The 57,131-nt window shown below is 63.0% G+C and carries 50 protein-coding genes, 1 tRNA gene and 5 pseudogenes (1 of these 56 running past the window's edge); 39 read left to right on the top strand and 17 right to left on the bottom strand.

Going from position 1 to position 57,131, the window contains the following annotated elements:
• From FJ970_RS30160 to FJ970_RS30145, 4 genes are all read left to right on the top strand, one after another.
• A protein-coding gene (locus FJ970_RS30160; RefSeq protein WP_140758947.1) for a polyamine ABC transporter substrate-binding protein crosses the window boundary here: on the top strand, positions 1–2 show a 2-nt sliver of it. The gene continues 1,096 nt to the left of window position 1, outside the view; only 2 of the gene's 1,098 nt are visible here; its start codon lies off the left edge, out of view; the stop codon is cut by the window's left edge — 2 of its three bases fall inside, at positions 1–2.
• Positions 3–77: 75 nt separating this feature from the next.
• Positions 78–1,220: an ABC transporter ATP-binding protein gene (locus FJ970_RS30155; RefSeq protein WP_140758948.1), complete on the top strand. Its 1,143-nt coding sequence runs from the start codon at positions 78–80 to the stop codon at positions 1,218–1,220.
• A 9-nt stretch (positions 1,221–1,229) separates the two neighbouring features.
• The gene (locus FJ970_RS30150; protein WP_140758949.1) at positions 1,230–2,198 is read left to right on the top strand and encodes an ABC transporter permease subunit; all 969 of its coding nucleotides are present in this window, start codon (positions 1,230–1,232) and stop codon (positions 2,196–2,198) included.
• A complete protein-coding gene (locus FJ970_RS30145) occupies positions 2,195–3,013 on the top strand; it encodes an ABC transporter permease (protein ID WP_140758950.1) in 819 nt (272 codons plus the stop codon). The genes FJ970_RS30150 and FJ970_RS30145 overlap by 4 nt, the downstream gene beginning before the upstream one ends.
• Before the next feature lie 24 nt (positions 3,014–3,037).
• Here FJ970_RS30145 and FJ970_RS30140 read toward each other — a convergent pair whose 3' ends face one another.
• Complete coding sequence (locus FJ970_RS30140; protein WP_140758951.1) at positions 3,038–4,891, bottom strand: AsmA-like C-terminal region-containing protein; 1,854 nt, start codon at positions 4,889–4,891, stop codon at positions 3,038–3,040.
• A 204-nt stretch (positions 4,892–5,095) separates the two neighbouring features.
• Here FJ970_RS30140 and FJ970_RS30135 point away from each other — a divergent pair, with 204 nt between their 5' ends.
• Positions 5,096–7,054, top strand: a complete 1,959-nt coding sequence (locus FJ970_RS30135; RefSeq protein WP_140758952.1) for an acetoacetate--CoA ligase — start codon at positions 5,096–5,098, stop codon at positions 7,052–7,054.
• A gap of 247 nt (positions 7,055–7,301) precedes the next feature.
• Here the strand turns inward: FJ970_RS30135 and FJ970_RS33740 are convergent, their stop codons facing one another.
• Positions 7,302–11,309 carry a PAS domain S-box protein gene (locus tag FJ970_RS33740; RefSeq protein WP_140758953.1) on the bottom strand — a complete coding sequence of 1,336 codons (4,008 nt, stop codon included), beginning with the start codon at positions 11,307–11,309 and terminating at the stop codon, positions 7,302–7,304.
• Between the two features lie 248 nt (positions 11,310–11,557).
• On the opposite strand from FJ970_RS33740, the gene FJ970_RS30115 reads away from it, so the two are divergent.
• The 5 genes from FJ970_RS30115 to FJ970_RS30095 all read left to right on the top strand — a co-directional run bounded on the left by FJ970_RS30115 (position 11,558) and on the right by FJ970_RS30095 (position 14,373).
• The gene (locus tag FJ970_RS30115) at positions 11,558–12,016 is read left to right on the top strand and encodes a phasin (RefSeq protein WP_140758954.1); all 459 of its coding nucleotides are present in this window, start codon (positions 11,558–11,560) and stop codon (positions 12,014–12,016) included.
• 350 nt (positions 12,017–12,366) lie between these two features.
• Positions 12,367–12,443: transfer RNA gene (locus FJ970_RS30110), tRNA-His, on the top strand.
• Between the two features lie 40 nt (positions 12,444–12,483).
• On the top strand, positions 12,484–12,735 hold the full coding sequence (locus FJ970_RS30105; RefSeq protein WP_181178617.1) for a hypothetical protein: 252 nt from the start codon (positions 12,484–12,486) through the stop codon (positions 12,733–12,735).
• A 146-nt stretch (positions 12,736–12,881) separates the two neighbouring features.
• A complete protein-coding gene (locus FJ970_RS30100) occupies positions 12,882–13,922 on the top strand; it encodes a LacI family DNA-binding transcriptional regulator (protein WP_140758955.1) in 1,041 nt (346 codons plus the stop codon).
• A gap of 31 nt (positions 13,923–13,953) precedes the next feature.
• Positions 13,954–14,373, top strand: coding sequence for a GlcG/HbpS family heme-binding protein (locus tag FJ970_RS30095; RefSeq protein ID WP_140758956.1), 420 nt, complete (start codon positions 13,954–13,956; stop codon positions 14,371–14,373).
• 30 nt (positions 14,374–14,403) lie between these two features.
• On the opposite strand, the gene FJ970_RS30090 is transcribed toward FJ970_RS30095, so the two are convergent.
• Together FJ970_RS30090 and FJ970_RS30085 are read right to left on the bottom strand one after the other, a co-directional pair.
• Entirely contained in the window at positions 14,404–15,435 is a 1,032-nt protein-coding gene (locus FJ970_RS30090) for an L-idonate 5-dehydrogenase (protein ID WP_140758957.1), read from the bottom strand.
• Between the two features lie 15 nt (positions 15,436–15,450).
• Entirely contained in the window at positions 15,451–16,386 is a 936-nt protein-coding gene (locus tag FJ970_RS30085) for a 2-hydroxyacid dehydrogenase (RefSeq protein ID WP_140758958.1), read from the bottom strand.
• Between the two features lie 124 nt (positions 16,387–16,510).
• On the opposite strand from FJ970_RS30085, the gene FJ970_RS30080 reads away from it, so the two are divergent.
• The 8 genes from FJ970_RS30080 to FJ970_RS30045 all read left to right on the top strand — a co-directional run bounded on the left by FJ970_RS30080 (position 16,511) and on the right by FJ970_RS30045 (position 23,972).
• Positions 16,511–17,278 (top strand): SDR family oxidoreductase, encoded by a 768-nt coding sequence (locus FJ970_RS30080; RefSeq protein WP_140758973.1) that lies wholly within the window; start codon positions 16,511–16,513, stop codon positions 17,276–17,278.
• Positions 17,247–17,822 carry a gluconokinase gene (locus FJ970_RS30075; protein ID WP_140758959.1) on the top strand — a complete coding sequence of 192 codons (576 nt, stop codon included), beginning with the start codon at positions 17,247–17,249 and terminating at the stop codon, positions 17,820–17,822. Before FJ970_RS30080 ends, FJ970_RS30075 begins: the two co-directional genes overlap by 32 nt.
• Position 17,823: 1 nt before the next feature.
• On the top strand, positions 17,824–18,708 hold the full coding sequence (locus FJ970_RS30070; protein WP_140758960.1) for an NAD(P)-dependent oxidoreductase: 885 nt from the start codon (positions 17,824–17,826) through the stop codon (positions 18,706–18,708).
• Positions 18,709–18,788: 80 nt separating this feature from the next.
• On the top strand, positions 18,789–20,285 hold the full coding sequence (locus tag FJ970_RS30065) for a sugar ABC transporter ATP-binding protein (RefSeq protein WP_140758961.1): 1,497 nt from the start codon (positions 18,789–18,791) through the stop codon (positions 20,283–20,285).
• A 20-nt stretch (positions 20,286–20,305) separates the two neighbouring features.
• Complete coding sequence (locus FJ970_RS30060; protein ID WP_140758962.1) at positions 20,306–21,361, top strand: ABC transporter permease; 1,056 nt, start codon at positions 20,306–20,308, stop codon at positions 21,359–21,361.
• A 49-nt stretch (positions 21,362–21,410) separates the two neighbouring features.
• Positions 21,411–22,346: an SMP-30/gluconolactonase/LRE family protein gene (locus FJ970_RS30055; protein WP_140758963.1), complete on the top strand. Its 936-nt coding sequence runs from the start codon at positions 21,411–21,413 to the stop codon at positions 22,344–22,346.
• Positions 22,347–22,417: 71 nt separating this feature from the next.
• Positions 22,418–23,533 carry a substrate-binding domain-containing protein gene (locus tag FJ970_RS30050; RefSeq protein ID WP_140758964.1) on the top strand — a complete coding sequence of 372 codons (1,116 nt, stop codon included), beginning with the start codon at positions 22,418–22,420 and terminating at the stop codon, positions 23,531–23,533.
• 106 nt (positions 23,534–23,639) lie between these two features.
• Entirely contained in the window at positions 23,640–23,972 is a 333-nt protein-coding gene (locus tag FJ970_RS30045) for a hypothetical protein (RefSeq protein WP_140758965.1), read from the top strand.
• Positions 23,973–24,213: 241 nt separating this feature from the next.
• On the opposite strand, the gene FJ970_RS30040 is transcribed toward FJ970_RS30045, so the two are convergent.
• Both FJ970_RS30040 and rocF read right to left on the bottom strand, forming a co-directional pair.
• Positions 24,214–25,272 (bottom strand): ornithine cyclodeaminase, encoded by a 1,059-nt coding sequence (locus tag FJ970_RS30040; protein ID WP_227791973.1) that lies wholly within the window; start codon positions 25,270–25,272, stop codon positions 24,214–24,216.
• Between the two features lie 2 nt (positions 25,273–25,274).
• Positions 25,275–26,209 (bottom strand): annotated as a pseudogene (rocF, locus tag FJ970_RS30035) (arginase).
• 132 nt (positions 26,210–26,341) lie between these two features.
• On the opposite strand from rocF, the gene FJ970_RS30030 reads away from it, so the two are divergent.
• Positions 26,342–26,782 (top strand): Lrp/AsnC family transcriptional regulator, encoded by a 441-nt coding sequence (locus FJ970_RS30030; RefSeq protein WP_140765945.1) that lies wholly within the window; start codon positions 26,342–26,344, stop codon positions 26,780–26,782.
• A 291-nt stretch (positions 26,783–27,073) separates the two neighbouring features.
• Positions 27,074–27,127 (top strand): annotated as a pseudogene (locus FJ970_RS33985) (hypothetical protein); the annotation flags it as partial.
• Between the two features lie 87 nt (positions 27,128–27,214).
• Here FJ970_RS33985 and FJ970_RS30020 read toward each other — a convergent pair.
• Positions 27,215–27,934: a GntR family transcriptional regulator gene (locus FJ970_RS30020; protein ID WP_140764370.1), complete on the bottom strand. Its 720-nt coding sequence runs from the start codon at positions 27,932–27,934 to the stop codon at positions 27,215–27,217.
• 201 nt (positions 27,935–28,135) lie between these two features.
• Here FJ970_RS30020 and FJ970_RS30015 point away from each other — a divergent pair, with 201 nt between their 5' ends.
• The 10 genes and pseudogenes from FJ970_RS30015 (at position 28,136) to FJ970_RS29970 (ending at position 37,470) form a co-directional block, all read left to right on the top strand.
• Positions 28,136–28,969 (top strand): substrate-binding periplasmic protein, encoded by an 834-nt coding sequence (locus FJ970_RS30015; RefSeq protein ID WP_140764373.1) that lies wholly within the window; start codon positions 28,136–28,138, stop codon positions 28,967–28,969.
• A gap of 74 nt (positions 28,970–29,043) precedes the next feature.
• Positions 29,044–29,823, top strand: a complete 780-nt coding sequence (locus tag FJ970_RS30010) for an amino acid ABC transporter ATP-binding protein (RefSeq protein WP_140764453.1) — start codon at positions 29,044–29,046, stop codon at positions 29,821–29,823.
• 9 nt (positions 29,824–29,832) lie between these two features.
• Positions 29,833–30,501, top strand: coding sequence for an amino acid ABC transporter permease (locus FJ970_RS30005; RefSeq protein WP_140764376.1), 669 nt, complete (start codon positions 29,833–29,835; stop codon positions 30,499–30,501).
• A 10-nt stretch (positions 30,502–30,511) separates the two neighbouring features.
• Positions 30,512–31,177, top strand: coding sequence for an amino acid ABC transporter permease (locus FJ970_RS30000; RefSeq protein WP_140764379.1), 666 nt, complete (start codon positions 30,512–30,514; stop codon positions 31,175–31,177).
• Between the two features lie 37 nt (positions 31,178–31,214).
• Positions 31,215–32,090 carry a dihydrodipicolinate synthase family protein gene (locus FJ970_RS29995; protein ID WP_140764382.1) on the top strand — a complete coding sequence of 292 codons (876 nt, stop codon included), beginning with the start codon at positions 31,215–31,217 and terminating at the stop codon, positions 32,088–32,090.
• A gap of 4 nt (positions 32,091–32,094) precedes the next feature.
• Positions 32,095–33,348, top strand: coding sequence for an NAD(P)/FAD-dependent oxidoreductase (locus tag FJ970_RS29990; protein WP_140764385.1), 1,254 nt, complete (start codon positions 32,095–32,097; stop codon positions 33,346–33,348).
• A gap of 48 nt (positions 33,349–33,396) precedes the next feature.
• A pseudogene (locus tag FJ970_RS29985) lies at positions 33,397–34,858 on the top strand (aldehyde dehydrogenase family protein).
• On the top strand, positions 34,855–35,907 hold the full coding sequence (locus FJ970_RS29980) for a proline racemase family protein (protein ID WP_140764388.1): 1,053 nt from the start codon (positions 34,855–34,857) through the stop codon (positions 35,905–35,907). Before FJ970_RS29985 ends, FJ970_RS29980 begins: the two are co-directional and overlap by 4 nt.
• Positions 35,908–35,918: 11 nt before the next feature.
• Positions 35,919–36,686 (top strand): SDR family NAD(P)-dependent oxidoreductase, encoded by a 768-nt coding sequence (locus FJ970_RS29975; protein ID WP_140764391.1) that lies wholly within the window; start codon positions 35,919–35,921, stop codon positions 36,684–36,686.
• Positions 36,687–36,714: 28 nt separating this feature from the next.
• Entirely contained in the window at positions 36,715–37,470 is a 756-nt protein-coding gene (locus tag FJ970_RS29970) for an SDR family NAD(P)-dependent oxidoreductase (protein ID WP_140764394.1), read from the top strand.
• 109 nt (positions 37,471–37,579) lie between these two features.
• Here the strand turns inward: FJ970_RS29970 and FJ970_RS29965 are convergent.
• The 6 genes and pseudogenes from FJ970_RS29965 to FJ970_RS29940 form a co-directional block, all read right to left on the bottom strand.
• Positions 37,580–37,729: pseudogene (locus FJ970_RS29965) on the bottom strand (transposase); the annotation flags it as partial.
• A 276-nt stretch (positions 37,730–38,005) separates the two neighbouring features.
• On the bottom strand, positions 38,006–38,419 hold the full coding sequence (locus tag FJ970_RS29960; protein ID WP_227791971.1) for a bifunctional hydroxymethylpyrimidine kinase/phosphomethylpyrimidine kinase: 414 nt from the start codon (positions 38,417–38,419) through the stop codon (positions 38,006–38,008).
• 364 nt (positions 38,420–38,783) lie between these two features.
• Positions 38,784–39,605, bottom strand: coding sequence for an ABC transporter permease (locus FJ970_RS29955; RefSeq protein WP_140764400.1), 822 nt, complete (start codon positions 39,603–39,605; stop codon positions 38,784–38,786).
• Positions 39,606–39,607: 2 nt separating this feature from the next.
• Positions 39,608–40,888, bottom strand: a complete 1,281-nt coding sequence (locus FJ970_RS29950) for an ABC transporter permease (RefSeq protein ID WP_140764403.1) — start codon at positions 40,886–40,888, stop codon at positions 39,608–39,610.
• Positions 40,889–40,896: 8 nt separating this feature from the next.
• Positions 40,897–41,949, bottom strand: a complete 1,053-nt coding sequence (locus FJ970_RS29945) for an ABC transporter substrate-binding protein (protein ID WP_140764406.1) — start codon at positions 41,947–41,949, stop codon at positions 40,897–40,899.
• A complete protein-coding gene (locus FJ970_RS29940) occupies positions 41,946–43,130 on the bottom strand; it encodes an ABC transporter ATP-binding protein (RefSeq protein WP_415752019.1) in 1,185 nt (394 codons plus the stop codon). Before FJ970_RS29940 ends, FJ970_RS29945 begins: the two co-directional genes overlap by 4 nt.
• 298 nt (positions 43,131–43,428) lie before the next feature.
• Here FJ970_RS29940 and FJ970_RS29935 point away from each other — a divergent pair, with 298 nt between their 5' ends.
• The gene (locus tag FJ970_RS29935; RefSeq protein WP_140764409.1) at positions 43,429–44,817 is read left to right on the top strand and encodes a PLP-dependent aminotransferase family protein; all 1,389 of its coding nucleotides are present in this window, start codon (positions 43,429–43,431) and stop codon (positions 44,815–44,817) included.
• Positions 44,818–44,820: 3 nt separating this feature from the next.
• The gene (locus tag FJ970_RS29930; protein WP_140764412.1) at positions 44,821–46,080 is read left to right on the top strand and encodes an NAD(P)/FAD-dependent oxidoreductase; all 1,260 of its coding nucleotides are present in this window, start codon (positions 44,821–44,823) and stop codon (positions 46,078–46,080) included.
• Positions 46,081–46,406: 326 nt separating this feature from the next.
• On the opposite strand, the gene FJ970_RS29925 is transcribed toward FJ970_RS29930, so the two are convergent.
• From FJ970_RS29925 to FJ970_RS29910, 4 genes and pseudogenes are all read right to left on the bottom strand, one after another.
• Positions 46,407–46,853: a MurR/RpiR family transcriptional regulator gene (locus FJ970_RS29925; RefSeq protein ID WP_227791970.1), complete on the bottom strand. Its 447-nt coding sequence runs from the start codon at positions 46,851–46,853 to the stop codon at positions 46,407–46,409.
• 92 nt (positions 46,854–46,945) lie between these two features.
• Positions 46,946–47,263, bottom strand: coding sequence for a hypothetical protein (locus FJ970_RS29920; protein WP_227791968.1), 318 nt, complete (start codon positions 47,261–47,263; stop codon positions 46,946–46,948).
• Between the two features lie 228 nt (positions 47,264–47,491).
• Positions 47,492–48,192: pseudogene (locus FJ970_RS29915) on the bottom strand (C45 family autoproteolytic acyltransferase/hydolase).
• On the bottom strand, positions 48,189–49,631 hold the full coding sequence (locus tag FJ970_RS29910) for a PLP-dependent aminotransferase family protein (RefSeq protein ID WP_227791967.1): 1,443 nt from the start codon (positions 49,629–49,631) through the stop codon (positions 48,189–48,191). The pseudogene FJ970_RS29915 and the gene FJ970_RS29910 overlap by 4 nt, the downstream one beginning before the upstream one ends.
• Before the next feature lie 273 nt (positions 49,632–49,904).
• Between FJ970_RS29910 and iolE the strand changes: the two genes are divergently transcribed.
• The 7 genes from iolE (at position 49,905) to FJ970_RS29875 (ending at position 57,031) form a co-directional block, all read left to right on the top strand.
• Positions 49,905–50,813: a myo-inosose-2 dehydratase gene (gene iolE, locus FJ970_RS29905; RefSeq protein ID WP_140764418.1), complete on the top strand. Its 909-nt coding sequence runs from the start codon at positions 49,905–49,907 to the stop codon at positions 50,811–50,813.
• 28 nt (positions 50,814–50,841) lie between these two features.
• Positions 50,842–51,933, top strand: a complete 1,092-nt coding sequence (locus FJ970_RS29900; protein ID WP_140764421.1) for an ABC transporter ATP-binding protein — start codon at positions 50,842–50,844, stop codon at positions 51,931–51,933.
• A 61-nt stretch (positions 51,934–51,994) separates the two neighbouring features.
• Positions 51,995–53,254, top strand: a complete 1,260-nt coding sequence (locus FJ970_RS29895) for an extracellular solute-binding protein (RefSeq protein ID WP_181183059.1) — start codon at positions 51,995–51,997, stop codon at positions 53,252–53,254.
• Positions 53,254–54,162, top strand: coding sequence for a carbohydrate ABC transporter permease (locus FJ970_RS29890; RefSeq protein WP_140764427.1), 909 nt, complete (start codon positions 53,254–53,256; stop codon positions 54,160–54,162). The genes FJ970_RS29895 and FJ970_RS29890 overlap by 1 nt, the downstream gene beginning before the upstream one ends.
• Positions 54,159–54,977, top strand: coding sequence for a carbohydrate ABC transporter permease (locus tag FJ970_RS29885; RefSeq protein WP_140764430.1), 819 nt, complete (start codon positions 54,159–54,161; stop codon positions 54,975–54,977). Before FJ970_RS29890 ends, FJ970_RS29885 begins: the two co-directional genes overlap by 4 nt.
• 97 nt (positions 54,978–55,074) lie before the next feature.
• Positions 55,075–56,067, top strand: a complete 993-nt coding sequence (iolG, locus tag FJ970_RS29880) for an inositol 2-dehydrogenase (RefSeq protein ID WP_140764433.1) — start codon at positions 55,075–55,077, stop codon at positions 56,065–56,067.
• Between the two features lie 25 nt (positions 56,068–56,092).
• Complete coding sequence (locus FJ970_RS29875) at positions 56,093–57,031, top strand: sugar phosphate isomerase/epimerase family protein (protein ID WP_140764435.1); 939 nt, start codon at positions 56,093–56,095, stop codon at positions 57,029–57,031.
• Positions 57,032–57,131 lie beyond the last annotated feature (100 nt).

Below are 57,131 nucleotides of genomic sequence, written 5' to 3'. Positions count from 1 at the left end.
AGGCAATCCGACGCGACCCCGGCAGCCAACTGCCGGGGTCGATTTCTGTTGGGGAACGAAAAAGTACGGAGTGGGATATGAAATCGCTTGGCAGCATCCGCAGGGACTTCGCGCCATGGAACGACCCGAACGCCAAGCCTTATATCCAGTTCGACAACGTCACCAAGAAGTTCGGTGACTTCACCGCCGTCAACAATCTGTCGCTGACCATTTTCGAGCGTGAATTCTTCGCCCTGCTTGGTGCCTCGGGTTGCGGAAAGTCGACGCTGCTCAGGATGCTTGCCGGCTTCGAGGAACCGACGGCCGGCCGCATCCTGCTCGATGGCCAGGATCTGCGCGGCATTCCGCCCTATCGCCGGCCGGTCAACATGATGTTCCAGTCCTATGCCTTGTTCCCGCATATGACGGTCGAGAACAACATCGCCTTTGGCCTCAAGCAGGAAGGCATGCCGAAGCCCGATATCGAAAAGCGCGTCGCCGAAATGCTGAAACTGGTCAAGCTCGAGCAGTTCGCCAAGCGCAAGCCGCACCAGCTCTCCGGCGGCCAGCGCCAGCGCGTCGCGCTTGCCCGCTCGGTCGCCAAGCGACCGAAAGTGCTTCTGCTGGACGAGCCGCTCGGCGCGCTCGACAAGAAGCTGCGCGAGGAAACCCAGTTCGAACTGATGGATCTGCAGCAGGAGCTTGGTCTCACCTTCGTCGTCGTCACCCATGACCAGGAAGAGGCGATGACGATGGCCGATCGCATCGCCATCATGGACAAGGGCGAGGTCATGCAGGTTGCGACGCCGCCGGAAGTCTACGAAGCCCCGACGTCGCGGTTCGTCGCCCATTTCGTCGGCAACGTGAACATGTTCGAGGGCAAGGTTGCCGAGCGGACCGACAAGACAACTCGCATCACCGGCGCGACCGGAGCCCAGATCGTCGTCGAAAATGGTGGCGCGAACGCAAAGGCCGATGCCAATATCGTCTTCGCCATCAGGCCGGAGAAGATCAAGGTCTCGTCGAAGAAGCCGGCCGACGCCGTCAACGCGCTGGAGGGCGAGGTTTACGACATCGCTTATCTCGGCGACATGACCGTCTATCACGTCAGGCTGGACGATGGGCAGATCGTGCGGGCAAGCGCCATGAACGCGGCCCGTGTGACCGAGGATCCGCTGACCTGGAACGACCGTGCCTGGGTGTCCTTCCGGCCCGACGCCGGCGTCGTGCTGGCGCGGTAAGGGGCGGTCATGTCCAATATCGCCGTCGCCGATGCCGCCGCGCCATCGACTGCCGCCAATCCGTTCCTGACGCGTTTGGGTGCCGGCTTCGTCAGCCGGCTCGTCATCATCGTTCCCTATCTCTGGCTGCTGTTCTTCTTTCTCGTCCCCTTCGTCATCGTCTTCAAGATCTCGCTGTCACAGACGGCTATCGCCATGCCGCCCTACACGCCGGTGCTCGATCTCAGGGACGGCGTTTCCGGCTTCTTCGCCGGCTTTCGCGACCTCAACTTCGACAATTATGTATGGCTGACGCAGGACGCTCTCTATTTCAAGGCGTACCTCACCAGCGTCGTCATCGCTGCCACTTCCACGGTGCTGACCTTGCTGGTTGGCTATCCCATCGCCTATGGCATGGCCCGCGCTCCGGCCACGATCCGCCCGACATTGCTGATGCTGGTCATCCTGCCGTTCTGGACGTCGTTCCTGATCCGCGTCTATGCCTGGATCGGTATCCTGAAGCCCGAGGGCCTGCTCAACCAGTTGCTCTTGTCGCTACACATCGTCAACCAGCCGCTGGTGATCCTCAACACCTACACGGCCATCTTCATCGGCATCGTCTATTCCTACCTGCCGTTCATGGTGCTGCCGCTTTACTCCTCGCTGGAAAAGATGGACTACTCGCTGATCGAGGCAGCCAAGGATCTCGGCTGTCCGCCGACCGCTGCCTTCTGGAAGATCACCTTTCCGCTGTCCCTGCCCGGCGTCATCGCCGGCTGCCTGCTTGTGTTCATCCCGGCGGTGGGCGAATTCGTCATTCCCGACCTGCTCGGCGGCTCGCAGACGCTGATGATCGGCAAGACGCTGTGGAACGAGTTCTTCGCCAATCGTGACTGGCCGGTGTCGTCGGCCGTTGCCGTCATCCTGCTGTTGCTGCTTATCGTACCGATCGTGTTGTTCCAGCATGCCCAGGCCCGCGCGCAGGAGCAGGACAAATGAACACCACCTGGAGCCGCTTCAACATCACCTCGATCACGCTCGGTTTTGCCTTTCTCTATTTGCCGATCGTGCTGCTCGTCGTCTTCTCCTTCAACGAGTCCAAGCTCGTCACCGTCTGGGGCGGCTTTTCCACCAAATGGTACGTATCGCTGTTCCACAATCAGGGCCTGATGGACGCCGCATGGGTGACCATCCGCGTCGGTCTGATTTCAGCGACGGTGGCCACGGTTCTCGGCACTATGGGAGCCCTGGCGCTGACCCGCTACACACGCTTCCGGGGCAGGGTCCTGTTCTCCGGCATGATCTTCGCACCATTGGTCATGCCTGATGTCATTACCGGCCTGTCGCTGCTCCTGCTGTTTGTCGCCATCGGCATGGATCGCGGCATGACGACCGTGATCCTCGCGCATATCACCTTCACGATGTGCTTTGTCGCGGTCGTCGTGCAGTCGCGGCTTGTTAGCTTCGATCGCTCGCTGGAAGAAGCCGCCATGGATCTTGGCGCGCCGCCGGTGAAGACCTTCTTCCAGATCACGCTGCCGGTCATTCTGCCGGCGATCGTGTCCGGCTGGATGCTGGCCTTCACGCTGTCACTGGACGACCTGGTCATCGCCAGCTTTGCTTCGGGTCCTGGCGCCACCACGCTGCCGATGAAGATCTACAGCCAGGTCCGTCTCGGCGTGACGCCGGAGATCAATGCCGCCTGCACCCTTCTGATCGCGATCGTCACGGTTGGCGTCGTCATCGCTTCGGTCGCCAACAAGCGGCGCGAGGTGCAGCGGCAGCTTGACGAGCGCGCCGCGCAGCGCGGGTAGGAGCTGCGCTTCGGGCGCAAGGCCTTATTCGCCCGAAACGCCGCGGCTTATCGGTGAAATGAACGGCGTGCTCCAGGTTCCGCCGACGAAAAACGACGACTGGTTAGGCCCCTGCTGGCCGCTCTTTTGCGTTGCCGGCTGATCCGACTGGATGACGCCGCCCGACAGCGCCAGTCCGCGTCCTGCGTAGGATGCGATGCCGGAAAGCCAGATCTTGTATTTCGCCGAATTGGCCTCGGCCTTGTCGAGTCTGGCCACGCCTCTCGAAATGGTTGCCTTCACTTCGGCCCCATCGATGGGCAGCGTCCCGTCCGAGACATCGTCGAGCGCGAAGAAGCCGCCCTGTTCGGTGTGCTTGAGAAAGGCAGGCAGGTTGAACTTGCTGAGCGCGCCAGGGCCGAAGGTCGCCGAGACCGAGCCGTCGGCGTTTTCAAAGATCGAATCCCAGGTCCTTCCCGGCCCCTTGAGGATGACCGAAACGGTGCCCGTGCCGACCGGCACCAGCCGGGTCATCCCGGCCGCGGTACCGAACGCGCCGCCATCGACATCGGAGGCCAGCAGCCGGATCTCGACCTGGGTGCCCTCGGGTTTGCGGTCGAAACGAAGGCTGGTCTGGATGTTGCCGCCAAAAGCCGAGGCGTCGGAGATGTCGAAGACGGAAAGACCGTCCTTGACCTGGGCGGTGGCCGCGACATCGGCAAGCTGGATGCTCCCCGCCGTGGCATGGGCCGCCGACAGCCTGAGATCGAGATTGACCCGGTCGGCGAAACTCGTATTGACCTGACCTGGCTCGCCGCTGCTCGCCGGTCCAAGCGACGTGAAGGCGGATAGGAACGACCTGAGGTCGAGCGTGTCGAAGGCAAGTGTGCCCGAGATCACCGGCTGCGTCTCGCCAAGAGACAGGTCCAGCGCGCCCATGCCCGGGTTGTTATCCAGCGCCAGCGCCGTGTTTTCGAATTTGACGCGTCCGGCCGACGCCGTCACCTTGCTCGAAATGCTGACCGAGCCGATCGCCGCGCTCGGCGCAATGCCGGCCTGTGACCATTCCAGCACGCGGCGCAGCGAGGGGGCCGCGAATTTCACCTGGCCGTCGAAATAGGCGTTTTCGGACATGTTGGCCGTGCCGTCGAACGAGAAGGTGGCGGGCGCTGCCTTGAAGGACAGGGTGAGCGGCGCCATGCCCCCGGCAAACAGCACCAGCGGTCTCGGCGAGGCGGCATCCACGGTCACGCTTTCGCCACGCCAGATCCCTGTCGCGGATAGCGTCGCATTGCTGTTCATCGCCGCCCATGTGGCCTGGCCGCTAAGACTGCTCAAGATCTCCATATCCTTGCCGTTGACGGACGCCACCATGCGGCCGTCCCTGAACTCCACAGTGCCGAAAGTGTCGGTCGGCAGCTTGTCCAGGTCGGGCTTGGCGGGGTCGGTCTTGACCAGGCCACGGGCCGCGTCGATGGAGCGCGCGATGCGCCCGCCGGTCGGCGCCGTGGGCAGGAACAGCCCGTCCGCCGTGCGCTGGACCCGGATCGTCGGCCTAATCAGCCGTGCCGTGGAAAACACCACATCGCCCTGCAATGCCGCCATGGCCGAGAGGTCGACCTCGACCCGTTCGGCTTCGACGACCGGCGGCGCATCGGCATCCGTCCACTTCGACAGCGTCACATCGGTCAGGATCGCGCGGAATTTCGGCCAGACCTCGATGCGCGGCGACCCCTCGATGGCCACCCGAAAGCCGCTCCAGGCGCTCAATTCCCAAGCGATGCGGTCACGCACGATCCGCGTCGAGGCGATCAGCGGCAGGGCCGCGACCACCAGGGCGATGACGATCGCGGCAACACCGATCGCCCATACTCCGCGGCGGATCAAGGATGATGGCATATAGCCCCGTATGCTTCCATTCCGATAAAAACGATCGTCCGACGGGTGTAACCCGTGTCGTCACTACGACTTAGGGCTGACGCATTTCAAGTCTTTATGGCCCGGCGATGGCATTTGCGCACACCTGGCTGAGTCGGCCCAACAAAATCTTGCTCTGCTGCGCTGCGATATGCATAAGCGATGACGACCGTGGGAGGATCGATCATGGCTGGCGAAGTACCGCTCTGGACCCCAACGCAAGACCAGATTGATGCCTCGCCCTTGACCGCCTTCATGAAGGCCGCGGCGGCGAGTACCGGCAGTCCATTCTCTTCCTACGCCGATCTTCACCGCTGGTCGGTCGAGAACCGGGAGGCGTTCTGGGATCTCGTCTGGGATTTCTGCGGTCTTGAAGGCGACAAGGGCGAACGACTGCTGCTCGATGGCGAGAAGATGCCCGGCGCCTCTTTCTTCCCGGACGCGTCGCTGAATTTCGCCGAAAACCTTCTGAAGAAAACCGGGGCCGGCGAGGCAATCGTTTTTCGTGGCGAGGACAAGGTCGAGAGGCGACTGTCGTGGAACCAACTGCATGGCCTGGTCTCGCGCCTGCAGCAGCTTTTCCTGTCGCTCGAGGTGAAGAAGGGTGACCGTATCGCGGCGATGATGCCGAACATGCCCGAAGCCGTCGCCGCCATGCTGGCCGCCGCCTCGATCGGGGCCGTCTGGTCATCCTGTTCTCCCGATTTCGGCGAGCAGGGCGTGCTCGACCGGTTCGGCCAGATCGAGCCCGTCATCTTCATCGCGCCGGACGGCTATTGGTACAATGGCAAGGCGATCGAGGTCGCCGACAAGGTCAAGGCGGTCGCGGCCAGGCTCGGCAGCGTCCGCAAGATCCTGCTCGTCGACTATCTCGGCACCTCCGCCGACGTGGCTGATACCATCGACAAGGCCGTGGCGATGGAGGAGGCGCTGTCGCCCCTCGCCGTCAAGCCCGTCACCTTCGAGCGGCTGCCGTTTTCGCATCCGCTCTACATCCTGTTTTCGTCCGGCACCACCGGCATTCCCAAATGCATCGTCCATTCGGCCGGCGGCACGCTGATCCAGCATGTCAAGGAACACCGGCTGCATGCCGGCCTCGGCGACGGCGACCGCTTCTTCTACTTCACCACCTGCGGCTGGATGATGTGGAACTGGCTGGTATCGGGTCTGGCCTCTGGCGCAACGCTGCTGCTCTACGATGGCTCTCCCTTCCACCCCGACGGCAACGTGCTGTTCGATTTCGCCGATGCCGAGAAGATGACCTTCTTCGGGACCTCGGCCAAGTTCATCGATTCCGTGCGCAAGGCCGGTCTCAAGCCGATCCGCAGCCATGATCTCTCGACGGTGCGCGCCATATCCTCCACCGGGTCGCCGCTTTCGCCCGAGGATTTCCGCTTCGTCTATGACGGGATCAAGAAAGACGTGCATCTGGCCTCGGTATCCGGCGGCACCGATATCGTTTCGTGCTTCGTGCTCGGCGTGCCGATCGAGCCGGTCTGGACCGGGGAGATCCAGGGGCCGGGCCTCGGCCTCGCCGTCGATGTCTGGGACGACGACGGCAAGCCGGTCAGGCGGGAGAAGGGCGAGCTGGTTTGCACCAAGGCCTTCCCGTCCATGCCGATCGGCTTCTGGAACGATCCCGACGGCAAGAAATACCAGGCGGCCTATTTCGAGCGTTTCGACAATGTCTGGTGCCATGGCGATTTCGCCGAATGGACCGATCATGGCGGCATTATCATCCACGGTCGTTCGGACGCGACGCTCAATCCAGGCGGCGTGCGCATCGGCACGGCGGAAATCTACAACCAGGTCGAGCAGATGCCCGAAATCCTGGAGGCGCTGTGCATCGGCCAGAATTTCGACAATGACGTGCGCGTCGTGCTGTTCGTGCGGCTGGCCGCGGGTGTCCAACTGGACGAGGACCTGGAAAAACGCATCCGCGCCAAGATACGCAGCGGCGCGAGCCCCCGCCATGTGCCGGCCAGGATCGTCGCCGTTTCGGACATTCCCCGTACCAAGTCGGGCAAGATCACCGAGCTTGCGGTGCGCGATGTCGTGCATGGTCGTGCCATCAAGAACAAGGAAGCGCTCGCCAACCCGGAAGCGCTGGAGTTGTTCCGCGACCTGCCGCAACTTGCGCAGTGACCGCAACCGGCATGGTTAACGAAATATGTCGCGCGAATTTACCTAGATTTCACGAGTGGTACACATTCGTAAATTTTTTGGCGACCCGGTAAGGACTTGTTAAGGCCCGGCGTCGATAGTCGCACGTAACTTGAGGGAGAAATCCCGTTCCTCAGCCCCCGGAGGATCTGAATTCAGCTCAAGCCCCCGTTGTGACAGCAATCCCATCTCTTAAGGCGTCCTCTGGGCGCCTTTTCTTTTCGGCTTGCTATTCCGCCAGCACCCGAGTCGACGGGAACGCGACCTCCACCAGCGTGCCCTCGCCGGGCGTCGAATTGATGCTGAAGCGGGCGCGGTTGGCTTCCACCATCGCCTTGGTCAGCGGCAGGCCAAGGCCGGTGCCGTCGCCGCGCCCGCGCTTCAGGGCGTTGATCTGCTTGAATGGCTTCAGCGCCTGCTCGATCTCGGACTGGCTCATGCCGATGCCGGTGTCGCGCACCCGCATGACGACGTCGCCCGAGGTCTCGTAGGCGGTCGAGACGATCACCTGGCCGCCGGCCTGGGTGTAGCGGACGGCGTTGGACAGGATGTTGAGCGCGATCTGGCGCACGCTGCGCAGGTCGGCCACCACTTCCGGCAGCCGCGAGGCGAAGCTGGAGCGGATGATGACGCGTTCGCGGTTGGCCTGCGGCTGCATCATCGCCACGGTTTCGGCCAGCGTATCGTTGAGCGACACCGCCTCATAGGCCATTTCCTGCTGGCCGGCCTCGATCTTCGAGATGTCCAGGAGATCGTTGACCAGGTCGAGCACGTGGTTGCCCGAGCGGTTGATGTCGCGCAGATAGTCGCGGTAGCGGTCATTGGCGACCGGCCCGAACTTCTCGTCGACCATCAGTTCGGAAAAGCCGATGATGGCGTTGAGCGGCGTGCGGATCTCATGGCTGATGCGGGCGAGGAAATCGGTCTTCTGCGAGGAAGCGCGTTCGGCCACGGCACGCGCCTGGGTGAGATCCTCCTCGGCCCGCTTCCACTGCGTGATATCGCGCACCACGGCGCAGAAGCCGCTGTCGTTGGGCAGCCGGCCGATGGTCATGAACAGCGGGATGAAGCGCCCTTGTGCTTCGCGGCCGATCACCTCGCGGCCATCATTCAAGACGCTCGCCACGCCAGGCTCCGACAGGCCGGTGAGATAGTCGCGCGCCGCGCGCTGGCTCTCGATGGCAAACAGCGAGGCGAACGGCTTGCCGGTCACCTCGTCGCTGTCGAAACCGAATAGCGCCTCGGCCGGGCGGCTGATCGAACGGATGGTGCCGTCGCTGCCGATCAGCACGACCCCGTCTGTGGCGGTGTCGATGATGGTGCGCATCTCGGCGATGCGTGCCTTGAGCTCGGAAATGTCGGGCTGCGTCGGCTCCTCGCCGATCGCGTGCAGGGCCACAGGCGCATCATCCTCGCCGGAACGGCGAACGACCAGCATCAGGCCCTTGCCATCGCGCCAGGGTACGGAGCGCAGGATGGCGTCGATCGGAAATTCCTGTCCGTCGCGCGTCTTCAGCCGCAGAGCCCGGTCGCTGCCGTCGGAGGCGCCGTCACCGGCATAAGGATCGGCAAACAAAGCGCCGAGGCCGCCAGCATCCTCCAAGCTCTCCAGCGTCCCGTACCCGGTCAGGTCGAGGAATTCCTCGTTGGCATAGTGCAACTGATCGCCCGAATGGATGATGAGCGGAACCGGCAGCTTGCCGAGAAGCGATGTATCCGGCGTCTTGTTTTCGTTGCCGACGGAAAAAGCCGACGGCATGAACCCTGCGGTTTTGAGTGGCGGCACTTGCAGGCGTGGTCGCTCGGCAATTGTTTCGGTCGCTTCATGCGTGCCGCCGGTTTCGCCGGTGGCCGCAGGCGCGCTTGATGCAGCCGCTTCCTCGCCGGCCCAATCCTCATTGTCCTCGGCGTCGCGAAAATCGTCTGACGTCATGCCGTCGTCATCGGCCGGCGGTGCCTTGGCAGGCCCTGCCTGCGCCGGCGCCTCGCCATCCCCGATTATCTCCTGCGCCTCGGGCGCCGGCGCCTCGTCGGTGCCGCCGGCGGCACGGGCAGGCTCGTGCTCTTTGCCGGCATAGTCGAGCAGGGAGCCCGAGGCCGACGGCTGCGGAGATTCGGAGGTCGGTGTCTGTTGTTCGACCTGATCCGGCTCCGCACCGTCGAGCCGCGCCAGATCCCTCTGATCCTCGGCATCGCCCGTGGAAGGTTCGCCCGCATCCGGCTCGTGTTCCGCATCGGGCGCTGGTATCTCATGCGCCGGGTCGGCCACCGGTTCCTGGGTCGACTCTGTTGGTTCCGCATCCGAGGTGGCGATGTCCGCCGGCGGCTTCGCATTGGTCGCCGGCTTGGTCGTGTCTTGCGGCTCCGACAAAGAGCCTGTCCCGGCATCTGGTTCCGCCTGCCTTGCCGGCTTTATTGCTTCAGCCTCCGGCGGCTCTGCCGTGGAACTTTCTTTCTTCAGACGCTCGCCGATCTCGCGGAACGCGCTGCGTTCCAGCGTCGACAGCCCCTTGTCATTGGCTGGTTGCCTGTGTTCGGCCAGCCGGATGACCTTGTCGGCGAACCGCCGCTCCGGTTTCGGTACGATGGCCAGCGCCGGCACTTCGCCCTTGAACGGATCCGATGGCTTTGGCTCTCCGGCCTCTGGTTCTTCAGGCACCGTCTCCACGGCTTCCGGTTTCGGTGCCGCCGGCCTCTCGCCATTGGGCACCAATGCCATGCCGATCGCCTCCGGATCGACGACCGCATCCCCGGTTCGCGCGACGCCGAAGCCGCGGGAGCCTTCGAAAGCGCGGCTGCGGCCATAGACAGGCAATGCCGCCAGGTCGACCGGGATCTTCAGGTCGGTGCCGACGACCGGCCACAGCACCGAGCGGCCGGACCAGGTGTCGCGCCGCTCCAGCAGGCCGGCGATCTCGCCGGACGCATCAAGGCCGAAGGTCGCCGCGACATCCCTAAAGCGTCGGCCGATCACGTCGGCGGCCGGATGGCCGACGACATCGGCGAATTCATGCGACAGCGCGCTGAACTTGCCCTCGGCGTCGGTACGCCAGACGAAACGCAGCGGTGCCGCCGAGCGGTCTATCGTCCGGGTGGCCGAAGCTGTAGTCGGGGCTGCCGGGGAGGGGACCTCGTCCTGCTTCACGCTGTCCACCGAAGCCTCGGTGCCAGCCTCGGTCGTGCTTTTGGGTTCCGGCGCGGCCGGCGCGTCGTCTTCTCCGGCATTGAAATACCAATGATCATGCTGTGCCGGCGTGCCCGCCGCCGGCTGGTCATTGTCGGCGGCGACCGGTGCCGGCGCGGTCGGCTCCTCGATCTCCCGCTTTGCCCGTTCAGGCATATCGTCAGCCACGGGCTCGGAAGGGGCGGGCTCCTGTTCGATCTCGGCAGCGGCCGGCAACCGTTCGATCGCCTCCGTCCGCGAAACATCTGTTGTCGGCTGATTGTCCTGCCGAGACCTGGATTCTGGCGCGGCGGTTTCCGCTGCCTCCGTTGTGGCGCCAGTCTCTTTGGCGGGGCCTTCCGTTGCCGCGGACGAGCCGTCCGCCGAAGCCGCCGCGGCAGATGCGCTGTCTTCGAATTGGTCCTCGTCGATCACCACCAGCAGATGCCGCTCCGGCGTCAATCGGGCGAGGCCCGCCGGGTAGGAGGTCCTGCCGCCCGGAACGAGGCGCTTGACGATGCGCTCGCCCTCGGCCGCGACGTCGGCCACCAGGGCCGCCAGTGTCGCGGGCTGGATGCCGAGCGCCGAAAATCCTTCCGAGGCGGCCTCGACATTGCCCTTGGCATCGACGAAGGCAATGAAATGGCCGTCTTCGGTTAAGCCGCTGATCGCCCGGCCGGCGATCTCGGCGGCACTGCGCGAACCGGTCTGCGCCGCAGGCACCGCCAGCATGATGGCGTTCTCGCCGTCGGGCAGCGTCACGGCACTGGCAAGAAAGCCGACGGCGCGGCTGGTCATGCCGGTCGCCAGGCGCACCGTGATCGAGCGATCGCCGCCGATCTGCGGGAAACCGCTGGTCGCCATGATCTGACGGCGCGCGATCAGCGGCAGCCGCGTCGACGCGCCGATGATCGCTTCGATATCGGGATAGCCGAACATGGCGGCTCCAGGCCCATTGGCCCAGACCACCTGCTCGAGGTCCACCGACAGGATCGCGATCGCGTCGCCGGCGGCAAACCGCTGGCGGACCGCGTCGAGCACGGCGACGTCGAGGAAGGAATATTCGGACGGCATGCGCTTGGCGGACCCTCACGGAGCGGCGAATTTGCAGTTAACGCTTTGTTAATAAAAGCCGCAGCCACGAAGGTCCACAAGCCAGAACGTGCAAAGGCTGAATTTTGGCCGTTTGGTTAACGGCCAAAAACATTTTTTTGTGCACTGCAACAAAGATATTGCAATGCACAAAATTTGCCTTTATATTGCCATCATACATGAACGAGACGGCTTTCTGTCAAAGCCGCTGCCGCTGAAAAGGATGGAAAATGTCCAGGACCAAGACTGCCGAGACGATCGAAAACGTTGAATTCCCGAGCTTCGACGCTTCCAAGGCCACCGACCAGATGCGCGCTTTCGCCGAAAAGGGCGTTGAGCAGTCGAAGGAGGCCTACGCCAAGCTCAAGACTGGTGCCGAGGAGACCCAGAAGGCCCTGGAGTCGACCTACGAAACAGCCAAGGCTGTTTCCAGCGATCTGTCGCTCAAGACCATCACGGCGCTGCGCGCCAACGCCGAGGCCGGCTTCTCGCATCTCGAAGCCCTGATCGGTGCCAAGTCGCTGTCGGAAGTTGTCGAACTGCAGACCGCCTTCCTGCGCAAGCGCGTCGAACTGAGCGTCGAGCAGGCCAAGGACTTCCAGGCTGTTGCCTCCAAGGCGGCCGAGGATGTCTCGAAGCCGATCAAGACCGCCTTCGAAAAGGCGATCAAGGAAATCAAGGCCGCCTAATAAATGCGCATCGTCCGCGGATGCAGCAAAAGGTCGCATTTTGTCGGACAAATAGATGTGAGATAGTGACGGTTAATTGAATACCCGGCGGGTGGAACCTCCTCCCTCCACCTCCGGGGTGACCAGCCAGCACCTCCTCCCGCTGGCTCGTAACAGGAAAAGGCCGGCACCTCCTCCCGCCGGCCTTTTTCTTTGCCCGGCGATGGGTGCACCGCTGTGGGGAAGTGGCCTTTGCTTTGCAAAAGCCTTGAATTAGAATTCATAAGCCCGTAAGGACGCATCGCCGAACGACAGAGCGGATCGCGGAGAATGAACCTTCCACCTCGATCCTGCTACTAACGTTAAGACGTGCCGTTGTAGCTCAGATGGTTAGAGCGCCGGATTGTGGATCCGGAGGTCGCTGGTTCGATCCCAGCCAACGGTACCATCGGATTTCCCTCGTAAGTATCTGACTTCGCAGCAAGCCGATGAGCAAGATCACGCGCGAGGACGCGCTGAAGGTTCATAAATACTGGCTCGACCGGGTGGCGTCGGACGAGGGTCCCAGCGATCGCTCAGCCTCGACTGGCAACCGCAACATGGGCAACCTGCGATCACTCTACGGCGATTATTTTCGCCACTTGGGATTCCCCGAGCAGAAGAACCCATTTGCCGATCTCTCTTTCAGCGACAAATCGAAGCGCAGTCGCCCGCCGACGCGTGTTGCCAAGGCGGCGTGATATCGATAACATGCGGGCGGCAGTCCGATTATCAAGGGGGGGGGCATGAACTGGGGTGGACGTCAGATCAAGCTGCTGCGTTGGCGCGCTGCACTCGTGCCTGTGGCAGCGTGCGGACTAGTACTACTGATCCATGGGACGATCTGATGGCCAAGGCTGTTTCTTCGAAATCCGTCGAGAGCCACGCGCCGACAATGGCCGACGTGGCGGAGCGCGCGGGAGTATCGGCGATGACCGTCTCGCGTGCCCTGAAGGAGGGCAGCCGTGTTTCGAAGACGACGCGCGAGAAGATCATGGCCGCGGTCAACGACCTCGGCTACGTGCTCGATCAGTCGGCCGGCACGCTGTCGTCGCGCAAGACCGGCTTCGTTGCGGCGATCGTGCCCTCCATCAACAATTCGAACTTTGCCGACACAGCGCGCGGCATTACCGATGAATTGGAGAGCACGGGACTTCAGCTCTTGCTCGGCTACACGGACTACACGATAGAGAAGGAAGAGAGGCTGATCGAAGCGATGCTGCGCCGGCGGCCGGAAGGCATAATTCTGACCGGCGGCGCCCACACGGAACGGGCACGCCGCCTGCTGGCAAGCGTTGGCATCCCGGTGGTCGAAACCTGGGAGTTGCCGGTCAGGCCCATCGACCAGGTCATCGGCTTTTCCAACGAGGAGGCGATGGGCCTGCTCGTCAAGACACTGGCCAGGAAAGGGTACCGGAAGTTCGGCTATATCGGCGGCACGACCTCACGCGATACGCGAGGCAGCCAACGGCGCGACGGCTTTGTCAGGGCCATAGAGGAGCTGGGCCTGCCGCCCGGCCGCCTCGTGTCCTTCGGCGTGCCGCCGATTTCCATCGAGCAGGGAGGCCAGGCGCTCGTCAGCATGCTTGAGCGCTGGCCCGACACCGAGGCGGTGCTTTGCGTCTCGGACCTGTCGGCCTTCGGCGCGCTAATGGAATGCAAGCGCCGTGGCCTGCAGGTGCCGAAAGACATCGCCATTGCTGGCTTTGGCGACTATGAGGTCGCCGCCTTTTGCCACCCCGGCATCACCACCGTGAATGTGGACTGCTACGGCATCGGCCGACAGGCTGCCCGCAGGCTAATCCAGATCATCCGTGGTGACGAGAAAAAGCGAGACCAGGAAATCGTTCTGACAGCCTATCGCGTGGTTGAGCGCGAAAGTACCTGAGCCCCCCGACATGAGGAAGAAGGGCGGTTCAATGGCCATGTTTCGCGAAACCATCAGCCTCACGCATGCCGGAGCGTTGAAGGCGGTCGCGGCCGGCTCGGCACGCGCGACCGCCATTGGCGTACCGCAATGTCTTGTGATCGTCGATGCGAGCGGCGAGACATTGGCCAGTCTGCGCATGGACGGTGCCCGGTTTCTCAGCCTGCGCACGGCACAAGCAAAGGCGCGCACGGCGGCGTCGGTCAACGCTGCTACAGGCGGCATGGCGCCCGATGCGGCGCTTTGTGCCGGGATCGCTTCGCAAGGTAGCGTGACCAATCTACCTGGCGGCCTGCCAATCCGCTTCGACGGCCGTCTGGCCGGTGGCATCGGAGTTGGTTCGGGAACCGGCGAACACGATTTCGACGTGGCTCGCGCAGCGTTGGCTGCGATTGGTGCCGACGTTGTTTGAGCTGCGCGCAACCGCGCGTTCAGCGGACTTTCAGAAGGCGATTTGCACCTTCATCGACTTGTTGCGGTCGCCGGCGACCTCGAAAGCGGCGATCGCCTCATCGATCGGATAGACCCCGGTCAGCAGCGGTTTGACGTCGACGCGGCGCCGGTTGATCAAGTCGACGGCAAGTGCGAACTCGTCGTGAAAACGGAAGCTGCCGCGCATCTCGATCTCCTTGGCGACGATGAGGTTTTGCGGGATCGACAGGTCGCCGCCAAGGCCGAGCTGCACCAGCACGCCGCGCGGCTTCAGGACGTCGAGCCCGCCCCGCACGGCGCGCTCATTACCGGAGGCTTCGAACATCACATCGAAGCTCCCTTTGTCGACATTGTAGGCGGCGAGCTTGTCGCCCTCGGCAGCGACATTGATCGTGCGGTCGGCGCCGATCTCCAAAGCCTTGGCCAGCACGCCGTCCATGACATCGGTCGCAACGATCTCACGCGCGCCGTGGGCTCTTGCGGCGAGGATGCAAAGCGCGCCGATCGGACCGCTACCAGTGACAAGGACTCGCTTGTCGAGCAGCGATCCGGCGCGGTTCACCGCATGCAGCGTGACAGCGAAAGGCTCGGCGAAGGCGGCTTCGTTGATGGAAACGTGGTCGGCGACCTTTTGGCATTGCCACGCCTCGGCGACGAGGCGCTGGCGGAAGGCGCCCTGAATGTGCGGCATTGGCATGGCGCTGCCGTAAAAACGCATGTTGAGGCACTGGTTCTGCATGCCTTGCAGGCAGTAGCGGCAGGCATGGCACGGCCGGCTTGGTGAGATTGCGACGCGGTCGCCGATGGCGAGAGAGGAGACGCCGCTGCCCAGCGCCCTGACCGTGCCGGCGACCTCGTGGCCGAGGATCATCGGTTCGCGCAGGCGGATCGCGCCGAAGCCGCCGTGGTTGTAATAGTGCAGATCCGAGCCGCAGATGCCGCCAGCTTCGACTGATATCTCGACTTGCCCCGTGCCGAGAGTCCCCGGATCGGTCTCTTCAATCCTCAAATCCTTTGCCGCGTGGATGACGATCGACTTCATGGCGGCGATCCTTTCTCAGACGACCGGTGTCAGCAAGGATTTTGCGCCGAAATGGGCGGCAAGATTATCGCGAACCAGCTGCCCCATCGCCTTGCGGGTCTCTACCGTACCACTGGCGTGGTGCGGTTGAAGTACGACGTTGGAAAGCCTCAGGAATCGCTCGTCGATCGTCGGCTCGTTCCAGAACACGTCCAGCCCGGCACTTTTGATCGTTCCCGATTCCAACGCCGTCAGCAGTGCCGTCTCGTCGACCGTGCTGCCGCGCGAAATGTTGATCACGATGCCGTCCGGTCCGAGTGCGGCCAATACCGCAGCATTGATGATGTGCTTTGTGCTGTCGCCGCCAGCCAGCGTGACGATCAGGAATTCGCTCGTTCGCGCCAGCTCGACCAGATCGCCGCAGAAGTCGTAAGGCAGGTCCTCGCGCTTGCGCACATCGAAATAGGCGATCTCGCAGTCGAAGGCCGCGGCGCGTTTGGCCACTGCCGCGCCGACACGGCCCATGCCCACAATGCCCAGCCTTTTTCCACAGACACGCGTGACCAGCCCCATATTCCCCTTGCGCCAGCTTCCATCGCGCACATAGGCGTCGGCCTGCGGGATTTTTCGCGCGACGGCAAGCAGCAGACCGATGCCGATGTCGGCCACGTCCTCGGTCAGCACATCAGGCGTGTTGGTGACGCGAATACCGTTGGCCCTGGCGTAGGCTAGATCGATGGCGTCGGTGCCGACGCCGTAGCAGGAAACAATCTCGAGCTTCGGCAGCTTCGCCATCAGCGCGGCGCTGGCGCCAAGCTCGCCCCGGGTGGCGATGGCGCGGACGGTGCCGGCATGGCTGGCGATCAGCGCGTCCTTGTCCTGGACCTGCCAAAGCTTGTGAACGCGATAGGTGCGCTCGAGGTCCTCCATGTCCCATTCCGGATAGGGGCCGGTCATCAAAATGTCGGTCATGGCGCTCTCTGCTCCCAGTTCATTTTTTCCCATTGACTATGTTATCGATAACATCCATGTCAATAGGCATTGGCGAAGCGCAACGCAAATCGCGTCTGCTTCAGGACATCTCGCGGGAGGGCCCATGGGCAGTTCATTGTTCGACTTGACCGGCATGCGGGCGCTGATCACCGGGTCGGGGCAGGGCATCGGCCTGGCCCTGGCGGAAGGGCTGGCTGAGCACGGCGCTGAGATCGTGCTCAACGGCCGCACCGCCAGCAAAATTGAGGCGGCGGCGGATGCGCTGACAATGAGAGGCTTCAAAACCCATAGCGCTATCTTCGACGTCACAGATCATGCGGCTGTAGCGAACGGCGTCGCCGAAATCGAGGCTGGCATCGGCGCCATCGACATTTTGATCAACAATGCCGGCATGCAATTCCGCACGCCGCTCGAGGACTTTCCCGCCGACAAATGGGAGGAGCTGTTGCGGACCAACATCTCCAGCGTTTTCTTCGTCGGGCAGGCGGTGGCGCGGCACATGATCCCGCGCAAGCGCGGCAAGATCATCAACATCGCTTCGGTGCAAAGCGAACTGGCGCGAACCAACATTGCGCCCTACACCGCCACAAAGGGCGCGGTGCGCAACCTGACGCGCGGCATGTGCGCCGATTGGGCCAAGCACGGGCTGCAGGTCAACTCCATTGCTCCGGGCTATTTCAAGACTCCGCTCAACAAGGCGCTGGTCGACAATCCCGAATTTTCGGCCTGGCTGACCAACCGCACGCCGGCAGGACGCTGGGGCGACGTCGGCGAACTGGTTGGTGCCGCGGTGTTCCTGGCTAGCCCGGCCTCTTCTTTTGTCAATGGACACACGCTTTATGTCGACGGCGGCATCACCACCTGCCTTTGAGCCTGCACTCATCGTCGTGATGGGTGTGAGCGGATGCGGCAAGACCAGCGTCGGCATCGAGATCGCCGCGCGGTTTGGCCTTGCCTTTGTCGAAGGCGACACGTTGCATCCGTACGGCAATGTCGAAAAAATGTCTGCGGGTATGGCGCTGACCGACGAGGATCGCTTGCCGTGGCTCGATCTGGTCGGCGCGGCCTTATGTCTGGCGCGCCAACAGGGCCGTGGGCTTGTCATCAGTTGTTCGGCGCTGAAGACATCGTACCGCGACCGGTTGAGTCAGGCGGCAAACGGACCGGTGTTCTTCGTGCATCTCGAAGGGACGCGCGCGGTGCTCCAGGCGAGATTGGCGGAACGCCGCGGCCATTTCTTTCCTCCGGCGTTGCTCGACAGCCAGTTCGCCGCCCTGGAGAGTCCTGCCGGCGAGCCGCTGGTGGTCATCGTCGACATCGACGCTCCGGTGGACAGTATCGCAGATGCGGCGCTGAATGGGCTTAGCGCCCTCGGCATCGTTCCGGCCGCCAAGTTGAAGAGAGAGGCACGTTGAGATGATCCAAGCAGCGAAAGTCGCCGTCATCGGCGCCGGCATCATGGGATCGGCGATCGCCACAAGGCTGATCGAGACAAAGCAAGAGGTGACGGTGTTCGATCTCGACAAGGCCAAGGTCGCGGCGCTGACAGCCAAAGGTGCGGCATCGGCGGTGTCGGTTGCCGAGGCGACGCGGGCCAATGACTTCGTCATCCTCAGCCTCAACCATGCCGACATCGTGCGCGCGGTGGTGTTCGGCGAAGGCGGTGCCGCTGCCACAGCGTCGTCCGAAAAGCTGCTGATCGACATGTCATCAATTGATCCTGCCGACACCGCGCGGATGGCAAGAAAACTGTCGGCCGAGACGGGCATGAAATGGCTCGACTGCCCGCTGTCGGGCGGCGTTCCCGGCGCATTGGCCGGCCGGCTGACGGTGATGGCCGGCGGAGAGCGGGCCGACTTCGAACGCGCCCGCGCCGTGATGCAACATCTTTGCGCCAATTACACGTTGATGGGTCCAAGCGGGGCAGGGCAGACGACAAAGCTCATCAACCAGCTGTTTTGCGCGGTTCTGTTCCAGGCGGTTGCCGAAGCGGTCAAGCTTGCCGAGGCCGGCGGTGTCGATCCCCGGACGATCCCGGCGGCGCTCAAGGGCGGGCGCGCCGATTCCAGCATCATGCAGGAATTCATGACGAAGTTCGCCGCACGCGACTATTCGCCGACCGGCCGCATCGACAACATGCTGAAGGATCTGGATTCTCTGCAATCCTTCGCGCTGAAGACCAGGACGCCGCTGCCGATGACCGGGCAGGTCGTCGAGATCCACCGCCTCCTTTGCGCTGCCGGTTTGGGGCCGAAGGACTCGGCGGAGATGATGCGCCTGCTCGACGGTAAGTCCGCCTGATCGATCGCTCCCAATTTGATGCTTGACGCCCTGAAATGTTATCGATAACATAATTTGGCGATCTCGGGAGGAACGCGATTGTGGCCCACGAAAAACTGATCGAGTTCAAGTCGATTACGAAGGAGTTCGGCGGCACCCGCGCTCTCTCCGACGTGACACTCGATGTCGGCAAGGGCGAGATCCTGGCGCTGCTCGGCGAGAACGGCGCCGGTAAGTCGACGCTGATCAAGACGCTTGCCGGGATCTACCGGCCTGATGGCGGCCAGATACTGTTTTGTGGCGAGCCCTATCACCATCACCCGCCACGTCCCAACCAGCGCCAGCCCGTGGCCTTCATCCATCAGGATCTCGGCCTGATCGAATGGATGACGGTCGGCGAGAACGTCGGCCTCGCCCAAGGGTTTTCACTGCGCTCCGGCCTCATCGATTGGCGCGCCACCGAGGAGCGGGCACGTGAAGCGCTGAAGCTGGTCGGTTGCGACTTCGATCCGACGACGCGCGTCCAGGATCTGACCCGGACCGAAAAATCACTGGTCGCCATTGCCCGCGCGCTAGCCACCGAGGCCGATGTGCTGGTGCTCGACGAACCGACCGCCAGCCTCCCGGCCGACGAGGTCGAGCGTCTGTTCGACGCGATACGCCCGCTCAAGCAGCGCGGCGTCGGCATGATCTATGTCTCACACCGGCTTGATGAAATCTTCCGCATCGCCGACAGGGTAGCGGTCCTGCGTGACGGCAGGCTGATCGGGCAGAAGCAGGTCGCCGACACCAGGCCGGAAGAACTGGTCGAGATGATCGTCGGCCGTCCGGTAAGCCAGGTTTTCTCCAAGGTAGAGACCGAGGCCGGTGAGACCATCTGTGCCGTCCGCGACCTGGTTTGCGTCGGCGCCGGCCCGGTGTCATTCGAGGTGCGCAAGGGCGAGCTGCTTGGCCTGGTCGGGCTGCGCGGGGCCGGGCAGGAACTGGTCGGTCGTGCTTTGTTCGGCTGCCAGCCATTTGCCGGCACGGTGACCATCCGCGGCGCCACGCCGGATCTGTCGAGCCCGATCGCCGCGATGGCGTCCGGCGTCGGGCTAATCGCGCGCGACCGCACTGAGGAATCGATCGCAGCCTCGCTGTCGATCCGAGAAAACAGCTTTCTTAATCCAGGCGCCGGGATGCGTGGCCTGTTCTCGTTCTTGGCGCCCCACAAAGAGGCAGCCCTTGCGCAAGCCATCGGCGCCTCGGTGGGCTTGCGCCCCAATGATCCGAACCTGCCGATCGAGGCATTGTCCGGTGGCAATCAGCAGAAAGTTGTGGTTGGGCGCTGGCTGCACACCGGCCGTACCTTGCTGATCGCCGAGGACCCGACAGCCGGCGTCGATGTCGGCGCCAAGGCCGAGATCTACCGGCTGATCGGGCACGCGCTCGAAGCCGGCCTGGCGGTCGTCGTCGTGTCGACCGACTTCGAGGAGATCGCTCATATCTGCCATCGTGCCCTAGTGTTTTCGCGCGGCCGCATCGTGCGCGAACTGACTGGAAAAGACCTCACCACGTCCGCCGTGATCACTGCGGCATCGGCTTCCGAAGCCGCCTGATTTTTCTGGGAGCAAAGCCCATGCAATCGATCGAATCCAGCGCGCTTGAGCCGACCCGCGGTGAGATGGCCAGCCTATCCATGAGGCAGAAGATCGCCCGGCTTTTGCCTGTCTACGGGCTGGTGATCTTGACCGTGCTGTTGATCCTGCTGTTCTCGATCCTGCTGCCGAACACCTTTCCGACGCTGCTCAATCTGCGTTCGATCATTTCCGACAAGGCGATCATTGCGCTGTTGTCACTGGCTGCGATGATACCGATGGCGTCGGGTCGCATCGACCTGACAGTCGGCTATGGCATCGTCTTGTGGCACATCCTCGCCATCAGCCTGCAGACAATGTTCGGCTTCCCATGGCCGCTAGCGGTGCTGATTGTGTTGCTGCTCGGAGCCGCGACCGGCTTCCTCAACGGCCTGCTGGTCGAAGTCGCCCGCATCGATTCCTTCATCGCCACGCTCGGCACCGGCACCGTGCTCTATGCACTGGCGCTCTGGCACACGGGCGGCAGGCAAGTCGTTGGCGTTTTGCCCAACGGTTTTTATGCGCTTAACGGCACCATGGTGTTCGGGCTGCCAATCACCGGCCTCTATGTCTTGGCCATCGCCGTCGCGCTGTGGATCATCCTCGAATACCTGCCGATCGGCCGTTACGTTTACGCCATCGGCGCCAATCCAAAGGCTGCGGCGCTGAATGGCATTCCTGTGCGCCGCTTCGTCATCGGCGCCTTCGTCTCCTCGGGTTTCCTGACGGCGCTGACCGGCGTGCTGCTTGCCTCCAAACTGCGCATCGGCCAAGCGAGCGTTGGTTTGGAATATCTGCTGCCGGCGCTTGTCGGCGCCTTTCTCGGCTCGACCACCATCAAGCCTGGGCGCGTCAATGTCTGGGGCACGATGACCGGCGTCATCATCCTGGCCGTCGGCATTTCCGGCATCCAGCAGTTTGGCGGCTCCTTTTTCGTCGAGCCGCTGTTCAACGGGGTGACACTGCTCGTCGCCATCGGCATCGCCGGCTACGCCCAACGTAAGCGCGGTGCCGCCCAGCACGTCAGGATCAGGAACGCCCAGCCACCCGCGGAGTAATCGGCCCGCGCCGCACTCCCGGTGCCCGGAACCTATTCGGAATGACAGTATGAGCGACTACGAGATTCTGGACGACCGTTTCGGCAAGCTGATCATCGGCCATGCCAAGCTCGAACGGTTGTGGACCGGCAGCCGCTGGGCGGAAGGTCCTGTCTATGTGCCATCGGCAAAGCATTTGCTGTGGTCTGACATCCCCAACGACCGGCTGCTGCGCTACGACGAAACCGACGGCTCCGTCAGTGTCTTCGAGACGCCATGCAACAACCAGAACGGCCACACACTTGATCGCGAAGGCCGCGTCGTCGGCTGCGAGCATCGCGGGCGCCGGGTCTCCCGGCTCGAGCATGACGGCCGCTGGCAGGCCCTGATCGAAAGCGTCGATGGCAAGCGGTTCAATTCGCCCAACGATGTGGTGGTCAAATCCGACGGAACGATCTGGTTCACCGACCCCGTCTACGGCATCGATAGCCACTATGAGGGCAAGATCGCCAATCCAGAGATCGGTGGCTCTCACGTCTACCGATTTGACGAGGCCGCGGGCGAACTGACCACTGTCATCACCGATAGGGTGCAGCCGAACGGTCTCGCCTTCTCACCCGACGAGAAGATACTCTATGTCTCGGACACCGGCGCCAGCCATGTGCCGGGCCTGCCGCGCGCCATCCACGCGTATGGACTCGCTGACAACGGCCGCTCGGTTCGGGCAAGTGACATTTTTGCAGAATGTCGAGCCGGCATGTTCGATGGGTTCCGCGTCGATCGCGACGGAAACATCTGGTCGTCCAGCGCCGACTCGGTGCGGGTTTACGCACCGGACGGGACACTGATCGGCCGGGTGCTGGTTCCTGAACTGGTCTCCAATCTCTGTTTCGGCGGCCCCAAGCGCAACCGCCTCTACATCACTGCGCAGACATCGCTCTACGCCATCTACGTCAACGCCCATCCGGCCGGGGTTGGCCCGGTTGCCGGAGATATCAGTCGGTGAGGGGGCGCCGACGTTCCACCGCAACGTTCCAAATCGCACGCAAATTCTTGAAAGCTAAGGGAGGTACCAACATGCAACGCAGGACATTTTTAAACGCTTCCGTCGCCTGGATGGCGATGGCCATCGCTACTCCGGTTCTGTTCTCCGGTCAGGCGAGGGCGGACGCGATGGCTGATGCCATGGCGGTTGTGCAGAAGTATGCCCAGAAGGTCACGGCCTGGGACGGTCCGACCACTGGGCCGAAGGCGCAGCCCGGCAAGACCATCGTCATTTTGGCCGGCGACCTCAAAAACGGCGGCATTCTCGGCGTCACCACCGGTGTTGAGGAAGCCGCCAAAGCGATCGGCTGGGAGGTCAAGGTCATCGACGGCGCCGGCTCGATTGGCGGCCGCACCGCCGCTTTCGGCCAGGCGATGGCGCTGAAGCCCAACGGCATTGTCATCAACGGTTTCGACGCCGTCGAGCAGGCGCCGGCACTGGAGCAGGCCAAGGCCGCCGGCATTCCGCTGGTGTCCTGGCATGCCGGCCCGGTGATCGGACCTGATGAAAGAGCCGGCGTCTTCGCCAACGTGTCGACCGACGCCATGCAGGTGTCCACCGCCGCCGCCGACTGGGCCTATGCCGACGCCAAGGGCAAGCCCGGCGTCGTCATCTTCACCGACTCGACCTATGCGATTGCCATCGCCAAGGCCGACAAGATGAAGGCCGAGATCGAGCGGCTTGGCGGTAAGGTGCTCGAATATGTCGACACGCCGATCGCCGAGACTTCGCAGCGCATGCCACAGCTGACGACCTCACTGCTGCAGAAATACGGCGATGCCTGGACGCATTCGTTGGCCATCAACGACCTCTATTTCGATTTCATGGGTCCTTCGCTCGCGGCTGCCGGCAAGGCCGGCACCGATGCGCCGATCAATGTCGCCGCCGGCGACGGCTCGGAATCAGCCTATCAGCGCATCCGCGCCGGCCAGTTTCAGAAGGTGACGGTGGCCGAGCCGCTCAACCTGCAGGGCTGGCAGTTGGTCGACGAACTGAACCGCGCCATGGCCGGCGAAAAATGGTCTGGCTATCTGTCGCCGCTGCATGTGGTGACGGCCGACAATGTCGAGTTCGACGGCGGCCCCAACAATTCGTTTGATCCTGGTAACGGCTACCGCGACGAGTACAAGAAAATCTGGGGCAAATAGCATCGTCAACGCGGGCGCTTCAGGCGATGCGCCCGCAAGCCTTCCCGCCGGCATCCGCTCGCAAAGGCTTTGGTGTGCAAATGCAAGCAAATCAGGAACCATCGCGATGATCATCCGCTACGCACTCTTTGAAGGTGAGATCCACGCCGGACGCGAGAGTGAGTTCCGACATTTCGTCAGGGAGCGGTTGGTGCCCCTGTGGACGCAGTTTCCGGGCGCCGAGGAAGTGCGCGTGCTGGACGGCACGGCTCGTGACGACGGCGCGCCGGGCTATGCCATGGCGCTCGCCATCCGCTATCCCGACATGGATACTTGTAACAAGGCGCTTCAGTCCAGCGTGAGATTTCAGAGCCGCGACCTGACCAGCGAACTTCTCAAGATGTTCACCGGCCGCGTCCATCACCATGTTTTCGAGGCCAATGAATACGCCATTGCCTAGCGCGGCGTCGGTGGTGGGGAGTTCGGACACGCCAAGCCGACGCGGCTTTGGCCCTTGCCTTGGGCCAATCGGGGCGAATTTGAGTCATTTTACGCTTGGTTCACACCTCACGGCAGTGGTCTCTCGAACCAGCGACCATCTGCTCTCGCTTCCGGTCAGTCGCTATCACGCAATAATAGTTCCAGCCGCCGAACTTCGCGCATAAGGCAGCGGAATTCGCTGCTGCCCCTGGAGGACCCCCTCAACCCGCCGGCTGCATTGCCGCCCTCTCCAGCATGCCGAACAGGTCGCGCGGCTCGTCGGGGTCGGCGAGCAGGTCGAGCTCCTCGTAGAGGCCGGTCGCCTGGAGCTGGTCGCGGACATAGCGCAGCGCCGAAAAATCCTCGGTGGCGAAGCCGACGGAATCGAACAGCGTGATCTGTTCGGGCGCCTTGCGGCCCTCAGCCTGGCCGGTCATCACCTGCCACAGCTCGGTCACCGGATGGTCGGCGTCGAGCTGTTGGATCTCGCCCTCGACGCGCGTCTGCGGCGGGAACTCGACGAAGATGTCGGAGCGCAGCAGGATGTCGCGATGCAACTCGGTCTTGCCGGGGCAGTCGCCGCCGACCGCGTTGATGTGGACGCCGGTGCCGACCATGTTGTCGGTGAGAATGGTGGCGTACTGCTTGTCGGCCGTCACCGTGGTGATGATGTCGACGCCTTCCACCGCATCCTGGCCGGTCGAACAGATGGTGATGTCGAAACCCTTGCCGGCGAGGTTGCGGGCGCATTTTTCCGAAGCCTGGCGGTCGATGTCGTAAAGCCGCAGCCGGTCGATGCCGGTGAGCGCCTTGAAGGCGATGGCTTGGAATTCGGACTGGGCACCGTTGCCGATGATGGCCATGACGCGCGATCCCTTAGGCGCCAGATATTTGGCCGCGAGGGCAGAGGTGGCCGCGGTGCGCAGCGCCGTCAGGATCGTCATTTCAGTGAGCAGCATCGGATATCCGGAGCCGACATCGGCGAGCACGCCGAAGGCGGTGACCGTCTGGCGGCCCTCGCGCATGTTCTTCGGATGGCCGTTGACATATTTGAAGCCGTAGAGCCGGCCGTCGCTGGTCGGCATCAGCTCGATGACGCCGTCATGGCTGTGCGAGGCGATGCGCGGCGTCTTGTCGAACAGCTCCCAGCGGCGGAAATCCTTCTCGATATAGGCGGCGAGCTCGGTGAGGAAGCGCTCGACGCCGATGGCGTGCACCAGCTTCATCATGCGGTCGACGCTGACGAAAGGGACGATGGCAAGGCGCGAAGGCTGGCTCATGGTCAGAGGCTCCCGGAATGGCTGCGGGTCGGGCGGTCCATAATGCGGCGGCCCATCAGGCTGGCGGTGAGGTCGACCATCAGGGTCGCGGTGCGGCCGCGCTCGTCGAGGAACGGGTTCAATTCGACCAGGTCGAGGCTGGAGACCAGGCCGCTGTCGGACAGCATCTCCATCACCAGATGCGCCTCGCGGAAAGTGGCGCCGCCGGGAACGGTGGTGCCGACGGCCGGCGCGATCGAAGGGTCGAGGAAATCGACATCGAGGCTGAGATGCAGGAGGCCGTTCTCATTCTCGACGCGGGCCAGGAAGGCGCGCAGCAGCGGCGCGATGCCGTACTCGTCGATGGCGCGCATGTCGTGCACGGTGACGCCGGCTTCAGTGATCGCGCGGCGCTCGGCCGGATCGACGCTGCGCAGGCCGATGGCGCAGATGCGGGCCGGGTCGACGACTTCAGGCAGATCCGGGAAATAGCCCTTGAAGCCCGCCTGCCCGCTCGCATAGGCGAGTGGCACGCCATGCAGATTGCCGCTGGTGGTGGTGTCGAGCGTGTGGAAATCGGGATGGGCGTCGAGCCACAGCACGAAGAGCGGCCGGCGGCGCTCTCGGCGGCGCGGCGCGCCACGCCGGAGACGGTGCCGGCGGAGATCGAGTGGTCGCCGCCAAGGAAGATCGGCATGGCGTCGCGCGAAGCCGCATAGGCGGTCTCGGCGATCGCCGCCGTCCAGGCGGAAATCTCGGGCAGCGCCTTCAGCGCGAGGTTACCATGGGCCACCGGGCGGGCCACGGCCTTCTCGACCGCGCCCCAGTCCTCGACCTCATGGCCAAGATCGGCCAGCACTGAGACCAGCCCCGCCGTGCGCAGCGCGCTCGGCCCCATCTCGCATCCCATCCTGCCCGCACCGTCCTGTACCGGCGCGCCAACGATCCTGCAGCGCATGATTTCTTTCCGCCCTCGCGATTGATTGGACAATTGAACCACCGCTGCCTGGCGGTTTGAACAGGAAGAATTGGCATTTCGGCAAGAGCAATCTACCGTATTGCGCATATGACTTGATCGAAATGGACAATCATGGATGCGTTGGACGAACGGCTGGTGACGCTGCTGCGGCATGATGCGCGGCGCAGCATTTCCGATCTCGCGGTCGATCTGGGCGTCTCGCGCGCGACGGTGCGGGCGCGCATGGAGCGGCTCGAAAGATCGGGCGAGATCATCGGCTATACGGTAGTGCTGCGCGCCGATGCGGTCGACCAGCGGATGCGCGGCGTCATGATGATCGAGATCGAGGGCCATGCCGCGGATCGCGTCATCAGGGCGCTCGGCGGCTTTCCCGAGGTCTCCACCGTTCACACCACCAACGGCCGCTGGGACCTTGTGGTCGAACTCGGCACCGCCTCGCTGACCGATTTCGATGCGGTGCTGCGCCGCATCAGGCTGATCCCCGGCATTACCGGCAGCGAAACCAGCCTTCTCCTGGCCACGCCCAGGACGACGAGGGCGCGACTCACTTAGCTGCGGCGTCTATTCGGATTTGGTCTTGTCCAGTGACATTTCACCCACCAAATTGGCTGCACACCGCACTGGCTCCTCCAGCCATGCACGGGCATCGGCGCAAATGACGTTCGACAGGTTCCGTGCCTTATGGAGGAGAAAATCCCATGACTTTCCATTTTCGCAAAGTCGGATTGCATAATGGTTTCTCGACTGCCGTAGGGAAGCAAGGCAGTTTCAAGCAATGCGCATGCATGACATTTCTCGGAATTCTAAGCAGGTGCGCGGCTTCAGGAGCAAAAGGTGGCACTAATGAAGATAACCGGCCTGGATCATGTGGTACTCACCGTCAGGGATATGACGGAGACCATCGATTTCTACCAGCGCGTACTCGGCATTCGCCATGTGGTGTTCGGAGGCGCATGTCATCCGCAGTGGCGGCGCCGCGAGATTTTATGCCGTTTCCCGGAAGTGCCCCAGAGACACTTCGGTCGTGTAGTTCTCCTTCATGAAGTTGATGAAGTTGTCCCTGAACTGGCGCGTGTGCGCATGCGCGAGGCTGTCGGCGCGATCGACATCCCTGGCTTTGATCGACGCCAGCATCAGATGGTGCTCATCGGTGAGGAGATAGCCTTCATGGGTTCTCTCCAGAAACTCAAAATGCATGTGGAGCATCCGCCGACCCTGATCCAGAAGCCGCTCATAGAACGAGGCCAAATAGGGATTGCGGCCGGCACGAGCGATTGCCATGTGGAATTGCTTGTTGGTTTCCGACATGACGAGATGATCGCCGGATTTCACGGCGGCCTCGAATTCCCGCTGGCGCCGCGCAATTGCCTTCAGATCGGCCTCTGTCCGCAGTTCGGCGGCCAGCCGCGTATTCATGCGTTGAGCGATATCGAGGGCCTCGACATATTTGGGGAACGTGGCGATCTCGATCGGCGCGACTATCGTGCTGCGGTTGGGCAGCGTGACCACCAATTCCTCGCCTGAGAGCCTGATCAGCGCTTCGCGCACTGGTGAGCGCGATAGACCAAATCGCTCCGACAGCGTCGTTTCATCGAGCAGGTGACCCGGGGCCATGGTCAGCGACAGGATTTCGGTCCGCAGCGTGTCGTAGACCTCTTTCCAGCCGGCGCCCTTGGCACGCTTCGTTTCGACTTCTGCGGTCAACGGAATCTCCTTTTTCGCAACCGGGACGCTACTCGCAAGATCATGCGTTGTCGACACGTTGTTTTTTCCACTTGACTTGTCGACTGTCTGTCGACATATCTGATCCTGTCGACACTATGACGACAACAGGCAAAGTCAAGATCGGCCCGAGCCGACATCCGGAACCGCGCACCGCGTGCGCTCTACGCAAAGGGAACAACGATGCTCATGAAAATGCTCTCGTCCGCACTGCGGGCGCTGCCTGCCTTGGCACTCATGACTGGTATTTCGACAGGCGCCGCGCATGCCCAGGCTACCGAAGGCTATTGGCAAAAGGTGCAGCAGGCCGGCGTCTTGCGATGTGGCGCTGCGGTCGCCCCTCCCTACATCATGCGCGATCCGGCGAGCGGGGAATATTCCGGATTTTTTGCCGACCTGTGCCGTGAATTCGCCGACGCGCTGAAGGTCAAGCCAGAATTCGTCGACACCACCTGGGACAACATCGTCGCCGGGCTGCAGGCAGGCAAATGGGATATGTCGCTGGCCCTAAACCGCACGCCGGCCAGGGCAATGGCGGTGAACTTCTCGATTCCGGCGATGGAGTACCAGATCTCGCTGGCCTACAACAAAGACAACAGCAAGATCCCTGCAAATCCCGCTTCGATCGCCGATATCGACAAGCCAGATGTCACGCTAGCCGTGATGTCGGGAACTGCCCAGGACAAGGCCATTTCTGCCGCGGTGAAGAAGGCGCAGATCCTGCGCCTGCCGGGCAATGATGAAACCCGTCTTGCTGTTACCTCGAAGCGCGCGGACATCCTGGTCGACGCTTCCGATACCAACCAGCTGTTCACCCAGTCCAATCCGAGTTGGGCCGTGGCCTACAACCCCACGCCGGCGCTTGCCAAGCAAGGCGTGGCGTTCGGCTTGCCGCACGATCTGTCGTTCTCCGACGTCGAAGTCGTCAACATCTTCCTGGAGGAGAAAGTCGCCACGGGTGAGGTCGATGCGCTCATCCACAAGGCCGTCGATGAGGTCCTGAAGGCCGGGAACTGACAATGCGCGGGGCTGCTTTGCAATACGAGCAGCCCCACGATCCCCGGTTTGTCCGACCTCGATGGGATATTGCCATGCCTGCAACCGAGAATGCGGCTCTCGTGAGGGTCAGTGACCTGCACAAGGGCTATGGCCCGAATCTGCAGGTCCTCAAAGGCCTGAATATCGAAATGAAGGCGGGCGAGCGCCTTGTCGTCATCGGTCCGAGCGGTGGTGGAAAAAGTACACTACTGCGCGTGCTGATGGGATTGGAACGTATCGACAGCGGCTCGATCACCTTCGGCGGCAAGTCTTACATCACCTCGTCGGCGCCGGCGCACAAGACAGCAATCGACCACAAGGTTCGTCGATCGATCGGTATGGTATTTCAGCACTATACGCTGTTTCCCCACCTCAACGTTCTGCAAAACCTCATTCTTGCACCCTGCAAGGTCCGCGGTGAGACCAAGGCTGTGGCCACGGAGCGAGCGACCGCACTTTTGACGCGTTTTGGCCTGGAGCCGAAGATCGCGGCCTACCCAGCGCAGCTTTCCGGTGGCCAGAAACAGCGCGTGGCCATCGCCCGAGCCCTGATGCTTGACCCCAAGCTGATGCTGTTTGACGAAGTGACATCGGCGCTCGACCCGGAACTGGTCGGCGAGGTAGAACAAGTGATCCTGCAGCTCGCCAGGCAGAACATGCCGATGATGATCGTGACCCACGACATGTGGTTCGCCAAGAACATCGCTTCGCGCGTGCTCTTCTGCGCCGGCGGCGTCATCGTCGAGGACGGTCCACCCGAACAAGTACTCGGCTCTCCCAAGGAAGAGCGCACCAAGGACTTCATCGACCGCGTTTTCCACATCAGGCAGTAGGAGGGGGCCGTGAATTATTCCTTCGATCTGCAGGCTGTCACACGCAACCTGCCCCCCCTTTTCGACGGGTTGGTTGTGACGCTCCAGCTGACGATAGCTGCAAATCTCATCGGGCTGACGCTCGGCTTCGTGGTTGCCTTGCTGATTATGAGCCGCTGGGCAGTGATCCGGCTCCCGGCGACACTGTTTGTCGAATTCTTCCGCTGCACGCCGGCAATCGTTCAGATAGTCTGGTTTTTCTATTGCGTGCCGATGCTGTTCAACGTGTTTCTCGGCTCGATGACCATGGGAATTTTGGCCCTCGGTTTTAACCTGACCGCGTTCAACGCCGAGGCTTACAGAGCCTCGATCCAGGCAGTTCCTCGCGAGCAGATTGACGCCGGCATCGCGCTCGGTCTCAATCCCTGGCAGCGCATCCTCTACATCGTGCTGCCAACTGCATTCCGGGCATCGGTGCCCGTACTGCTGACCAACGGCATCGTCATTTTCCAGCAAAGCGCGCTGGTGGCGATCGTCGCGGTTCAAGACCTCATGTATCAGGGCAAGACGCTCGCCACCGAAACATATCGGCCGATCGAGACTTTTACCGTCGTGGCGCTGATCTATTTCGCCGTCTCGTTTCCGGTCACGCAGATCGTCGGCTATCTCGAGCGTCGACGCGAAGCGATGGCAAGCTGAGAGCCGGGCCATGAACCTCGATTTTCACGTTCTGGTGCGGTTCGAATATGCGCTCTTGCTTGGCCTGTGGACGACGCTCAAGCTGACGCTGGTTTGCGTCGCTCTGGGCTGTGCACTTGGCTTTCTGCTCGGCCTGTCCAGGACATCCCCCAGCCGCCTGCTGCGCGCGGTATCCAGCGTCTATGTCGAGTTTTTTCGTGGCACGCCGGTTCTCATCCAGCTGTTCTGGATTTTCTTCTGCCTGCCGCTGCTGCTAGGCATTGAGCTCTCCAACTTTGTTTCAGGAGTCATCGCGCTCTCGCTCTATATGGGTGCGATCACGAGCGAGACGTTTCGCGCGTCCCTGAAATCGGTCGGCAAGGAGCAGATCGACGCCTGCGTGGCACTGGGGCTGCCGCGCTGGACCCAGATCACCAGCGTTGTTCTGCCCCAAGCGGTGCTGCGGGCCATCCCAACCCTGTTGTCAAACTGCATCAGCCTCTTCAAGGAAAGCGCGCTGGTCTCGGCGGTAGGCATGGCCGACCTGATGTTCGTCGGCCAGAACATTTCGAACAATACCGCGCATCCCGTCGAGGTTTTGACTGTAGTCGCCCTGATCTACTTCGTCATCGCCTTCCCGCTGACCCGCGCCGTGACGCTCATCGAGCGCCGCATTCTGACCAAACTCGCCATCTGACGCGTCCGGAAAAGGCGCTTCCTACCAGGAGACAATGATGAAACTTAGAGGTGTAATGCCAGCACTCGTCACCCCGTTTGGCGACGACGGCAAGATCGACTTCAAGCAGTACGAGAAGCTGCTGAACAAGCTTCGCAATGATGGCGTCAAGGGTTGGGTGCCGTGCGGCTCGACCGGCGAATACAACGCCATGACTTCGGATGAACGGGCGTCCGTACTGAAATTCGTGGCTGATTTCGCCAACAAGGACGAACTGCTGATCGCCGGCACAAATGCAGGATCGACCTGGGAGGTCATCGAGCACACCAGGCGCGCCCGAGACCTCGGCTACGACACGGTTCTACTGTCGGCGCCGTTCTATGCTACGCCTGCTCCGAACGAACTGATCGGCCATTATCGTTCCGTCCTCGACGCCGTCGACGTTGACATCGTCGTCTACAACTACCCGCCGAAAGTCGGAGTCGAGGTCGGGCTCGACGTGCTCGATGCCTTCGTTGACGAGCCGCGCATTCTCGGCATCAAGGAGTCCAGTGGCAACCTGCTGCGCGCCATAGACATCCGCTCGCGCTATGGCAGCCGCTACCAGGTGACCAATGGCTCCGACGACCAGACGCTCGACTTCTATCTCTGGGGCGCGACGTCGTGGATCTGCGGCCCAGCCAATTGCATGGCCAAGGCCTGCGTCGATCTGGTGAACACGATCGAAGGCGGCGACTGGCTAGGCGCGCGCGACATGATGCAGGTCATCTACGGCGCGATGTCCAGTCTCGAAACGGGGAAGTTCGTCCAGAAGGTCAAATATGGCTGCGAACTGGCCGGCACGCCTGTCGGCCTGGGCCGCAAGCCGCTGCTGGCGCTGACGGACGAGGAAAAATCCGCTTTCCGCAAGGCCATAGAACCTGTGATCGGGTAAAACGATGTCTGGCGCGGGCACAGAGCAAATCGCGGTTGTCGGCGCCGGCATCATCGGCGTGGCTATTGCCTACGAGTTGCAGCGCCGCGGCAAGAGCGTGACGCTGATCGACCGCGACAAGCCCGGCCTCGGCGCATCCTTCGGCAACATGGCGAGCATCGCCGTCACCGAATTCATGCCGGCGTCGCGGCCTTCGGTGTGGGCTCAGATGCCCAAATGGCTTCTCGACCTCGAGGGGCCGGTGCGAGTGCGGCCCTCCTATCTGCCGAGGCTCACGCCATGGTTCCTGCGCTTTCTCGAAGCCAGCCGTCCGTCGCGCGTCCGCGAACTCGAGGCGGCGGGTGCCGCGCTGTGCAAGCGGGTCTACGACGACCTCCTGCCGATGCTCGATGCGGCAGGGCTTTCCGATATGCTGACGGACGAAGGCTGCCTCAGCCTCTATACCGACGAGGCCGAGTTCAAGGCCGACCGTGAACACATTGAGGTCCTCGAACGTTTCGGCTTTCCGCACGAGGTGCTCGGCGCTAATGCGCTCCGCGCTCTTGAGCCGGCGATCACGACGAAGATCGGCCGCGCGGTGCTGTTTCCGCAAAACCGCTCGGTGCGCGACCCCTACAGACTTGTCGTGTCGCTGGCTGAGCGTTTTCTTGCACTCGGCGGCCGAATGGAAACCGGCGAGGTTGCCGGCTTCGACCGTTCGGGTGACAAGCTGGAAGCCATCCGCCTCAAAGACGGGCGCCGCATTGCGATCCCGTCGGCTGTGCTGTGCGCCGGTGCCCATACCGGACGTCTGTCCAGGCTTCTGGCCGAACATATTCCGCTCGAAACCGAACGCGGCTACCACACGCAGATCATGGCACCCGGGATCTCCATGCGGCACTCCATCATCTGGCCCGCGCGCGCCTTCATGGTGACGCCAACGGCCGGCGGCATCCGGGTCGGCGGCACGGTGGAGATGGCCGGTCTCGATGCGCCGCCCGACTACAGGCGCGCCAAGGTGCTGGTGAAGCGCGCATTGGAAGCGCTGCCCGACCTGCAGGCAAACACAACGACTGAGTGGATGGGCCACCGGCCGGCGCTGCCCGATACGGTGCCGATCATCGGCCCATCAGCGAAGACAGGCGGGGTCTACTACGCCACCGGCCATGGCCATCTCGGTCTGACCTATGCCGCCACCACGGCCCGCCTCATAGCCGATCTCGCCACGGGCAAAAAACCGCCGATCGACCTTCGCCCCTATCGCGTCGACCGGTTCTAGCGGAGCCAAGCATGAGTACGCTACGCCCAACCATCAAGAGACAATCAGATGCGGACTGACCTCTATATCGACGGACAATGGTGCAAGCCCATCAAGGGCGGCACCTTCGCGGTCATCAATCCTGCCACCGAGGAGATCATCCATCATGCGCCCGCCGGCACGGCCGAAGACATCGACGCGGCAGTGACGGCCGCCCGCAGGGCCTTTGATGAAGGCCCTTGGCCGCGGCTGTCGGGCGGCGAACGCGCCAGGTATCTTCGTGCCATCGCCGATGGAATTCGGACTCGCCAGGCCGAACTGGCGCAGCTCGAAGTCATTGACAATGGCAAGCCCTTGCCCGAGGCCGACTGGGATGTGGCGGACGCCGCCGGCTGCTTCGATTTCTATGCCGGTTTGGCCGAGGGGCTGGATGCTAACGGCGCCGAGCCGATCGCGCTTGCGGATGCCCGCTTCGCGTCCAGGGCGGTGAAGGAGCCGATCGGCGTCGCCGGCGCCATTATCCCGTGGAACTACCCGTTGCTTATGGCCTCCTGGAAGGTCGCACCGGCTCTGGCAGCCGGCTGCACCATGGTGCTCAAGCCGTCCGAACTGACGCCGCTGACGGCGCTTGAGGTCGGCGCCATCGCCGATGATGTTGGGCTGCCCGCTGGCGTGCTCAACATTGTGACCGGCTTTGGAATGGATGCCGGCCAGCCCCTGATCGACCACAAGGATGTCGACAAGCTGGCCTTTACCGGCTCGGTGCCGACCGGCTCGAGGGTCATTGCGGCGGCAGCGCGTGACATCAAGAAAGTCAGTCTCGAACTTGGCGGCAAATCGCCGTTCCTGATCTTCGACGATTCCGATGTCGAAAAGGCCGTTGAGTGGATTCTGTTCGGCATCTTCTGGAACCAGGGCCAGGTCTGCTCCGCGACCTCGCGCGTGCTCGTCCAGGACGGCATATATGACAGGCTTCTGCGGCGGCTCGTCGAGGAAACCCGGAAGATCAAGATCGGCGACGGGCTGGCGACTGGAACGTTGCTCGGACCGCTTGTGTCCAAGCGTCAATACGATCAGGTGCTCAGCGCGATCGACAAAGCGCGTAGCGCCGGCGCCACGATAGCGGCCGGCGGCCAACGGGCGCCGGGGTTCAACAAGGGCTACTTTTTCGAGCCGACGATCATCATCAACGCACCGCTCGACAGCGACGCCTGGCGCCAAGAGATTTTTGGTCCGGTCGTCTGCGTACGCTCCTTCTCGACCGAAGCCGAAGCCGTCGCGCTGGCCAATGACAGCCGCTTTGGGCTGGCCGCCGCTGTCATGTCGGCCGACGACGAGCGCACCGAGCGCGTGGCGGCCGGCATCGTCTGGATAAACTGTTCGCAGCCGACTTTCACAGAAGCGCCCTGGGGTGGCTACAAGCAATCGGGCAGCGGCCGCGAACTGGGGCGGGGGCCTGGAAAACTATCTTGAGACCAAGCAGATCACCCGGATGACTGGCAAGGACCCATGGGACTGGTACATCAAATGAATTCTCTTTCGGCCCCCAATTGGCAACGGTCCATCGAACTGCTGCAGGTGCACTGCCAGGGCGAGATCGGCAAGGTGATCGTCGGCGGCGCGCCAGAGATTCCCGGCGCGACGATGCTCGACAAGATGAACTACATCAACAGCGTCGACGACAGCCTGCGCCGCTTCGTGACCTTTGAGCCCAGGGCCAGCGTCGCCATGTCGGTGAACCTGCTTGTCGCCCCCTGCCAGCCGGACACGGACGCCGGCTTCATCGTGCTGCAGGCCGACCGGGCGCATCCGATGTCGGGAAGTAACTGCATCTGCGTCGTGACCGCGCTGCTGGAATCCGGCCGCGTGACTATTCAGGAGCCGGAAACCGTCGTCCGGCTGGACACACCAGCCGGCTTGATCGTCGCCCACGCTCGCTGTTCGAACGGCCGCTGTCTTTCCGTCAGCCTCGACAATGTGCCGGCCTTCGTCGAGGCCCTCGACCAGACAATCGAAACGCCGCGCTGGGGGCGTCTCAAGGCCGATATCGCCTACGGCGGCGTCTACTATGCCATCGTCGATGTCGAACAGGTCGGGCTTGAAATCGCGCCACGCCACGCTCGCGCCCTTGCCGAAGCCGGCATCGAATTGAAGGCGTTGCTGGCGGAGCAAATCTCGGTGCAGCATCCCGAATTGCCCGACATCGACGAGATCGCCTATGTGATGTTTCGCGGACGCGACGACGACGGCGCGGTGCGCACCTGCACCACGCTGAAACCCGGCCGTGTCGACCGCTCGCCATGCGGCACCGGCAGCTCTGCCAATCTGGCGGTGCTGCACGCAAGGGGCGAGCTCCAGATCGGCGATGTGCGCAAGTCGCGATCCATCATCGGTGGCGAGTTTCTCGCAGAGGCGATCGGCCTGACCATGGTCGGTGACAGGGCTGCGGTGCTACCCAGGATCACCGGTCAGGCATGGATCTATGGCCGGGAACAATTGCGCCTGGACGACGATGACCCGTTCGCCTTTGGATTTGCGCTCTCCGATAGCTGGGGACCGCAGGTCGACGAACTCGGTTGATTGGAGATTCAATGTCGTCCCACAGCAAACCTCTGAGCGGCCAGACCGTTCTTGTGACTGGTGCTTCCGGCGCCATCGGCAGCGCGATTGTCCAAGAGCTCGTGCAGGAAGGTGCCCGCCCGATCATTCACTATGGCCGGGACCAGCACGGCGCGGACATCCTCCTCAACCAGATTGGCGGGGCCGGATGGACGGTTCAGGCAGACTTGGCCTCCGCTGAGGGGCCATTAGGGTTGTGGAACCAGGCCGTCGGGCTTGCCGGCCGTGTCGACGCCATTGTGAACAATGCGGGCGTGCGCACCGAGATTTCCGTCGAGGCTGATCTCGACGACTGGCAAGCGGCCTGGCGCCGGGAGTTTCAGCTCGACTTTTTCGCCGTTACCGACCTTTGCAAGGCTGCGATCCTTCACTTTCGAGCGCATGGCGGCGGCCGCATCATCAACATGGCGAGCCGCGCCGGCCAGCGCGGCTACAGTGCCGAAGCGATGCCCTATGGCGCGGCCAAGGCGGCGCTCATCAATCTCACCAGATCGATCGCCCGCAGTTTCGGCGCCGACGGCATTGTGGCGATAGCGATCGCGCCAGGCTGGGTGCGGACGCAAATGGCTAGGGAATTCGTGTCGCGCTTTGGCGAAGCGGCGGCGGTCGCCGACATTCCAATCGGTAGGATGGCGGAGCCATCCGAAATCGCCGAGCTGGTGAGCTTTGCGCTGCGCCCCTCGCAACGCTCGCTCAGCGGCGCAACGCTCGACGTCAACGGCGCCAGCTACATCAGATGAAATGCCTTCAGGATCCAAGAGGTTTGAAATGAAGCGGTTCGAACAAAAGGTCGCCATCGTCACGGGTGGCGGTGGCGGGATCGGATCGGCGATTTCACATCGCCTCGCCGATGAAGGCGCCTTTGTCGCGGTTATCGACATGGACCTGAGCTCGGCTGGTTCCGTGGCCTCCGACATCTCCGCGAAAGGCGGCAAGGCGCGCGCAATCTGTGCCGATATTTCCAACGCGGTTGCCTGCGCCGATCTGGTTGCGGATGTCCTGCGCATCAACGGACGCATCGATATTCTTGCTAACAACGCCGGCATCAACCGGCGCGGCAACCTGCTCACTCTAACCGAAGGCGACTGGCACGCCTGCTTTGACGTCAATCTGCACTCGATGTTCTACCTCTGCCGGGCCGTGCTGCCGCACATGATCGAGCGTGGCGGTGGTGCGATCATCAACACCGCATCACAATGGGGGCTGCATCCCGCGCCCAACCATATCGCATACAATGTGACGAAAGCCGCGGTTGCGTCCTTCACGCAGAACCTCGCCCGCGATTACGCGCCGCACAAGATCCGCGTCAACGCCGTGTGTCCGGGCGAGATCCACACGCCGATGCTGGAGGCTGGCGTGAAGCGCTCCGGCAGAACGATTGCCGACCTCGACAGGCTTGTCCCATTCGGCCGGATTGGAAAGCCAGAGGAAGTCGCAGCACTCGTTGCCTTCCTCGCGTCGGACGAAGCCCAGTTCATGTGCGGATCGCTTGTCGAGATTACTGGTGCACAGGCCGTGGCTTGAACCCTGATGCTGGTGGATGGCGACCAGCATAAAAAGATTGCCGGCATTCCGCTCCTGGATTTACGCCGTGCATGTCACGCGCAACATCCGCAACTTTGACTTTTCGATCAGCCTCTATCGACAGCTCGCGCACCCATTCGCGCAGCACATTCTCGTGGAGATCGAGGTCGCGGGCAGCCTGGGCCACCGCAACGCCCCGATCCTTGATCAATCTCACCGCCTCAATCTTGAACACGCGGCTGAACTTCCTTCTTTGCATTCCAACTCTCCAGTTCCGTTAAACACCTTATCTCGGTGTCCGAAAAACCGGCAGCAGGCCATTTCGGTGCACGCCGGATGCCTCCTGACCGTTTAGCGGATCTGACACGTCGTTGCGTCGGAAGTAAATCCTGCTCAGTTTCACAGAGAGCTATGGCGTACTATGGCGTGCAAATCGGCGGGGTCTGCTTCGCGCCATGACAGCCGTTCAAAGGCCAAGGCCTCGCAAGACGGCGCCCGCTCATGTGGGCAGATCAACTTGCGCATAAAGCCGCCGTCACAAGGCTGCATGCTTCTCCAGTCTCTCGAATACAAAAAGCTTGCCTTTACGCGCGCTGTCTTCAAGCGGGTACGCCTTCGCCAGGTGCGCCGCAATGGCGCTGGCCAGCATGCAGCCCGTCCCGCGCATCGATGCGGCAAGGCGCGGCGTATCGAAGCGGATCGGTTCTTGATTGGAGCGCAATAGGATGTCGGTCGATCGGGGTCCCGATGCATGACCGCCCTTGATCAGCACGGCCCGCGCACCCGCGCCCAGCAATTCCTGGCCCTGCCTGACCGCGCCGCCCTCGTCGGCAGCGCGCTCTGCGCCCACAAGCAGCGCCAGTTCGATGATACGAAGGGTATGGCTGGGCGAACGACCCACTAACTGATTGTTTTTGTTGAAAAGACGGCGGCCCTCCAGGTCCGCCAAAAGACCGATCTAAGTAATTGATTTGCTGCATTCTTTTGAGAGGGCCCCACAATGTGGACTCGAACCCCTCTCTCCGACCAAAACCAACCCCCCAGCGATTTTCCTCGCGATCTCAGAGCCGCCCGAGCCGATATTAGGTTGTCCGAGGGGTCGAATCGCTAGCGTTACCGTGTCTCCTACATTTGGAAACGCTAGGTTTTCCACGACGCGACGGAAGCTTTGCGTCAATGTCGGCCATAGTGATCCGCTTTTCCGCTCTCCGAAAGTGGACGTTGCCTGCGATGAAGGTGGTGGTTGGCCGTTTCGAATATGACTTTAGCTAGATCCTTTGACGCCTCGACGCACCAGCGGCAGCGAATCCCGTTCAGCGGTTAGATGCCTTTCTGCCGCGCCGCGCCAACAGGTTGGCGACCACCAAGAGTATGATCGACAGCGCCATCATCAGCGTCGCGGCGGCGGTGATCGCGGGGCTCAGCTTTTCGCGTAGCCCGATGAACATTTCGAGCGGCATGGTGCGCTGGCTGGCGCTGGCCAGGAACTGCACGACGACCACCTCATCGAAGGACGTGACGAAGGCAAAGGCCGCCCCCGAAAGCACGCCGGGCAGGATCAGCGGCAGCATCACCCGGAAGAACGATGTCAGCGGTCTGGCCCCGGAAATCGCGGCGGCACGCATCAGGTTGCGGTCGAAGCCGGTGAGGCTCGCGCCCACCGTCACCACCACGAAGGGGCTGGCAAGCGCGGTATGCGCCAGGATGATGCCGGCATAGGTGCTGGCCAGACCGACGCGGGCGTAAAACAGATACGAGCCGACGGCGGTGATCACCACCGGCACGATCAGCGGCGACAAAAGCAGCGGCATGATGATGCGGCGCCCCGGGAATTTCTCGTCGGAAAGCGCGATCGCCGTCAGCGTGCCGAGCGTCGTTGCGATCAGCGTCGTGCCGAATGCGACGATCAGGCTGTTGCCGATCGCCGACTGCCAGCGCTGCGTGCCGAGCACCACCTCGTACCAGCGCGTCGAGAGGCCTTCGAGCGGGAAGATGAAGAAAGCGCCGCTGTTGAACGAGAGCGGCACCGGGATGAGGATCGGCACCAGAAGGAACAGCATCACCAGCCCGCACCACAGCCAGAGCAGGGTGACGCGGATGCGTTCGCCGGTGGTGGGGTAGGGGGAGAGCAGCATGGCTATACCAGCTTCAGGCGATCAAGGCCGAGGATGCGGGCGAAGATGCCGAACAGCGCCAGCGTGAACACCAGCAATATGAAGCTCAGCGCCGCCGCCATCTCCCAGTTCAACTCGACGTTGACATAGTTGGCGATGAAGTTGCTGATCAGCTGGTCGCTCGCGCCGCCGATCAATGCCGGCGTGATGTAGTAGCCGAGGCAGAGGATAAAGGTCAGCAGGCAGCCGGCCATCACGCCCGGGAAGACCTGCGGAATGTAAATGCGGCGGAAAGCGGTGAACGGCCTGGCGCCGAGCGAATAGGCGGCTTTCATCTGCGAGGGCGGAATGGTGCGCATGACGCTGTAGATCGGCAGCAATGTGAACGGGAGCTGGATATGCGTCATGGCGATGATGAGCCCTATGCGGCTGTACATCAGGTCGAGCCGGTCGCTGACGATGCCGATAAACAACAGGAAGTCGTTGACCAGCCCGAACTTCTGCAGCAGCACCGTCCAGGCGGCGGTGCGCACCAGGATAGAGGTCCAGAACGGCAGCAGCACCGCGACGATCAGGATCGCCGCCAAGCCCTTCGGCACGTTGGCTATGAGATAAGCGAGCGGGAATCCGAGGATCAACGTTGCCAGCGTCACAGATGCCGCGACGAGGAAGGTGCGCAGGAACACCTGGATAAAGATCGCCTGCTCCGGTGGTACGCGTTCGATGCCGCCATCGGCGTTCCAGCGCAAATCCAGCGCGCTGAGCAGGTAGAAGGAGGTCAAGCTGTGCGTGCCGCTCCGGATCGCCGGCCAGGTCGCCGGCGCCGACCAAAACGGCACCGACTTCAGGGCATCGAGCGCGGCCTGGCCGTCGGCGCTTTCGAGCTTGCGCACCGTCTTCAGCACCTGGCTGCGCGCGCCCGGCAGGCGGGCGTTCAGGCTCTTGGCCAGTTCGTAGGCCGTGCCCTTGGCCTTGGTGTCCTTGAGGTCCGTCGCGAGCGCTGCAAGGGTATCGTCGCCCGGCAGGCCCTGGCCGTTCCAGCCGGCCAGGGCCTTGGTCGTCTTGGGCAAAGCATCTGCAATGGTCGGATCGTAGACCGCGCGCGACAATAGCAGCACGATCGGGATGCCGAAGCTCAGTGCCAGAAGCACAAGCAGCGGCGCCGCCAGCGCCAGCGAGCGCAGCCGGTCGCCGAATTCGGCGCGACGGAGCGCCGCCGACACGGATTTGAGATCCGCGTCGGCGGCAGACCGGTCGCGGGCCAGCGTCGGCCGGTCGAGTTCGCTGGGCTGGAGCGCCGACATCCTTGCCCCTACTGGGCAAGCCAGGCGTTGAAGCGCTTGACGAGATCCTCACCATAGTCGCCCCAGAACTCGGTGTCGGCGACAAGATAGGCGCCCTTGAGATGGTCCGGAGCGTTGGGCAGCTTCGGCAGCGCGTCCGCCGCCACGAAGGACGCGGCGTCGGTGCGCACCGGTCCGTAGGTGATGTAGCTGGCGAGCTTGGCGTTGTTCTCGGGCTTGCTAATATAGGCGAGGTACTTGTAGGCAAGCTCCGGATTGCGCGCGCCCTTCGGAATGCTGATCATGTCGTATTCGAGGATCTGGTCGTTCCAGACGATCTTGAACGGCTTCTTATCGGTGTCGATGGCGTTCTGGATGCGGCCGTTCCAGGCCGTGGTCATCACTACTTCCTTGGAGGCGAGAAGCTGCGCCGGCTGCGCGCCGGCATCCCACCAGACGATGTCCTTCTTGATGGTGTCGAGCTTCTTGAAGGCGCGGTCGGCGCCTTCTGGCGTTGCCAGCACCTTGTAGACATCGGCAGGCGCCACGCCGTCGGCCATCAGCGCCCATTCGAGGTTCTGCGCCGGGAATTTGCGCATGGCCCGCTTGCCTGGGAATTTTTTGATGTCGAAGAGGTCGAGGACCGAGGTCGGCGCCTCCTTGAGCACCGTCGGATCATAGGCGAGGATGTCGCCGTAAGTGTCGAGCCCGACACCACAATCGAGCGCCGAGCCTTGGATGAATTTGTCGCGCGGCGCGATCTTGGAATAATCGAGCCGCTCAAGGATGCCGGCGTCACAACCCTGGAGCACGGTCGCGGTCTCCACCGTCACAAGATCGATGGGCACGTTGCCGGTCTCGACCATGGCTTTGACCTTGCCGAGATCGCCGAGATATTCCTGCTCGAGGATCTTGGCGCCGGTCTCCTTGCTGAACGGCTCGAACCAGGCCTTGCGCTGCGCGTCCTGCCAGGCGCCGCCGCTCGCCATGATGGAGAGCTCCTCGGCGAGGGCGGCGTGGCCGATCGTCATGACCGCCGTGGCGGCCGCGAGCGCGATGAGATATTTCCTCACATATTTCATGTCGTCTTCCCCTGTTTTGGAATGGCGCCCCCCCTTCCGGCATCGGCCGGAAAGGCACGGCAATCATAGGGCGCGCAGGAGACCGTCACGGCCTCGCCGTTTGCCATCGTCGCTTCGGGACCGACCTTCACGGTCAGCACCTGGTCGTTGGCGAGTCTGGCTAGGAGGCGCAGATGGTCGCCAAGATAGATGCGCCCGTCGACGGTTGCTGAGAGCGCGTTGCCGACGGCGGGTGCCGCCGCGAGGGTGAGCCGCTCCGGCCGGATGGCGACGTGACAGGCAGCGCCTTGCGTCACCCCGACAGCCAAAGCGGTGAGTTCTCCGCCGCCATTCAGCCTGACGCGGCACTCTTTGCCTGAAACGCGGTCGATGACTCCGTCCAGCGTGTTGTTCTCGCCGATGAAGCTCGCCACGAACGAGGTTTGCGGTGTGTTGTATAGGTCGTCGGGTGAGCCGAGCTGAGCGATGCCGCCCTGGTTGAAGACGGCGACGCGGTCTGACATCGTCAGCGCCTCGCTCTGGTCGTGCGTGACATAGACGACGGTGACGCCGAGCATGGTGTGCAACTGCTTGATCTCGAGCTGCATGTGCTCGCGCAATTTCTTGTCGAGCGCGCCCAGCGGCTCGTCCATCAGCACCAGGCTCGGCTGGAAAACCAGCGCGCGGGCAAGCGCCACGCGCTGCTGCTGGCCGCCGGAAAGCTGCGACGGCCGGCGATCGCCGAACTGCCTGAGCCGCACCATGTCGAGCGCGCGCGCCACGCGGGCTGCGATATCAGCCTTGCTCACCTGGCGGACGGACAGGGGGAAGGCGACATTCTCCTCGACCGTCATGTGCGGGAACAGAGCATAGTTCTGGAACACCATGCCGATGTTGCGCTGATAAGGAGGCAGGCGGTCGACAGGCCGGCCTTCCAGCGTGATCGTGCCACGCGTCGGCCGCTCGAAGCCAGCGAGCATGTTGAGCGTCGTCGTCTTGCCAGAGCCGGAAGGGCCTAGCAGCGTCAGGAATTCGCCGCGTGCTACGGTGAGGTTCATCCGCGTCACCGCGAAGGTGCGGCCGTCATAGGATTTCTCGACGTCGGTGAACTCGACAAACCCCCGGCCGGCGGCACTGGTGGCCGGAGCGGCAAGCGAGACCATGGCCGGGGCGGCCGGCATAGCGGCCTGGCCGGTGCTCATTGTCTGCAATCCTGGACGCGGCCGACCGATTCGAGATGCGGTTTGCGATCCATGCCTCGTCCTCCCGGGAACCAGCCTGCCACTAGGCAGGTCGTCCGACTTGTGTGGTCACACAATTAAGCTGAAGTCGACCATAGATGCGGACAACTTTGTCCGTCAAGGGAGTTTTTGCAAAGTTGTATGATTATTTTGATCGGCAATCTTGCGAACATATGTCAGACAAGCTCTATTGTACGGGGCGATGTCTTATGTTAGATGCCCACCGTGACACGTCCGTCAGCCTTGGTTCGAATCCCGCATGCTTCAAGATCTTCGCCTCGCGGAGGATGAAAGTCCGGTCTACCGCCGTCTTGCCGACGCGATCGCGGAACGCATCGCCGCCGGCACGCTCGCGGTCGGCGATCGGCTGCCGCCGCAGCGCGAGATCGCGCGGGCGCTGGGCATCAACGTCACCACGGTAACGCGTGCGCTCTCGACCCTGCAGGAGCAGGGCCTGCTCGAGGCGCGCCCTGGACGCGGCACGACCGTCGCCGCCCGTGACGTCGTCGAGCGGCCCGGCTTTGTATCGGCGCCGAGCGACCAGACTGGCATCATAGACCTTTCCGTGAACCGGCCGCCCACTTCCGCCTATCTCGATGCGGTCGCAGCGTTGCTGCCGCGCCTTTCCAAGGACCGGCACTATGCCGCGCTGCAGGATTACCATCCGCCGGAAGGACCGCTCTGGGGACGCGCGCCCATAGCCGACTGGCTGAAATCCGTCGCCGGCGATGGCGACCCGGGCCGCGTCGTTCTGGCCGCCGGCGCCCAGCACGGCCTGGACTGCGTTCTCGGTGCCGTCACCAGGCAAGGGGAGGTCGTGCTCGCCGACGAGGTGACTTACCAGGGTATCAACGCGCTCTGCCGCGTGCACGGGCTCGACTTGCGGGGCGTCGCCATGGATCGCGGCGGCATGCGCCCCGATGCCTTCGACGCCGCCTGCGTGCAATTGCGTCCGCGCGCGGTGTTCCTGGTGCCGACGTTGCACAATCCGACGACGATCACGCTGAGCGAGGAGCGCCGGCACCAGCTTGCCGCGGTCGCCCGGCGCCACAACGTGCTGATCATCGAGGACGACGTCTACCGGCCGCTGGCCGATGATCCGCCGCCGTCATTCGCCAGTCTTGAGCCCGAATTGACGATCCATCTCGGCGCGCTGTCGAAATGCCTGGCGCCGGGCCTGCGGCTCGGCTTCGTCATCGCCCCGCGCCCGATCGCCGGTCAGATCGCGGCGGCGCTGCGCATCAACTGCTGGAGCATCAGCCCATTGACGGCGCTGATCGGCGCGAGGCTGATCGAGGAGGGGGCGGCGGCCCGCATCATCGAGATCCAGAAACAGGAGCTGCGCCAGCGCCAGACGATCCTGAGCGAGATCCTCGGCCGCTTCGACATCCAGGCGCATCCGACATCGACCCATGCCTGGTTGCGCCTGCCCGAGCCCTGGCGCGGCGCCGGCTTTGCTCGCACCTGCCTGGAACGCGGCGTGGCCGTGCTACCGGGCGATGCCTTCGCGGTCGGGCGCGAGCCGGTGCAGCATGGCGTGCGCATCAATGTCGGCGCCGCGCGTTCCCAGGATGATTTGCGTTCAGCACTCACCACAATGGCCGAGCTGCTCGCGGCCGGCCATCTGCAACTGCCTGGCTTCGTCTAGATCATGATCTCCATACCCGCCGCGGCACCGAAAACCGTCGAGATCGCCATTGTCGGCGCCGGCGTCGTCGGTCTAGCGACAGCATTGCGGCTTGGCGGCGAAGGCCGCGAGGTGCTGCTTATCGATCCCAACGAGCCGGGCTCGGGCGCTTCGTTCGGCAATGCCGGAACGGTCGCCGAGTACGCCTGCATGCCGGTCGGCAACCCGGGAGTGCTGCGCGCGCTGCCGAAGCTGCTTTTCGATCGCGACAGCCCCTTCGCGTTGCGCTGGGCGGCACTTTTCCAGCTCGCACCGTGGCTGCTCCGCTTCGTCCGGCAGTCGCTTCCGGCGGCCACCCACGCCAATGCGCTGGCGCTCGCCGGACTGCTTGCCGAGTCCTTGCCGGCCTGGGAGGAGATGGCGGCCGAGGCTGGCGTCGCCGACCTGCTGCGTCGCAACGGCTGCCTTTACATCTACCGTAGCGAGAGCGATTTCGCTGCCGCAGCTGGCGGACGGGCCATGCGCGCCAAGCTTGGCGTCCACCAGGAAGTTCTGACCGCCGAGCAGGTGGCCGCGCTGGAACCGCGACTGGCTGAGTTTCAGGCGCAGGGCCTCTTTTTCCCGGACTCGATCAATGTCTGCGATCCCAAGACGGTCATGCAGCGGCTGGCGGCGGCTGCTGCGGACCTCGGGGTCCAATTGGTGCGGGCGAAGGTCACCGGTCTGATGTCGGAGGCCGGCGGCGTCCGGCTGAGCGGCCCGGGCCTTGCCACCGTCGCGCGGACTGCAGTGATCGCGGCCGGCGCCTGGTCGCGGGCACTCGCCACGCAGGCGGGCGATAGAATCCCGCTGGACACCGAGCGCGGCTATCATCTGGAATTTCCGACCGCCGCGCCTTTGCTCAACCGGCCGGTATGCCCGGTTGATCTCGGCTTCTACATGACGCCGATGGAGGGGAGGCTGCGAGTTGCTGGCACAGTCGAACTCGGCGGGCTTGCGGCGCCTCTAAATCCGCGACGGCTGACGCTGCTCGATCGGGGTGTGCGGCAAATTTTTCCCGAACTCGGCCGGCCGTCATCCGAATGGCTGGGTTTCCGTCCGTCGCTGCCCGATTCGCGTCCGGTCATCGGGCCGTCGCGCAATACTCCCGGCGTCATCCACGCCTTCGGCCACGGTCATCTCGGGCTCACCTTGGCGCCAATCACTGCCTGCCTGGTCGCCGACGTGATCGCTGGGCGGGGAGATACGGCGCGCTTGGCGGCATTTGCTTCGGATCGGTTTTGACTGCGCCTCCAACCCTAACGCTTTTGGAGTTGGCGATCACCGCGAGCCTCGAACAGTACAGGGTGCGTCGTTGTAACGAGCCACAACTCAGCATGGATCGCCCACCGACTAAGACGACATGTTCCACGGGGCGAATGTAGTCTTGCATCTCGGCCGGCCAGCTTTGCTTTGAACGCACCGGAAAGCTGGCATCGCGGTCAGAAGCCGAGGATGTCGACGCGATCATCCAGACGGAACTTGGCTTTGCTGAAAGCAGAGCGGCTGCCGCGATCAGCCAACCTCTATGTTCATCTCCGCAATGAGCCGCTCGCGCCCGGCCAGTGAGTTTAGCGCCTTATCGCCCAGTTCGCGGGCGACGAGGTTGAGCAGCGCTTCGCAAAAGACAATATATGCGCCCATGCTGTTCGAGTAAAACTGCTGGCGTGCGGGATGAAGAAGGCATGCTCGGCCGGAGGAACGAGCGGCGAGGATCGGGAATCCGTGATCGCGATCACGCTCTGGCCGTTCGCAGTTGCAACCCGGCCGACCTCGGCGACGCTGCGTGTATAGGGCGCGCAGCTTGCGACGATGACCACATCGCCCGGCTCTAGCTGTGACAGCGCTTCGGCGACGCCCAACCGCGGCTCGTCCAGGAGCGCCACGTCGGAGCGTACCATCCCAAGGCAATAGGTGAGGAAGCTCGCCAGCGAATGGAACTGGCGGACACCGTGCACGCGCACGCGCCGCGCGCTGGCCAGCCGCGCGGTCGCGCCCTTCAGCGAGGCACCGTCCAACTGGCCGAGGAAGCCGTCGACATTCGCCGCCGTTTCCCGCGCCAGCCGCTAGAAGACCCCGACTTCGGCGCCGCCTGCCGACGGCGTGGTCATCAGCCTTCCTGGCGGCTGTAGAAATATTGCTGATCGTTGGCGATGGCCTTGCGGAAGACGGCCTGGAAATCGCTGAAGCCTTCGAAGTCGAGACGCTTGGCCAGCCTGGTCAGCGTCGACGGATTGATGCCGAACTGACTGGCAAGTTCCGAGATCGAGCGGACCGCGGACTGTTCGGGCGCGTCGACCAGCTTGGCGAAGACATCATGCGCCTTGGACCCGAGGGAAAAACCTGCTTCGTCGCGGCCGACCGAGAGCGCCAGCGCTCTCAGATCCTCGATGGTGCGCGGCGACTCAGCGACGACTTCGTCTGGCATTGCCCCGTTCCTGTTCACGTCGCGACAGGCACCAGCCTATCCCGCATTTCGAAGCGCGCTGCTTCGTGTGTTGCATCGTAGACAGCCCACTCGACCTTGTCAGCCCCGACGCGGAAGACGGCGCTTGCGAGTGTATTCTCGACATCGCTGTCGGCCGGATCGGTGCGATAGATCGGCAGCTCTTGGTCCGCCGCGTCCCACAATATGCCGAGCGCGCGGCTTTGCGGCTCAGACTGAGGCGCCTGATCCAGCAGCCGCTTCGCCCCGCCGCTGGCGCACGCCCGACGAACCGGTGACGATCTGCGACATGCGTCCGGTGTCGGCATGGATCAGATGGTTCGAATGGACACGCGCCGCTTCGACACGATCGGCCGACAGGGCTTGAGCGGTGAACTCCACGCTGAGAAGCCGCTCGTCTCCAGCTTGCGCCAAGGTGAGGTGAAAGGCGCCAGCGCGCGGTGCCGATCTGAGCAGCGCCAGCGCCGCGTCGAGACCGGGTGCGTCGAATATAGCTCGGCGAGCACCATGCGCGGCGTTCCCGCGCCGCCGGCTAGCGGCCGGATGTTGTTGACCGTCTGCACAAGCCCTCTCGACGTGACCGCGAATGTATGGCCGGGCAGCGAGCCGGGATAGACGAAGGCGGTGAATGCATTGCCGCCTTCGGAAGCGACATGGGCCAGTGCGCAAGGGCCGGCAAAATCCGGGTCGCCATCTTCATTGTGGCCGATGACATGCGGTGAACCGGGCAATTGCACGGTCGTGCAGCCATCCGGAGCCATCGCCCATATGTCGCCGCGGCAGTTCCACAGGAAGACATCATCGAACCTCAATTCGAGCCCGCTGGCCAGGCCCTGCAGTTCGGCCCAGTATCGCGGAAACTGTTCAAATCGAGGGCCAACCACTGGTTCATCGCGGGCAGGCGAGCTCATGACAAATTCCGCACGTGCTCGATGGCCTGGCGCAGACGTCGGATTCCCGCTTCGCTCTCGGCCCTGTTGCAGGCGGCATAGCCAAGCACCAGGCCATTACCGGAGGATGACCAGTAATATTTCGACAGCGGCGATGCGTTGACGCCGAGTTTGTCTGCGCAATGCACGACCGCCCGATCGTCGCAACGTTCGTGAAGCGAGGCAACGACCTGGATTCCGGCTTCCGCCGCCGAAAGGGTCATGTGACCGGCCAGTTCGGTCTCGCACAATTCGTAGAAAAACTTGCGTCGCTCGGCGTAAATGCGACGCATGCGCTTGAGGTGGCGGCTCATGTGGCCTTCATCGATGAAATCGGCCAACGCCGCCTGAAGCACCAGGGGTGCGAACTGCCCGGTGGTGCTCAGGGCATGCGGAATGCCCTCGCACAAGGCGACGGGCAAGACCATGAACCCCAGCCGGAGCGCCGGAAACAGCAACTTGGCAAAAGTGCCGACATAGATGACCCGGTCAGCGTAATCCATGCTCTGTATGGCGGGGACCGGCCTTCCCTGAAATCTGTACTCGCCGTCGAAATCATCCTCGATGATCCAGGAATTGTTGCGCTCGGCGATTTCGAACAGCCGCAGCCGCTGGTCCATGCGCATTGTGATCCCCAAGGGATGCTGGCAGGCGGGCGTCACATAGATCAGGCGCGGTGAAACCTCGGGCTGGCTCATCTGCCAGCCGTCGCGGTCGACGACAAGCGGCAGAATATTGGCGCCAGCGACGGTGAAAGTCGCCTTGGCCGCGTAATAGCCCGGTTCCTCCAGCCAGACCGTGTCGCCCGGATCGAGCAGCAGACGCGCCAGCAGATCGAACGCCGCCTGCGCTCCCGTCGTCACGACGATCTGTTCGGGAGAACACCGCACCCCCCTGGCCGAGATCAGGTAGCCGGCAATTGCCTCCTTGAGCGCCGGCAGGCCGGTCACATGATAGGTGCCGAACAACATGTCGGCGCCATACGTTGCCCGGTGCGCGAGCAGCCTGCCCCAGACGCCAAACGGGAAGTTTTGCGGGTCCGGCATGCCCGGATGAAAGGCAAAGCGTCCCGGCGATCCGTGATGAAAGGGTTGCTGCATCAGGCTCTCGCCGCGCCTGGAAAGCGGGCGATGGATTGCCGTGGCCACGGGTTTGCTGCCTTGATCGGTAGAGTTCACGGGCAGGTCGATGACCACCGGGCGCGCGCCCTGCCGGCTTGCAAGATAGCCTTCCGTCGCCAACTGGTCATATGCACCGACGATAGTGTTACGGGCGAGGCCCAGATCCTCGGCCAGCGCGCGCGTCGACGGCAATTCCGATCCCGGTGCCAGACGACGCCCACGGATCATCGCGGCAATCTGCCGATAGAGCTGGCGATGGATCGGTTCATCGATTGTTCGATCGATGATCAGCGCGTCCATCGGAAAGGCTTGGCGCCTTCGCCTTGATATCTGCATCGGAAAAGCCTCGCGGCATGAGAGCGGATCGAGCTTAGGCGAGCGCCGCGCCGATTGAAACTGGCACCTTCACTTCCCATCAAACTGGCTCTCGCGATGGAGACAGATCGGCGCTTAGATGAAAAGAAAGAGGGAACGACGGGCCAGACAGACCACAAGCGGAACGCCTTCACCGACCTGATTGGTTCGGATGAGGCGCCGCCAGCAATGGCACGGCCTGTCCGATGAGGAGCGATGATGGCTGTCCGCATAGGCATAAATCCGATCACATGGAGCAACGACGACGTGCCCGAGCTGGGCGGGGATACGCCACTCGAAGTCTGCCTTTCCGAAACTGCTGAAGCCGGCTATGCGGGAACGGAGCTCGGCGGCAAGTTCCCACGTGCCAGCAAGGTGCTGGCTGCGGTTCTCGCGACCCATGGCCTTAAACTCGTCTCCGGCTGGTACGATGGCCGGATCTGCGAAAAGGAGGTCGAGGAGGAATTCGAGGCCATCCTGCCGCATCTGACGCTGCTGCGCGACCTCGGCGCCAAGCACGTCGTATACGCCGATACGTCGCGCGGCCGCCATGGCGCCATTCACGATCCTATCTCGCAGCGTCCCAAGCTTGCCGACGGCGAGTGGAAGTCCTACGGCAACAAGATAACGCGACTGGCCGAACGGTTCGCCGATTTCGGCGTCGGCATGGCCTTTCACCATCACATGGGAACCATCGTCGAGACGGATCACGAGATCGGCAGGCTGATGGCCGGTTCAGGGCAAGCCGTTGGCCTCCTCTATGACACCGGCCATTGCCTGTTTTCCGGCGGCGATCCCGAGGCGCTGCTGCGGCGGCATGTCGGCCGCGTCGTCCACGTGCATTGCAAGGATGTGCGACCGGATGTGCTGAAGCGCACTCGCGCCCTGGATATGAGCTTCATGGGCGCGGTGATGGAAGGCATCTTCACCGTGCCGGGAGATGGGTCCATTGACTATTTGACGCTTTTGCGGGTGCTGGCCGACAATGGCTATGCCGGCTGGCTGGTGGTCGAGGCCGAACAGGATCCGGCCAAGGCCCACCCGCTCACCTATGCGACGATGGGCTATCGCAACCTGCGCGATCTGGCTCTCAAAGCCGGTTTCGAGGTCAAGGAACGGAAGAACTGATACCCTTCGGGGGCGCCGGGGAGCGGCAATGAGTTCTGTCCTATACCAAAGTGTGGTCAAGAACTACGGCGCGCTGAACGTCTTGCGGTCGCTTGACCTTGCCGTCCCCGACCACATGTTCCTGGCCCTGCTCGGTCCTTCGGGTTGCGGCAAGACGACGGCGCTGCGCATCCTGGCCGGCCTCGACATGCCAAGCGCCGGCAAGCTCTTCATCGGCGAGCGTGAGGTCACCCGGCTGCAGCCGCGCGACCGCGACATCGCCATGGTCTTCCAGAGTTACGCGCTCTATCCGCAGATGACGGTCGGCGAGAACATCGGCTATCCCTTGTGGATCCGCGGCATGCCGGATGCCGAGCGTCGCGCCAAGATCGACGAGGTCGCAGCGGTTCTCGAGATCGGCCACCTGCTTGATCGCCGACCGCGCCAGCTCTCCGGTGGCCAGAGGCAGCGCGTGGCGCTTGCACGCGCCATTGTTCGCGATCCGGCGGCCTTCCTCATGGACGAGCCGCTGTCGAACCTGGACGCAAGGTTGCGCCTGACCATGCGCGGCGAGATCAAGCGGCTTTGCCAGCGGCTCGGCGCAACCACCCTCTATGTCACCCACGACCAGGTCGAGGCCTTGACCATGGCGGACTTCGTCGCGGTGATGCACGGCGGGGAGCTGCAGCAGATGGCTCCGCCGGCCGACATCTACGACCGCCCGGCCAACCGTTTCGTCGCCACCTTCGTCGGCAATCCGCCGATGAACATCCTTCCAGTCACACTGGCCGACCAAGGCATCGCGATCGGTGGAACGCCGGTTGCGATTCCCGCCGCCCGGCTGGCGGCGTGCCGCGCGGCGCAAGTAGTCGAGATCGGCCTGCGGCCGGAAGACATGAGCGTTGCGGAACTGGGCGCCCCCAACGCACTGCCCGGCGAGATCTATGTCGTCGAACCGATGGGCAACGAGACGCTGGTCAACATGCGCCTTGGCGGCGGCAATGTCTCGGTCCGCGCGGGCCGCGACTTCAGGGGCGCGGTAGGCGCCAATATCGCGGTCACTTTTGATGTGTCGAACGCATGCTTCTTCAATTCGGTCGGCCTGACGGCCGTCCACAGGGTCAACAGTGATGGAGAGTGAAATGACGCAGTCCCGCAGAAGCAGACTTACTCGCCGCTCCGTACTCAAGGGAGGACTTGGCTTGGCGCTTGCCACCACCGCCCTTACCGCAATCGGCCTGCCTGTCCCGGCCAGGGCGGCCGGCAAGAAGGTGATCATTGGGGCCTTCGCCGATGGCGGCCTGACGCCGTTCAAGCAGAAGATCATCCCACTGGCCAAGGATGCCGGCTTCGACATCGAATTCCTCGAGGATGAATATGGCGTAACGCTCGAGAAGTGGTTCGCCGACGCCAAGAACAGCGCCGGCCAGTACGACCTCTATCTTCTCGACGACCCATGGGTGCCGCAGTTCGGCGCCGCCAATGTGCTCGAGGATCTCGGCGCGGCCGGTATCGACGGCGGCGACAAGGACTGGATCGGCTCGATGATCGACATGGGCTACTGGCCGCCGCAGAAGGGCGCGCGCGTGAAAGGCTTCGAGACTGCCACGCCGACGCTGATCTGCGTGCCGTTCGTCGGCGATCTGCAGACCCTGACCTACCGCAACGATGTCTACACGAGCGGCGCGCCGAAGACCTGGGACGAGGTCATCGCCAAGGGCAAGGAAGGCGTTGCGGCCGGCAAGATCAAATATCCGGTCGTGTTCCGCGGCGTTTCCGGAAATCCGATCGTGACCAGCTGGTATCCGGTCTTCCTGTCGTTTGGCGGCTCCTTCTTCGACGACAAATGGAATCCGGTTTTCAATTCCGCCGAAGGCAAGGCCTCCGCCGAATTCTTCGTCGGCACGATGAAGCAGAACGCGCCGAGCGGCGTCGTCGAATTCGACTCCGATCAGGAAGGTGCGGCGATCCTGGGCGGCGAGGCCGGCGCGATCATCCAGTATTCCGGCAATGCGCTGAAGGCCGATGATCCAACGCAGACCAAAGTCGCGGGCAAGCTCGATTTCGGCGTCGTGCCGAAGCAGACCGCGGCGATCGCCCAGATGGGCATCTTCATCGCCGGCATTCCGAAATCGGCGCCCAACAAGACCAATTCGGTCGAATTCCTGAAGTGGTATGTCAGCGCCGACATCCAGGCCAAGCTGTCGGAAGCAGGTTCCATTCCGGTCAAGCGCAGCGCCTTTGGCATCGCCAAGCCCGGCAACCGGCTGATCCCGGTCGCTCTGCAGCAGCTCGACGCCGGCGCGCTGCCGCGGCCGCGCACGCCGGACTGGGCCAAGGTCGAGGAGCTCCTCGGCATCGAGCTCAACAAGGCGCTGCAGGCCGGCTCGGGCGGCGGCGCCGCGTTGGACAATGCCGCCAAGCAGGTCAAGGACTACCTGTCTTCGGTCGGCTACTACTGATGGCAAATGGCGGGACGCAGAGCCGCAAATACCGTCTGCAGGGGGCGGGGCTCGACCTCGCCCTCCCTTATCTCATGCTGGCGCCAGGCCTGCTGATCGTGCTTGGCGTGCTCGTCTATCCCTTGTGGGACGGTCTGCGCGCCAGCACCAAGGTCTATCGCTACGGCTCGGTCGTCGCCGATGTCGGCATGCAGAACTACATCAAGCTGTGGAGCGATCCGCAGTTTCTGAACTCGCTCCGGGTGACGGTCGAATTCGTCGCCCTGTCGGTCACCTTCGAGGCAATCCTGGGCTTTGCGCTGGCATTGTTCTGCCTGCGGGAGTTTCGCGGCATCCGCTTGCTCAGGACGATCCTGATCATCCCGATGGTGATAACGCCCGTCGTCGTCGCCATCGTCTTCCGGCTGATCTATGCCAGCGACGCCGGTATGCTGACGGCGATTTCCGAGTGGGTGGGCGGCGGCCAGGTGCAGATCCTCGGCAGCCCCGTCAAGGCCTTCTTCGGCCTTGTCGTTCTCGATGTCTGGGAATGGACGCCGCTGATGTTCCTGATCCTGCTGGCCGGCCTGCAGTCGCTGCCGCACGAACCCTTCGAGGCCGCCCGCGTCGACGGCGCCGGCAACTGGCGGGTGTTTGCCGACCTGACCTTTCCGATGATGCGGCCCGTGCTGGCGATCGCCATCGTGCTTCGAACGATCGACGCCTTCGGCACGTTCGACCAGGTGTTCGTGCTCACCCGGGGCGGACCGGGCGAGGCGACGCGGCTGGTCTCGATCTATGGCTACGACACTGCCTTCAAGTTCCAACAGACGGGCTATGCAGCAGCACTTTTCGTCACCATCGGTCTCGTCGTGCTTGCGCTGGCCTTCAGCGCTGTGCGGCTTTTGCGCAGGGTCGACGCGTCATGAACAGTCGTCTGGCCCGGATCGGGGTGATGAGCGCGGTGCTGGCCATCGTGCTCTTGCCCATTTACTGGCTTGTCTCGACATCGCTGAAGTCCAATCGCGAGATCACCCAGGAGGGCACGCTCTATCCGCATGTCCCGACACTGGACAATTACATCAGGCTGTTCACGGAGAAGCAGTTTGGCGCCTATCTGACCAACTCGCTGGTGGTGACGTTCTTCTCCGTTGCGGTCGCCCTGGTGGCCGGCGCGATGGGCGCCTATGCGATCGCGCGCTTTCGTCTGCCTTTCGCGATGGAGCGCAAGGTCGGATTGTTCCTGCTGACGCTGCGCATCGTGCCGCCGGTCGTCATCCTTATTCCGGTCTACCTGCTGATGCTCAAACTCGGCCTGCTCGACAGCTGGCTGGGTTTGATCGCCACCTACACCGCCTTCAACATCACCTTCTGCGTCTGGATGATGGAGAGCTTCTTTCGGGAGATCCCCGTGGATCTGGAGGAAGCCGCCATGGTCGATGGCGATTCCCGTTTCGGTGCGTTCCGGCGCATCACCTTGCCGCTGGCGGCACCCGGCCTCGCGGCGACCGCCATCTTTGCCGTGCTGGTCACCTTCAACGAATTCCTGTTCGCGCTGGCGCTGACGGCCACGCCCCGGGCGATGACGATGCCGCGCGGCACCGCCACGCTGATCGGCCGCATCGACACCGACTGGGCCTCGATGTCGGCGGCCGGCGTCATCGGCGCGTTGCCGATCGTCTTCTTCGCGCTGCTGGTGCAGCGCCATCTGGTTCGCGGGCTGACCATGGGAGCCGTGAAATGACGACGCGGCCCGGCAGCCACCCACCTCAATCAAGTCGCCGTCCAGGCCACGCTCAAAGCAGCCCGGCACCGCGCGGCCTTTCAGGGAAATCAAACGCATGATCGATGTCTGTCTATTTGGAGCGGGCCTCATCGGCCAGGTGCACGCCGGCAATCTGGCGCGCCATCCCCGCGTGCGCCTGCGCTACATCGTCGATCCGAACACCGAGGCGGCCTCGAAGGTCTCTGCCCTGACAGGGGCCGAGATCGCCGACACCCAGACCGTGATGAATGATCGATCGATCCGCATGGTGTTCATTGCTTCGGCAACGAGAACGCATGCGGACCTGGCCATGGCCGCGGCCGCCAGAGGCAAGGCGATCTTCTGTGAAAAGCCGATCGATCTTGATCTCAAGCGCACGGATCAATGTCTGGCGGCTGTCGAGAAGGCAGGTGTGCCCTTTCAGATCGGATTCAACCGTCGGTTCGACCCGAGTTTTCGGGCGCTGAAGACGCGCCTTGGGCGAGGCGAGATCGGCGCCGTTGAACAGGTCATCATCACCAGCCGGGATCCGGAACCGGAAACCGAGGAAGCGCTGGCCGGAGGAGGGGGCGTCTTCCGGGAGATGACCATCCACGACTTCGACATGGCACGAAACCTATTGGGCGAGGAGCCGGTGGAGCTCTTCGCGACCGGGTCGTCACTTGTCGCGCCGCAATATGCCAAGCTGGGGGACTACGATACCGCGATGTTCGTGCTGCGCACGGCGTCCGGCCGGCAATGTCATATCAACAACAGCGTCAGGGCCGCCTACGGCTACGACCAGCGCATCGAGGTGCATGGCGCGGATGGGATGCTGCGGGCCGGCAACAGGATGCCGACATCGGTCGAAATATCAGGCGCAAAGGCGATATCGCGCGACAAGCCCTATTACTTCTTCGTTGAGCGCTATGCCGAGTCCTACGCCGCCGAGATCGATCATTTCATTATCTGCGTCGAAACAGGGCGACGGCCCGACGTCACAGCAAGCGACGCCCGCAAAGCGATGATCCTGTGCGAGGCAGCGCTTGCCTCCGCCAAGTCGGGCAGGTTCGAGACCGTTAGATTTTAGTGCAATCGAAACGAGGAGCTTCCAGATGAAGATCGGGATGATTACGGACAGCCTCGGCGACCTCTCATTCGACGAGATGCTGCGCGCCTCGGCCGAGCTTGGACTTCAGACATTGGAGTTCGCCTGCGGCAATTGGTCGTCGGCGCCCCATATCGACCTGCAGGCCATGCTGGCAAGCGCCGCCACGCGCAGGGAATTCGTTGCCAAGATCCGGGGTCACGGACTGACCATCGCAGCGCTCAATTGCTCGGGCAATCCACTGCACCCGGGGCCGGAGGGGAAGGTCCACCATAACGTGACACAGGACACCATTCGGCTGGCCGGCCTGATGGAGATCGATCGTGTAGTCATGATGTCGGGCCTGCCGGGCGGACCAGGTGACGCAAACCCGAACTGGATCATCACCGATTGGCCGCCGGAATGCCTCAAGATCCAGCGCTATCAGTGGGAAGAGCGGATAATTCCCTACTGGCGCGACCTCGTGGCGTTTTCAAACAACCTCGGCATTCATAAACTATGCCTGGAACTGCATGGCCATCAGGCCGTGTACAATGTCCAGACATTGTTCAAGCTCCGGGACGCTGTCGGAGAAACGGTTGGCGCCAACTATGACCCTAGTCATCCGCTGTGGATGGGGGCGGACCCGATTGCCGCCATTCGCACGCTCGGCTCGGCCATCTACTATGTCCACGCCAAGGATACCCGGATTGAGCCAATCACCGCGGCCATCGACGGCACGCTCGATTCGCGCCCACCGAACCTCTATGCCGAACGAGCCTGGAATTACATCACACTCGGATACGGTCACGGTGAGACCTGGTGGCGGCAGTTCTGTACCGCGCTCAAGCAGGTTGGCTACGACGATGTCTTGTCAATCGAGCACGAGGACGTGATGCTGACCCCGATGGAAGGTATGCGAAAATCCGTTGCGCTCCTGCGCAACGTCGCAATCAACCTTAAATAAAGCGGGGACTTGCCGAGGTTCGGGCTGAGAGAGCATCGCCCGACGATGAACTTGCGATCTCCGACGAGCCGAGCTTTGGCGGCGTCCGAAGTGCCCGTGC

The sequence above is a fragment of the Mesorhizobium sp. B2-1-8 genome (assembly GCF_006442545.2).
GTDB lineage: Bacteria > Pseudomonadota > Alphaproteobacteria > Rhizobiales > Rhizobiaceae > Mesorhizobium.
This window is presented reverse-complemented; position numbering and strand designations above follow the sequence as displayed.

Coding starts and splice junctions, on each gene's coding strand:
- iolG (WP_140764433.1), top strand. CDS start 55,075: ATGATCGATGTCTGTCTATTTGGAGCGGGCCTCATCGGCCAGGTGCAC.
- FJ970_RS30060 (WP_140758962.1), top strand. CDS start 20,306: ATGCAATCGATCGAATCCAGCGCGCTTGAGCCGACCCGCGGTGAGATG.
- FJ970_RS30100 (WP_140758955.1), top strand. CDS start 12,882: ATGGCCAAGGCTGTTTCTTCGAAATCCGTCGAGAGCCACGCGCCGACA.
- FJ970_RS30115 (WP_140758954.1), top strand. CDS start 11,558: ATGTCCAGGACCAAGACTGCCGAGACGATCGAAAACGTTGAATTCCCG.
- FJ970_RS30095 (WP_140758956.1), top strand. CDS start 13,954: ATGGCCATGTTTCGCGAAACCATCAGCCTCACGCATGCCGGAGCGTTG.
- FJ970_RS29890 (WP_140764427.1), top strand. CDS start 53,254: ATGGCAAATGGCGGGACGCAGAGCCGCAAATACCGTCTGCAGGGGGCG.
- FJ970_RS30150 (WP_140758949.1), top strand. CDS start 1,230: ATGTCCAATATCGCCGTCGCCGATGCCGCCGCGCCATCGACTGCCGCC.
- FJ970_RS29900 (WP_140764421.1), top strand. CDS start 50,842: ATGAGTTCTGTCCTATACCAAAGTGTGGTCAAGAACTACGGCGCGCTG.
- FJ970_RS29955 (WP_140764400.1), bottom strand. CDS start 39,605: ATGCTGCTCTCCCCCTACCCCACCACCGGCGAACGCATCCGCGTCACC.
- FJ970_RS29910 (WP_227791967.1), bottom strand. CDS start 49,631: ATGGACGCGCTGATCATCGATCGAACAATCGATGAACCGATCCATCGC.
- FJ970_RS29920 (WP_227791968.1), bottom strand. CDS start 47,263: ATGCCAGACGAAGTCGTCGCTGAGTCGCCGCGCACCATCGAGGATCTG.
- FJ970_RS29950 (WP_140764403.1), bottom strand. CDS start 40,888: ATGTCGGCGCTCCAGCCCAGCGAACTCGACCGGCCGACGCTGGCCCGC.
- FJ970_RS30090 (WP_140758957.1), bottom strand. CDS start 15,435: ATGAAGTCGATCGTCATCCACGCGGCAAAGGATTTGAGGATTGAAGAG.
- FJ970_RS30055 (WP_140758963.1), top strand. CDS start 21,411: ATGAGCGACTACGAGATTCTGGACGACCGTTTCGGCAAGCTGATCATC.
- FJ970_RS29995 (WP_140764382.1), top strand. CDS start 31,215: ATGAAACTTAGAGGTGTAATGCCAGCACTCGTCACCCCGTTTGGCGAC.
- FJ970_RS30015 (WP_140764373.1), top strand. CDS start 28,136: ATGCTCATGAAAATGCTCTCGTCCGCACTGCGGGCGCTGCCTGCCTTG.
- FJ970_RS30050 (WP_140758964.1), top strand. CDS start 22,418: ATGCAACGCAGGACATTTTTAAACGCTTCCGTCGCCTGGATGGCGATG.
- FJ970_RS30140 (WP_140758951.1), bottom strand. CDS start 4,891: ATGCCATCATCCTTGATCCGCCGCGGAGTATGGGCGATCGGTGTTGCC.
- FJ970_RS30085 (WP_140758958.1), bottom strand. CDS start 16,386: ATGACCGACATTTTGATGACCGGCCCCTATCCGGAATGGGACATGGAG.
- FJ970_RS29980 (WP_140764388.1), top strand. CDS start 34,855: ATGAATTCTCTTTCGGCCCCCAATTGGCAACGGTCCATCGAACTGCTG.
- FJ970_RS33740 (WP_140758953.1), bottom strand. CDS start 11,309: ATGCCGTCCGAATATTCCTTCCTCGACGTCGCCGTGCTCGACGCGGTC.
- FJ970_RS30040 (WP_227791973.1), bottom strand. CDS start 25,272: ATGAGCCAGCCTTCGCGCCTTGCCATCGTCCCTTTCGTCAGCGTCGAC.
- FJ970_RS30010 (WP_140764453.1), top strand. CDS start 29,044: ATGCCTGCAACCGAGAATGCGGCTCTCGTGAGGGTCAGTGACCTGCAC.
- FJ970_RS30155 (WP_140758948.1), top strand. CDS start 78: ATGAAATCGCTTGGCAGCATCCGCAGGGACTTCGCGCCATGGAACGAC.
- FJ970_RS29970 (WP_140764394.1), top strand. CDS start 36,715: ATGAAGCGGTTCGAACAAAAGGTCGCCATCGTCACGGGTGGCGGTGGC.
- FJ970_RS30000 (WP_140764379.1), top strand. CDS start 30,512: ATGAACCTCGATTTTCACGTTCTGGTGCGGTTCGAATATGCGCTCTTG.
- iolE (WP_140764418.1), top strand. CDS start 49,905: ATGGCTGTCCGCATAGGCATAAATCCGATCACATGGAGCAACGACGAC.
- FJ970_RS30135 (WP_140758952.1), top strand. CDS start 5,096: ATGGCTGGCGAAGTACCGCTCTGGACCCCAACGCAAGACCAGATTGAT.
- FJ970_RS30045 (WP_140758965.1), top strand. CDS start 23,640: ATGATCATCCGCTACGCACTCTTTGAAGGTGAGATCCACGCCGGACGC.
- FJ970_RS30105 (WP_181178617.1), top strand. CDS start 12,484: ATGAGCAAGATCACGCGCGAGGACGCGCTGAAGGTTCATAAATACTGG.
- FJ970_RS30075 (WP_140758959.1), top strand. CDS start 17,247: ATGTCGACGGCGGCATCACCACCTGCCTTTGAGCCTGCACTCATCGTC.
- FJ970_RS30070 (WP_140758960.1), top strand. CDS start 17,824: ATGATCCAAGCAGCGAAAGTCGCCGTCATCGGCGCCGGCATCATGGGA.
- FJ970_RS29975 (WP_140764391.1), top strand. CDS start 35,919: ATGTCGTCCCACAGCAAACCTCTGAGCGGCCAGACCGTTCTTGTGACT.
- FJ970_RS29875 (WP_140764435.1), top strand. CDS start 56,093: ATGAAGATCGGGATGATTACGGACAGCCTCGGCGACCTCTCATTCGAC.
- FJ970_RS29990 (WP_140764385.1), top strand. CDS start 32,095: ATGTCTGGCGCGGGCACAGAGCAAATCGCGGTTGTCGGCGCCGGCATC.
- FJ970_RS29930 (WP_140764412.1), top strand. CDS start 44,821: ATGATCTCCATACCCGCCGCGGCACCGAAAACCGTCGAGATCGCCATT.
- FJ970_RS29940 (WP_415752019.1), bottom strand. CDS start 43,130: ATGAGCACCGGCCAGGCCGCTATGCCGGCCGCCCCGGCCATGGTCTCG.
- FJ970_RS29885 (WP_140764430.1), top strand. CDS start 54,159: ATGAACAGTCGTCTGGCCCGGATCGGGGTGATGAGCGCGGTGCTGGCC.
- FJ970_RS29945 (WP_140764406.1), bottom strand. CDS start 41,949: ATGAAATATGTGAGGAAATATCTCATCGCGCTCGCGGCCGCCACGGCG.
- FJ970_RS30030 (WP_140765945.1), top strand. CDS start 26,342: ATGGATGCGTTGGACGAACGGCTGGTGACGCTGCTGCGGCATGATGCG.
- FJ970_RS30080 (WP_140758973.1), top strand. CDS start 16,511: ATGGGCAGTTCATTGTTCGACTTGACCGGCATGCGGGCGCTGATCACC.
- FJ970_RS29935 (WP_140764409.1), top strand. CDS start 43,429: ATGCTTCAAGATCTTCGCCTCGCGGAGGATGAAAGTCCGGTCTACCGC.
- FJ970_RS30145 (WP_140758950.1), top strand. CDS start 2,195: ATGAACACCACCTGGAGCCGCTTCAACATCACCTCGATCACGCTCGGT.